The following is a 55,370-nucleotide window of genomic DNA, read 5'->3' as shown; positions in this document are numbered from 1 at the left end:
AATGAAGCAAAAGTCGTGCTGGAAAGCGCCGGCCGCCAGCGCAAGGTCGCCCTGATCAAGCAGATCCTGGAAGACGACCGCAAGATCCGCGACCTGACCATGCCGTGGATGGCGCATTTGTCCAAGCTGATCAACAGCACCGGCACCGAACGGCGCCTGGCCAACGCCTACGGCGTCTAAACGCACACGGGGGCGCCATGTTGCCGAAGATGGACGTGATCGGCATGCCGCCCCTGCCCCCGGTCAAGGGCACGCGCCCGGCCGACGCCGTCGCCGACCCGCGCCAGGCCGAGTTCCAGCGCTCGCTGCAAGGACTGATCGGCAAATCCATGCAGGGCCAGGTGCTGGCGCGCATGGGCGATGGCAGCTACCTGGTGCGCGTGGCCGGCACGCCGGCCCGCATGCAGCTGCCCGCCGGCGCCCAGCTGGGCACGGAAATCCCCCTGACCTTGATCGGTATCAATCCCCGCCCCTCTTTTCAAATTGGCAATAACCGCGACCAGCCCGCCAGCGCCCTGCTGACGTATGCCGACGCGGAGGCCGAACCCGACGCCTTTGACGCGCGCGGTCCCCAGACCGGTGCCGCCCAGGCCGGCACGCGCGCCAGCAGCACGGCCGCCACCCTGCTCAGCCGCGCACCGCTGACGCCGGCCAATCTGCTGCCCGCCCTGGCAGGCGATACACCGGCGCCGGAACTGAGCACCACCGCGCGCGCCATCAGCAGCGTGCTGAGCCAGGCGGAAAGCGTGCCCGGCGCGCCCCTGGCGCTGGTCGGCAAGACGCCGCTGATGGCAGCGCCGGGAGCCGATCCGGCCCAGGTGGCGCAAAAGCTGCGCGACACGGTCGGCAGCAGCGGCTTGTTCTATGAATCGCACGTGGCCGAATGGGCCGAAGGCAAGCGCCCGCTGGCCTCGCTGCTGCTGGAACCGCAAATGCAAAAGGCCGCGCCGGGCGAGACGCCCAGGATGGGCACCGACCTGGCCGCGGCGCAGCTGATCAATTTACAGCTGCATACGCACGAACAGGCGCGCGTGCAGTGGCAGGGCGAAGCCTGGCCCGGCCAGAAGATGCAGTGGGATATCAGCCAGGATGCGCCGGAAGGACAGCAGCACGCTGGCACGCAGGCCGACGAGGAAGCGACGGCCTGGCGCAGCAATGTGCGCTTCCAGTTCCCCCTGCTGGGCGACTTGGCAGCGCATGTGGTCTTGCAGGGCGGCCGGGTGGCCATCCAGCTGCAGGCCGGCAGCGAAGGCAGCGCCGCCACCCTGCGCCAGCATGCGGCGCGGCTGGAAGCGTCGCTGGACGCCGCCGGCTGGCCCCTGTCGTCATTGACGATCGCCGGCAAGCCGGAGGCGGCCGAAGGACCAGCGGCAGAAGCTGAAGTAGGAGCGGGCGATGCTTGACGACAGCAGGCGCAAGGTGCCGCAGACGGCCGTCGCGCTGGCCTACCAGAGCGGCACGCCGGCGCCCAAGGTGGTGGCCAAGGGCAGCGGCCTGATCGCGGACCAGATCATCAGCACGGCGCGCGAACACGGCGTCTTCGTGCATGAATCGAAAGAATTGGTGGCGCTGCTGATGGATGTCGACCTGGACCGCCAGATTCCGCCCGGCCTGTATCGGGCGATTGCGGAACTGCTGGCCTGGTTATATCATATTGAATCTGCGAATGGCGGACCGATCCCGCCGCCGCCCGACACCAGCGTCAACCTCACCGATACATAGACAGGCATCAATGCAAGCACATATTATGGATTCCGGCCTCGAAAACTGGCATGACTTTGAAGTGGAATCGCGGCGGGAAATCATTGCCTTGCTGCGCAGCATCAGCGAAAAAAACCAGCTGATCCGCATGCTGATCCACGGTGAATCCGATGTGTGCGTCACCTCCATCCTGGAAGTCGATGCCGACCACAATACCGTCATCCTCGACCGTTCCGTGAACGCCGACCAGAACCGGCGCATGCTGGCCGCCAAGGGCATCTCGTTTGAAACGTCGCTCGACAAGATCCGCATCCTGTTTGCCAGCGCCCAGGTGCAAGAGTGCAATTACGGCGCCACACCCGCCTTGAAAATTGCCATTCCGGAAACATTGATCCGCCTGCAGCGGCGCGAGTATTACCGCATGACGACGCCCGTGAGCAATCCCGTGCGCGTGGCGATTCCCCTGCCGCCCTCGCTGGGCGGCGCCGACGCTCTGTTTCCGCTGGCCGACATCAGCTGCGGCGGCATCGCCATCCTGGACAATAAACTGATACTGGGCGAGACCATCGGCAGGGACTATCCCGGTTGCCGCATCGACTTGCCTGACGTCGGCATCGTCACCGCCACCTTGCAAATTCGCAATTCGCTGGACATGACCCTGCTGAACAACAAGCTGAACCGCCGCCTGGGCTGCCAGTTCGTCGACCTGCCGCGCAGCATGCTGGCGCACGTGCAGCGCTATATCACGCGGCTGGAGCGCGAGAGGAATGCGCGCATGGCGGGGTTGAGCTGATCATAGTTAACCCAAAACGCAAGGGCCGGGGTCGGACCCGGCGGGTCCGACCCCAGTCTTCGTTTTAGGTTCTCAACAGTTAAACCTGCATATTCATGATCTCATGATACGCAGAAACCAACTTATTCCTCACCTGCACCGTCGCCTGGAATTCGATGCTGGACTTTTGCATCGACACCATCACGTCCGACAGGCTGACTTTTTCGTCGCCCATGGTAAAGCGCTGGCCCATTGCCGACGAAGCCTGTTGCGAACTGCTCACGGAGTCCAGCGCGCTCTTGAAGGCGTCGGCAAAATTCACCTTCGCCGCCGGCATTTCGGTCTGGATCGCCGGTATTTTCGCCTCCGGCCGCGTGGCCGCCGACTTCAGTTGCGCGATCATCGCCTCGATCCTGCCGCTATCGATACCGCCTGTTTTCACTTTGCCTCCCGATTCTGGTCTGATCCTGCCTGTTGCACCCAGAGAACAAAACCCTGGCGTGCAAGGCAACGACGGGTACAATAACTTCCGTCACATGTTGCCAGGGTTCCACAATACCAGCGCCAACGCCAGCCGCTCGGCCGAGCAGGCGGCAAAAGCGCCTTCTGTTTGGGCGATTGAAGCGCGTGACAGTGGCGGATAATTCTGCATATCGCCCCTCCTCCCGAGGAAGCGACCCCCACGCACTACCCAATACCCGTCAAACCACACGCCCTGGAAGGCAATCATGGCTGTAGCCGAAGAAATCGATGTGAACCGCATACCGCCGGAACCGGCGCCTGCCCGCTCGCCTGTGGAGTCCGTGCAAGCGTTCGCCAGGACGCCGATGGGCAAGAATTTCCTGCGCGGCCTGGGCGTGGCGGCACTGATCGCCATCGGCGTGGCACTGTACATGTGGAACCAGCCGCCCGAGTACAAAGTCCTGTTTTCCAATTATACGGACCGCGACGGCGGCGCCATCACCGCGTCGCTGGACCAGCTGGGCATCAAGCACAAGTTTTCCGAAGGGGGCGGCGCCATTCTCGTGCCGTCCGAGCAAGTCCACGACGCGCGCCTGAAACTGGCCGCGCAAGGCTTGCCGAAGGGCGGCAACGTGGGCTTCGAGCTGATGGAAAACCAGAAGCTGGGCGTGTCGCAATTCCTGGAACAGGTCAATTTCCAGCGCGCGCTGGAAGGCGAACTGGCGAAATCGATCGAATCGGTGTCCGCCGTGGATACGGCGCGCGTCCACCTGGCCCTGCCCAAACCGTCCGTCTTCGTGCGCGAACAGCAAAAACCGACGGCCTCCGTGCTGCTGAACCTGCATCCGGGCCGCGGCCTCGATCAATTGCAGGTGAGCGCCATCGTGCACCTGGTGGCGTCCAGCGTGCCGGAATTGCTGCCCGTCAATGTCACGGTCGTCGACCAGGCCGGCAACCTGCTGTCGAACCAGGAAAAGGACAAGGACCGCGCCAACGGCATCAAGAGCCTGGACCCGAACCAGTTAAAGTATGTGCAGCAGTTGCAGCAAAGCGTGATCAAGCAGGTCGAATCGATCTTGCTGCCCATCGTCGGCGAAGGCAATGTACGCGCCGAAGCGACGGCCGACGTGGATTTCTCGCAAAGCGAGCAGGCGGCCGAAACCTACAAGCCGAACTCGCCGCCGGAAGCGTCCACCATCCGCAGCCAGCAAACGAGCGAATCGACGGGCGCCGGCAATGCCAACCCGTCCGGCGTGCCGGGCGCGCTGTCGAACCAGCCGCCGGGCGTGGCCACGGCGCCGTTGACGGCGGAAGCGCCAGGCGCCCCAGCCAGCGCAGCGACGGCACCGACCCAGAAGGAATCGACGACAAATTACGAAGTTGACAAGACCGTGCGCTACGAGCAGAAATCCATGGGCGGCTTGCGCCGCCTGTCGGTGGCCGTCGTCGTCAACTACCGCCGCAGCTTCGACAAGGATGGCAAGGTCATGGTCAAGCCGATTTCGCCTGCCGAAATGGTACAGATCAATAACCTGGTCAAGGAAGCGATGGGCTACAACAAGGAGCGCGGCGACAGCTTCAGCGTGGCCAACTCGCCCTTCGACGGCATCGACCGCGCGCCGGAAAGCAAGCTGGAGTGGTGGCGCGACCCGGCCAACTTGCCGCTGGCCAAGGAATTGGCGAAATTCCTCATCACGGCCCTGATCCTGCTGTATATCTTCATCAAGATCGTGCGCCCGATGCTGCGCCCCGTGATGCGCAAGATCGACGATTTCGGCGCCCCGCCGCCCGCCATCGAGCCGGAGCTGACCAAGGACGGCGCAGAAAACGTAGTCCTGCTCAGCGAAGCGGAGCTGGAAGAACTGGAAGAAGATACGGCCCGCGGCTACCGGGAAAACCTGGCGATGGCCCGGAAACTGGCACAGGACGACCCGCGCGTGGTGGCCAACATAATCAAAGCATGGATAGGCAATAATGAGTGAGACAACGGGACTGCAAAAAGCATCGATCCTGATGCTGGCACTGGGCGAGAGCGAAGCGGCCGAGGTCATGAAATTCCTCGGCCCGCGCGAAGTGCTGAAACTGGGCGCCGCCATGGCCACCATGAAGGGCATCGCGCACGAACAGGTGGTCGAGGTGCTCGACGACTTCCGCGCGCAGACGGAACTCAATTCCACCGTCGGCCTCGATTCGGACGAATACATCCGGCAAGTGCTGACCAAGGCGCTGGGCGACGACAAGGCGTCCGTGCTGCTGTCGCGCATCCTGGGCGGCAAGGACGCGTCCGGCATCGAATCGCTGAAATGGATGGATTCGCAATCCGTGTCCGAGCTGATCCGCAACGAACACCCGCAGATCATCGCCACCATCCTGGTCCACCTGGAACGCGACCAGGCGTGCGAAATCCTCGGCCATTTCACGGACCGCCTGCGCAACGACGTGGTGCTGCGCATCGCCACCCTGGACGGCGTGCAGCCGGCCGCCTTGCGCGAACTCAACGATGTGCTGACGAAACTGCTGTCCGGTAACGAAAACATCAAGAAATCGTCGCTGGGCGGCGTGCGCGCGGCGGCCGAGATCCTCAACTTCATGAGCGGCGAGCAAGAAGGCTCCGTCATGGACAATATCAAGAACTACGACAACGACATGGCGCAAAAGATCATGGACGAAATGTTCGTGTTCGACAACGTGATCGACATCGACGACCGCGGCATTCAATTGCTGCTGCGCGAAGTGCAGTCGGAAATGCTGATCATCGCCCTGAAAGGCGCCTCGCAAGAGCTGCGCGACAAGATCTTCAAGAACATGTCGCAGCGTGCCGGCGAGATGATGCGCGAAGACCTGGAGTCGAAAGGCCCCGTGCGCCTGTCGGAAGTGGAATCGCAGCAGAAACAGATCCTGCAGATCGTGCGCCGCCTGGCGGACGAAGGGCAGATAGTCCTGGGCGGAAAAGGCGAGGATTCGTTTGTCTAATTTAATTCCCAAAGAGCAGCAAACCGCCTACCAGCGCTGGGAAATGACCTCGTTTGGCGACGAGCGTCCCAGCGTGGTGGCGGCGCGCAAGCTGCTCGAACCCGATCCTGAACCCGAATTCGACCCGCAAATGGATGCATACGGCGAACTGTCGGAAGCAGAGCCGGCCGCGCCGCTCGAATACCCGACGCAGGACGAACTCGACGCCATCCGCGAGGAAGCGCGCGCCACCGCCTTCGATGAGGGCCGCGCCGCCGGTTATGCGGAAGGCCACGCGGCCGGGCATGCCGATGGCCATGCGCAGTCGTATGCGGAAGGCAAGGCGGCGTCCGGCGTGGAACTGGCGCATCTGCAAACCATCGCCGTCGACTTCGGCACGGCCGTGCACCAGGCCGATGAACTGATCGCCAACGACGTCATGGAACTGGCCTTGCAACTGGCCAAGGCCATGCTGAAGACGGCCTTGCCCGTGCGCCCCGAGCTGATGCTGCCGATGGTAAGGGCAGCCATCGAATATTTGCCTGTGCTGCAACAACCGGCCTTGCTGATGCTCAACCCGGAAGATGCGCAAGTGGTGCGCGACGGCATCGGCGATGAGCTCGACAAGGGTGGCTGGCGCGTCATCGAAGACCCCAGCGTGGAACGCGGCGGCTGCAAGATCGACACGGCCAGCAACCAGATCGATGCGCAAAGCTCCACCCGCTGGCAGCGCCTGACGCATGCGCTGGGCAAGGACCTGGACTGGCTGGCGCCGTGAGCGAACCCATCAAAGGCCCCACGGCCCATGCGGCGCGCTGGCGCGCCTACCTGAGCGACTGTTCGGCCGTGGTCGGCTTTGTGGAACCGATGCAAATTTCGGGGCGGGTCACGCGCGTGGCCGGCTTGGTGATGGAAGCGGTGGGCCTGCGCCTGGCCGTCGGCGCCGCCTGCACCGTGCCGCTACCGAATGGCGGGCGGGTCGAGGCGGAAGTGGTCGGCTTTGAAGGCGAACGCCTGTTTTTGATGCCGCAAAGCGACGTCGAAGGCATCGTGCCCGGCACGCGCGTGTTTTCCGTCGAACCGGCCATCCCCCGTCCCGGCAGCGTGGCGCATCCGCGCCGCCGCCCCAGCGACCGCGCGCGCCACCTGCCCGTCGGGCCGCAACTGCTGGGCCGCGTGCTCGACGGCGCGGGCCGCCCGCTCGACCAGCTCGGTCCCCTGCTCACGACGGACAGCGCTCCCATCAACGTGCGCCCCGCCAATCCCCTGGGCCGCGCGCCCATCGTGACCACGCTGGACGTGGGCGTGCGCTCGATCAATGCCATGCTGACCGTGGGCCGTGGCCAGCGCATGGGCCTGTTTGCCGGTTCCGGCGTGGGCAAGAGCGTGCTGCTGGGCATGATGGCGCGCTACACGGAAGCGGACGTGATCGTCGTCGGCCTGATCGGCGAACGGGGACGCGAAGTCAAGGAATTCATCGAGCAAATCCTCGGCCCCGAAGGCCTGGCCCGCTCCGTCGTCGTAGCGGCACCGGCCGACACGCCGCCGCTGATGCGCCTGCAGGGCGCCGCGTATGCGACGGCCATTGCCGAGTATTTCCGCGACCAGGGGCAAAACGTGCTGTTGATCATGGATTCGCTGACCCGCTACGCCATGGCGCAGCGCGAAATCGCCCTGGCCATCGGCGAACCGCCCGCCACCAAGGGTTATCCGCCGTCCGTCTTCGCCAAGCTGCCCGTGCTGGTGGAGCGGGCCGGCAATGGCGAAGAAGGGGGCGGCTCGATCACCGCCTTCTACACAGTGCTGACCGAGGGCGACGACCAGCAGGATCCGATCGCCGACTCGGCGCGCGCGATTCTCGATGGCCACATCGTGCTGAACCGCCGGCTGGCCGAGGCGGGCCATTATCCCGCCATCGACATCGAGCAATCGATTTCGCGCGCCGCCCACTCGATCACCACGCATGAACACCAGCAGCAGGCGCGCAAATTGAAACAGCTGTATTCGCGCTATGAACGCAGCCGCGACCTGATCAGCGTGGGCGCCTACAGCGCCGGTACCGACCCCGTACTGGACCAGGCCATTGCCCTGCACGAAAAGATCGAGGCGTTTTTGCAACAGCAAATCACCGAGCGGGTCAGCATGGACGAGAGCTTGGGGCAACTTACCGCTCTATTCGACTGATTAGGGCTTGCATAGCGGGAATATAATCAAGCATGGCTTCTCCTTCCCAACTTGCAACCCTGATTGACCTTGCCCAGCGCGAAACGGACGATTGCGCCAAGCGCCTGGGGGCGGCCCTGAAAGCGCTCGACGATTGCCGCCAGAAGCTCGACATGCTGTCCGGCTACCGCGATGACTATGCCCAGCGCTTCGAGGCGAACATGAGCAACGGCATTACGCCCATGGCCTACCGCAACTTCCAGGCCTTCATGGTCAAGCTCGACAGCGCCATCCAGGGCCAGCAGCAGGTGGTCGAGCATGCGCAAGCGCGCAGCGAGAATGAAAAAATGCGCTGGCAACTGGCCGAACGCAAGCGCATGTCGTACACCACCCTGAATAACCGGGCGCAGGAACAGGCGCTGAAGCTGGAAAACAAGCGCGACCAGAAAGCAATGGATGAGCACGCGGCGCGACAAGCCTATTACAAACGCTAAGCAACACTGAGGCAGCATCATGCAAACCCTGCAAAACCCGATTTCCCAGATCGTCTCGCCGAACGCCACGCCAGGCCCGGCCAACCGCGCCCAGCAGCCATCCGGCGACGGCGACTTCCAGCGCACCTTGAACCGCCAGATCGAGCAACGCCAGGCCAGCCGCAATATGGCGCAAGCGCAAGTACCAGCGCCCCGCCCCGCCAGCCCTGCCGCCACGCAGGCGCCTGCCCAGGCTCCAGCGAGCGAAGCGAAGCCGGCGCAAGCGGGCACCGAACAGGCCGCCAACAAGGAACAGCCATCCGCGCCGGCCAGCGAGGCGCCCGCCACCAGCGACAGCGCCACGGCCGAGGCCAGCGTTCCCGCCGCGCCAGTCCCGCCGCCGGCCGATCCGGCCGCCGAGATGCTGGCCCTGGTGGGCAACATCCAACTGGCGATCCAGCCGCCGGCAGCCAAGGCCGCGCCGGAACTGCCCGCGCGCGCCAGCGTCAAGGCCGACGCCAAGGGTCTGGCCACAGGGCCCTTGCTGGCAGCCGGCCAGGGCAGCGGCAAGGCCGCCGCCACCGTCATCGCACAAGCCGACAGCGGCGACTTTGCCGACAGCCTGGGCCTGGCTCAGGGCAAGGCAGCCGCCACACCAGGCGCCAGCGTGCCGAACGGCAAGGCCGAGCCGGGCAAGCTGGCCATCGACGCGCAGCTGGCGGCCACGGCCAGGGCCGGCAGCGCCGTGGCCGAACCGGTCATCAAGGAAGCACCAGCCGACCTGAGCCGCCTGGCGGCGCAGTTGCAGCCAGGCGCGCTGCAACAGGCCGCCGCCGTGGCCGTGCCGGCAGACAAACTGACGGGCCGGGTCGGCACGCCGGCCTGGGACCAGCAACTGGGACAAAAAGTCGTGTGGATGGCGGCCGGTGGCGACCAGAGCGCCACCCTGACACTGAATCCACCCGACCTGGGGCCTGTGCAAGTGGTCCTGACGGTCACCAATGACCAGGCCGATGCCGCCTTCATGTCGGCCCAGCCCGAAGTACGCCAGGCGCTGGAAGCGGCCATGCCGCGCCTGCGCGAGATGATGAGCGAAGCGGGCATCGCCTTCGGCAGCGCCACCGTCTCGGCCGGCACGCCGGAACAGCAACACAATGGCGAGCGTGCCGCCTCGGGCGAACGCCGCGGCAATGGCCAGGGCGGCGGTGTCTCCGGTGGCGAGATCGCCATCGCGCCGGCGGCGGGTGGACGCAGCCGGCCCAGCCTGAGTGCCGTGGATACCTTTGCCTGAGGCCAATTCATCGGCCGCAGGCCGCAGGTGCGCCCCAGGGAGTAACTTTTCGTCTAAAAACAGCGAGTTGAGGGCGCTTCCGCCCTCTTTTCACTGCATCCTTCTGCGCAGAATTTGCCGATAATGACATAATGGCGTCGTGATCCACTTCCATGCACTCGAGTACCATTGAAAGCAAATCCAAAAATGAAAGCAGATCCGAAAGCAGATGCAGGCCTGGCCCCCCCCGGCGCCTCGAAAAAGAAGCTTCTGATCATCGTGCTGGCCTCGGTGCTGGTGGCCGGCGGCATCGGTGGCGGTGCAGCCTGGTACTTCCTGCACGGCAAGGCCGATAAAGAAGAAGCGGCGCCCAGCAAGAAAAAACATGCCGCTTCCAAGGCAGGTCCGCCCGTCTTCGTGCCCGTCGACTCCTTCACCGTCAACTTGCAGCCGGAAAATGGCGAGCAATACCTGCAGATCGCGTTTACCTTGCAGGCCAGCAGCCCGGAAGAAATGGACTTGATCAAGGTCAACATGCCGAAAGTGCGCAGCCGCTTGCTGCTGCTGCTGTCCGGCAAGAAGGCATCCGAACTCAATACCGTGGAAGGCAAGCAGCAACTGGCGGCCGAAATCATCAATCAGGTGAACCAGCCGTTCGAGGACAAAGGGCCGGAGCAGGACGTGACGGACGTATTATTTACCGCATTCATCATTCAATAAGCAGCCATGGCCGATAATTTCCTCTCCCAGGAAGAAGTCGATGCCCTTCTGAAGGGCGTCAACGGAGACCAGGACGACGCGCAGGCGCCGGAAGATGTCACGGGAGTTCGTACCTACAACCTGGCAACCCAGGAGCGCATCGTGCGCGGCCGGATGCCAACGTTGGAAATTATCAACGAGCGTTTCGCCCGGCTGCTGCGCGTGGGCCTGTTCAACTTCCTGCGCCGCAGCGCCGAAGTATCGGTGGGTTCCGTGCGCGTGTCGAAGTACAGCGAGTTCATCCGCAACCTGGTGGTGCCGACCAATCTGAACCTGGTACACATGAAGCCGCTGCGCGGCACGGCCCTGATGGTCTTCGATCCGGGCCTGGTGTTCCTGCTGGTCGACAATCTGTTTGGCGGCGACGGACGTTTTCATACGCGTGTCGAAGGACGTGACTTTACGCAGACAGAGCAGCGCATCATCTTGCGCATCCTCGACATCGTCTTTGAAGCCTACACCAAGTCGTGGGAGCCGGTCTTCCCCGTCGAATTCGAATATATCCGTTCGGAAATGAACACGCAGTTCGCCAACATCGCCACGCCGAACGAAGTGGTGGTGGCGTCCACGTTTACGGTGGAACTGGGCTCCGTTTCCGGACAAATCCACTTCTGCATGCCGTATTCGATGATCGAGCCGATCCGCGATTCGCTGACCTCGAGCCTGCAGGGCGAAGCGCTGGAAGTGGACAAGCGCTGGATCCGCCTGATGACGCAGCAGATCCAGATCGCCGAAGTCGAACTGGTGGCTTCGCTGGGCACGGCGCGCGTCTCGTTCGACGAGATTTTGAACATGAAGGTGGGCGACATCATTCCGCTGAATATACCCGAACTGATCGCCGCCACCGTCGACGGCGTGCCCGTGATGGATTGCACGTATGGCGTGTTGAACGGACAATATGCGCTGAAGGTTGAAAAGTTGTTGGCAAATTCCGATAACATGAATAATCACTAAATCAATACCCGGGTCGCGTTGCGGCCCGTATCTGTACAACAGGAGAAACACATGTCTGACAACCAAGACGACCAAAGCGCGGAAGACGATTGGGGCGCGGCGATTGCCGAGCAGGCCAAGGCGGAAGCCGAAGCGCTGCAAAACCAGGCCGCCAATACGGCCAGCGCGGCCAGCGCCGCCGTGTTCAAGGACTTTTCCAAGCAGGCGTCGAAGTCGGAAACGCACAACGATATCGATTTCATCCTCGATATCCCCGTGCAGCTGACGGTCGAACTGGGCCGCACCAAGATCGCCATCAAGAACCTGCTGCAACTGGCACAGGGTTCCGTGGTCGAGCTCGACGGCCTGGCGGGCGAACCGATGGACGTGCTGGTGAACGGCTGCCTGATCGCCCAGGGCGAAGTGGTGGTGGTGAATGACAAGTTTGGTATCCGCCTGACCGACATCATCACGCCTTCCGAACGCATCCGAAAATTGAATAAATGAAGCCTGGCCTGTTGATTTCCACCGTGCTGCCGCTCCTGGCGGCATGCGGCATTGCGCTGGCGGCGCCCGCTTCGGCGCCCGTACCTGCTTCGGCCCCGGCTGAAACGGCGGCGGCCAGCGCAGCTGCCGAAGTTGCATCTGAAAAACCCGCTGCCGCCGCCGCTGCAGCGGCACCCGCGCCTGCCGCCGCCATGCCCGCCATGCCGGCCGGCGCGCCCATGACGATGGCACCGACGAGCTCGGCCGGCAGCCTGCTGCAAACCATTTTCGCGCTGGTATTCGTGCTGGCCCTGCTGATCGGCCTGGCCTGGTTCATGAAGCGCTATGGCCCCAAGGTGATGGGCGGCAACAACAAGATGCGCGTCGTCAGTTCGCTCAATCTGGGCGGACGCGAACGCATCGTCCTCGTCGAAGTGGCCGACCAGTGGATCGTCGTCGGCGCCTCGCCCGGCCGCATCAATGCGCTGGCCACCATGCCACGCCAGGAAGGCGAGTTGCCGCAACTGGCAACGACGCAAAACGGCCCCGCGGCCGCCAATTTTTCCGAGTGGCTGAAACAGACCATCGAAAAACGCAATGGGAAATAAGCAGCAGATGGCATGGTCCAACGTAAAGACTCCCCTGACCTGGCTGCTGGCGGCCGTCGCCCTGGCCTTGCCGCTGTGGGCCATGGCCCAGCCGGGTATCCCCGCCTTCAACAGCACGCCGGCGCCGGGCGGCGGACAGAATTACTCGCTGCCGGTGCAGACGCTCATCCTGATGACGTCGCTCACCTTCCTGCCGGCGGCCCTCCTGATGATGACCTGCTTCACGCGCATCATCATCGTGCTGTCCCTGCTGCGCCAGGCCATCGGCACGCAATCGTCGCCGCCGAACCAGGTGCTGGTGGGACTGGCCCTGTTCCTGACCCTGTTCGTCATGGGCCCCGTGTTCGACAAGATTTATACGGATGCCTACCTGCCTTATCAGGAAAACAAGATCAGCATGCAGCAGGCGATGGACAAGGGCGTCGATCCCCTGAAAACCTTCATGATCAAGCAGACGCGCCAGGCCGACCTGGCGCTGTTTGCCAAGATGTCGCGTTCGCCGGCCCTGCAAGGTCCGGAAGACGTGCCGCTGCGCATCCTCGTGCCCGCCTTCGTCACCAGCGAACTGAAGACGGCATTCCAGATCGGCTTTGCCATCTTCATCCCGTTTTTGATCATCGACATGGTGGTCGCCAGCGTGCTGATGTCGATGGGCATGATGATGATGTCGCCCGCGACGATCTCGCTGCCGTTCAAGCTGATGCTGTTCGTGCTCGTCGATGGCTGGCAATTGCTGCTGGGCTCCTTGTCTCAGAGTTTTTACTAGGGGAAATACGATGACACCCGAAAGCGTCATGACCCTGGGCCGCCATGCGATGGAAATCACCCTGATGGTGGCCGCGCCCATGCTGCTCGTCGCCCTCATCATCGGCTTGATCGTGAGTATTTTCCAGGCGGCCACGCAGATCAACGAGGCGACCCTGTCCTTCATCCCCAAGCTGGTCGGCATCTTTGTCGCCCTCGTCGTGGCCGGTCCGTGGATGCTGTCCGTCATGCTCGACTACATGCGCCAGGTATTTACGGGCATCCCGAACCTGGTGGGCTAGGCATGCGGCCACGGCATACGCCATGCTGACCCTGTCGAGCATCGAACTGAATACCTGGATCGCAGCACTGCTGTGGCCGCTTAGCCGCATCCTCGGCCTGATCGCGGCCGCGCCCCTGTTCGGCAACGCGGCCGTGCCGGCCACCGTCAAGGTGACCCTGGGCGCGCTGCTGGCCATGATCATCGCGCCCACCGTGCCGGCCTTGCCGGCCGTCAACCCGATGTCCTTGCCCGGCTTGCTGATCCTGACGCAAGAGATGCTGGTGGGCCTGGCCATGGGCTTTTCCATCCGCATCGTGTTTTCCGCCATCGAAATGGCCGGCGAGCTCAGCAGTCTCACCATGGGCCTGGGCTTCGCCTCGTTCTTCGATCCGCAGACCAAGGGCAGGTCGTCCGCCATCAGCCAGTTCCTCGTCATGCTGGCCACGTTGATGTTTCTCACAGTCAACGGCCACCTGGTCTTGCTGGCGGCGCTGGCGGAAAGCTTTGTCAGCCTGCCCATTTCGTCGAGTCCCATCAGCGGCGGCGGTTTCCAGCAATTGGCGGCCTGGGGCGGGGAAATCTTCCGTTCCGGCCTGCAGATTTCGCTGCCCATCATCGCCGCCCTGCTGCTGACCAACGTGGCGCTGGGCATCTTGACGCGAGCCGCGCCACAGCTGAACATTTTCGGTATCGGTTTTCCCGTCACTCTGGGCGTGGGCTTGCTGGTGATCGGCATGGTCCTGCCCTACCTGGCCACGCCGTTCCAGAACATGTTCCTGCGCGGCATAGAAACGGCGCGTTTGCTGCCGCGCGGCTTTGCCACGCGCGACCGGCCACCGCCGCCCGCGCCGCCAAATCCCCTGCGCCCGGCAACGCCTGCGCCGGCACCGTTGCCGGCAGCGCGCTGATCAGGACTACCAGCCCAGCGCGTGGCGCAGCAACAGCGCCGACAGCACGAACATGGTCACGCCGATCAAGCCATCGAGCACTTGCCAGGCGCGGGGCCGCGCAAACCACCGCGCCAGCCGGCGCGCGCCATAGCCCAGACAAGCAAACCACAGCAGGCCGGCGGCGCTGGCGCCAACAATAAACCAGCCGCGCAGCGCGCCCGGCTGCTGGGCACCAATACTTCCCACCAGCAATACCGTATCCAGATACACATGCGGGTTAAGCAAGGTAAACGCCGCCGCCTGGGCCAGGATGGCGCCCAGGCCCAATCCCACCCCACCCCACCGTCGGCGGCGATCAGCGCCACGGCCCGGCCCGCATCGGGCTGCAACAGCCGCCCGCTGGGCGCCATGCACTACCTGGCGGCCGCCAGTCCCGCTTTCCTGCAGCGCTATTTTCCCCTGGGCGTCGGCGCCGCCAGCCTGGCGCTGGCGCCCAGCCTCGTCTTCAATGCCAAGGATGAGCTGCAGGCGCGCTGGGTGCGCCGCCTGTGCCACCGGCACGTGGAATTGCCGCGCCATGCCCTGCCCTCGTCGCACGCCTTCGTCACGGCCGGCCTGGCCGGCATGGGCTGGGCTGGGGCTTGCACCCGCAGGCGCTGATCCAGCCGCATCTTGACAATGGCAGCCTGGTCGAACTGCTGCCGGATACCCCGCTCGACGTCGCCCTGTACTGGCATACGGCACGCGCCGCGTCCGGCCTGCTCGACGGCTTGAGCGCAGCCATCGTGGCCGCCGCCCGCACGGGCCTGCTGCCGCCCTGATTGCCAGGCTCAGGGCTGGTCGCTGCTGAGCGCCATGCGCCAGCGCCGCACATCGACATTCAAACGCAACTGGTGATGCTTGACCAGGTAGCGCACGCCGACCAGCGCCGCCGCCAGGCCCGACAGCGCGGCGATGCCCAGCGCCCAGCGCGGGCCGAAGGTATCGGCCACCCAGCCCACGACGGGGGCACCCAGCGGCGTGCCGCCCGCCGAGATGGCCAGCAGGATGGCCATCACGCGGCCCCGCATGGCAGGCGCCGTCGACAATTGCACGCTGCTGTTGACGCTGGTGGTAAACGTTTGCGCGGCGATGCCGATGACCACCAGCATCATGCCGAACAGCCAGTAATTGGGCATCACGGCGGCCAGCGCACAGGCCAGGCCGAACAGCGCCGCCGCCCCCAGCAGCAAGGCCAGCGTGGGCTGGCCGCGCCCCGCCGCCAGCAAGGCACCGGCCACGGAGCCGCACGCCATCACGGAACTGAGCACGCCATACTGGCCGGCGCCCGCATGGAAGGCCGTCACCGACATGGTCGAGAGGAAAATCGGAAAGTTCAAGCCGAAAGTGCCGATCAGGAACAGCATCAGCAGGATGGCCATCAGGTTGGGCCGCTGGCGCACGTAGCGGAAACCCTCGCCCAGGCTGGCGCGCGTGGCCTTGATGCGCGGTGCGCGGCGCAGCAGTTCCACGCGCAGCAGCAACAGCGAACCGATCACGGCGGCAAACGAGACGGCGTTGATGATGAAGACCCAGCCGCTGCCGACGCTGCTGATCAGCAAGCCGGCCACGGCCGGGCCCAGCATGCGCGCCGCATTGAACGAGGTGGAATTGAGCGCCACGGCATTCGTCAAATCTTCCTCGCCGACGATTTCGGCAACAAAAGTCTGGCGCACGGGCGAATCGAAGGCCGTCACGCAGCCCAGCAGGAAAGCAAACACATACACATGCCACAGTTGTACCAGGCCGCTGATGCACAAGATCCCGAGTCCCAGCGCCAGCAAGCCCATGGCCGCCTGCGTGCACAGCAGCAATTTCCTGCGGTCCAGCAAGTCGGCCGCCATGCCCGTCAGGGGCAGCAACAGCAGTTGCGGGCCGAATTGCAAGGCCATGACGATGCCGACGGCGCTGGCATTGTGCTGCGTCAATTCGCTCAGCACCAGCCAATCCTGCGCCGTGCGCTGCATCCAGGTGCCGATATTCGACACCAGGGCGCCGCCGGCCCAGATACGGTAATTGGGAATGCGTAACGAACGGAATGTGTTGTTCATCTGGGCGTGCGGGCTCCTTGCCGGGGGCGTGGTGGAAAATTCAGCGGATCATTCCGCCAAGCGTTTGAGTAAGGCCACCGCATGGTTCAGTTCGGTGACTTCGTCCGGCGTGAGCCGGGTTTCAATCGTGCGTGCCAGCCAGTCTTCGCGCGCGGCGCGGCTGGCCGCGATCCAGGCGCGGCAACCGTCCGTCAGGGTCAACAGCGTCTGCCGGCCATCGAGCGGGTCGGGCGAGCCCGTCACCATCCGCGCTTGCGTCAAGGCTTGCACGGTGGCGGCCATCGACTGCGGACGCATGCCTTCGGCGCGCGCCAGGCTGCTGGCGGTGGCCGGACCGTCGCGCTCGAGGCGGCTCAGCACGGATGCCTGCGACATGCTGACATCGCCCAGGTGCGCCTCTTCGCGCAGGCGGCGGCGCAATTTGCCGACCAGGATGCGCAATTCGCCGGCCAGTTGCAATACGTGTTCGTGCTCTTCTTGTGGGGTGTGCATGGGAGGCAGGTAATGGATCAACAGGCTCCACTATAACAGATATGCAGGTAGGCTGCACAGTTTACCTGCATATCTTGCCAGAATAGCCAGATTGCGGACGCAAAAAAGCCGGGGCGGAAGATGCACTCCCTACCCCGGCCCGCTAGCGCGACGGATGGCTTAGCTGATGTAATTGAACAGCGACAGGCCCGAGATCGAGGTGAACGATTTTTGCGCCGCCTGCAGGGTGACTTGCTGCTGGCTGAAAGTGGAAATGGCTTTCACCATATCGAGGTCTTGCAGGTCCGACAGGGTGGTGGCGTACTGGATGTCGAGATCGTCGCCGGCGCTGCCGAGATAATCGAGTTCCTTCATGCGCGAACCGACGTCCGCGCGCACGGACAGCACATTATCGTAGGCCGTGTCGAGAATATTGTGCGCGGCGTTCAAGCCGTTCGTCAGGCGCGCCTGGCCCGCATCGCCGCTGCCCGGCTGGCGCAGCACGCCGATCAGGTTTTTCACGGTGGTAAACAACGATTCCTTGGCGCTCGGCGCCAGCGTAAAGCTGTCCTGGTCCGCCGGCACGCCCGCGATATTTACCTGCTGGCCGTCGAAGGTGATGGCGTCGCCTGCTTTGTAGGGAACGGGAACGGCGGGATTCGGCACCGTCTGGCCCAAGGTGGCGTCGGTGACGGTGTAGGTGGTAACGGCAGTGGTACCCGTGCCCGTGACCTTGAAATCGATCGAATACTTGTGTCCTGTCAAGGCCGACGGGTCCGTCACCGTGCCGCCCGAAATGACACCCGAGCCGCCGCGCGTGAAGTTGGCGGTGGCGGCCGCCGTGGTGAACTTGCCGTTGCCGGTCAGGTTATTTTCGAACACGGTGGCACCGGAATCGCTGGTAGCGAGGTAGCGCGCCGAGCCCACCTGCAGTTCGCGCTGGCCCTGGTCGCCCACATAGGTGGCGCCCGTCGGCGTCTGGCTGAATGGCTGGGTGGTGGATTTATAGCCGGAAAACAGGTAGCCGCCGGCACCGTCGGCCGTGTTGGCGATGCCCATCAAGTCGGTCAGTCGGCCTTCCAGCTCCTTGGCCAGGGTATCGCGGTCGACATCCTTGAGGGAAGGATTACCAGCCTGCAAGACCAGGTCTTTCACGTCGGCGATCAGCGAGGTGGTGCTGGCCAGCGCCAGGTCTTCCTGCGACAGGAAATTTTTCGCGTTCGAACGGTTCGTCACGAACTGGGTATTGATCGATTGCGACTGCGTCACTTCCAACGCGCGCGCCGAGGCGATCGGGTCGTCGGCCGGCGTCAGGTTGCGGCGGTTCGCCGACAGTTGCATCTGCGTACGGTTCAAGGCGCCCTGCAGCGTATTGAGCTGCGAGCTGCCCTGGTCATAAATCATTCGTGTGCTGATGCGCATGATGCTGCCCTTCCAGAAAGCCGCCGCGCGCTGCGCCGCGGCGAAAATTGATTAACGCCCCAGGCCGATGACTACGTCGAACAGGGTGCTGGCAATCTGCATGACTTTGCCGCACGCCTGGTAGGACTGCTGGTAACGCAGCAGGTTGGCCGCCTCTTCATCGAGGTTGACGCCGGAAACGGACTGCTGCTGGGTGCTGGTCTGCTGCAGCAATGCCTGGCTGGCCAGGCCGCTGACCTGCACTTCGCGCGTCTTGTTGCCCACGAAGCTGACGGTTTGCGCATATGAACCCTGGAACGTGGCATTGCCGCCATCGAGGATGTTCTTCGTCTGCAAGCCCGCCAATAGCGCCGCATTGCGATTGTCGCCCACGCCGCCCGAGTTCGGCGCAATGGTGAAGGTATCGCCCTGCGCCGGCGTGCCCGTCATGCTCACATTGATGCCGCCAAAGCTGAAGTTGTCGCCTTCCGTATACGGGATGTTCGCCGTGCCGGCCGGATAGGTCGTGGTGGCGCCATTCAAGCCCTTGACCGTCACCGCCTGGCCGGCCGGGAAACCCGTCAGCGAAGTGGTCGCCTTGTCATATGTCAAGGTCAGGGGACCCGTCAGGGCATTGCCCGGGCTCAAGTAGGCCTTGTCGACTGAGCCGGCGCTGAGCTTGCCCGTGCCCGTATTGGCCACCGGCGCCGAGGTGGCGATGGGAGCGGCGGCGGCGATCTTGTTGCGGTCGGTGACCAGCACGGCCAGGCCGGCCGCGCCATTCGCCGTCGGCCTGATGACGTAGTTGTCGCCTTGGGCGGCCGTGCCCGAGATCGAGAAATCGACGCCGTCGATGGTTTGCGGCGCCGTTTGCGGGTACGGATTGATGATGGTGTGTGCACCGTCCGATTCGCGCGTCACCACATAATTGCTGCCGTCGTATTTCAGGCTGTAATCGCTGGCCGTCAGCTGGGTGGGGTCGCTGACCTTGGCCGACAGCACGGTGGTGCTGCTGGGGTTGTTGCCGCGGTCGGCGCCGATCACGGGGTCGGGTATCTTGAAAAAGTCGCCGCCCATGGCGCCATTCAAGTCCTGGCCCAGCTTGTGCTGGTCGTTGAAGGTACTGGCCAGCGCGATGGCCACCTTGCCCAGCGAGTTCTGCACATTGTCCAGGGTGCCGCTGCGGAAATCGAGCAAGCCGCCCAGCGAGCCGCCGGTCAGGGAGCTGTCCGGCAGCACGCTGACGGTACTGCCCGTGACATAACCCACCTCGATGCGGTTCGGGTCCGTCGCAGAAGGCGTCGCCGCCAGCTGGAAGCTGCGGTCCGCCACCACCAGCGGCTGGCCCGCGCCGATGGAAATGGTGACGGTATTGTTGGCAGCGGGTTGCACCGTCGCCTTGACATATTTGTTCAATTCCGTGATCAGCTGGTCGCGCTGGTCCAGCAGATCGTTGGGCTGGTTGCTGGCATCGACCGACAACTGGGAAATCGACTTGTTCAGGTCGGCGAGCTGCTTGGCGTAGGTATTAATCACCGTCACATTCGACGTAATCTGCGAATTGACGCCGTCGCCGATCTCCGTCAGGCGCGCGCTCAGACCCTGGAAGCGGGAAGTGAGCGAGCCGGCGCTCGACAGCAACGCCTGGCGCGAGGCGACAGAAGAAGGATTGGCGCTGAAGTCCTGCACGCCCTTGAAGAAGTCTTGCAGGGCGGGCGACAGGCCCGCCGTGGGGTCGGCCATCAAGTTGTCGATCTGGCTGATCTGCGTGTAATAGCTATCGAGCGCGCTGGTGGCGCTTTGTGCGGCATTGACCTGGGTGGCCATGAAGCTGTCGTACTGGCGCTTGATCTGCGACACTTCCGTGCCCGTGCCGACGAAGCCATAGCCGGCAAAGTTCGACTGCGAAGTCTGCTGCAGCACCGTCTGGCGATTGTAGCCGGGTACATTCGCATTGGTGATGTTATGCCCGGTCGTCGACAGGCCCACCTGCGCTGCAAGCAAACCGCTCTTACCGATGCTGAGTAGATTCGAAGTCATGGTGTCTTATTGGTTACCGTCACATGTATTTACGGCAGCCGCGGCGAAAACTTGAAGCGCGCGGCCTGCACAGGGGCACGGCTGGTGGTTAGCCCACCAGCGAATGCTTGATAATTTTTGTTAATTTGGCAGCGTAATTCGGGTCCGTCGCGTAGCCAGCCTTTTGCAAGCCCTGGGCGAAGGTGCTGGCGTCGCCCGCGCTGGCCAGCACTTTTTCATAGCGTTTGTTGTTGGTAATCAACTGCGCATAATCCTTGAAGCTGTCCGCGTAGCTGTCATAGGCGCGGAATTTTTCCACCTTGCGCTGCGCCTTGCCATTCACATATTCCGTGGTGACGGCTTCCGTGACCTTGCCCTTCCAGTCGTTTGACGCCTTGATGCCGAACAGGTTGTGGCTGCTGCTGCCGTCGCGGCTGATGATTTCGCGCTTGCCCCAGCCCGTCTCCAGCGCCGCCTGACCCAGCATGAACTTGGCCGGGATGCCGGTGGCGCGGCTGGCTTCTTCCGCATGCACGCCCAGCTTTTCCTGGAAGGCGCGCACATGCGGCGCCTGCGTGGCGTTGGCCTTGTCGCTCAGGGTCTTGCCGCTGCCGCTGGCACTGCTTGCACCGTCGGTCAGGGCGCCCTGCTGCTGGCGGAACGCGGCCAGCGCCTGCGTCATGCTCGACGAGCGGGGCGACGGCGCTTCGGCGCCATCGGCGGCCAGCGCCTGGTTCGAGGACGACAGCTGGCGGATCAGCACATCGGCCAGGCCCGTGCCCCGCTTGGCCAGGTTCTGGCTCGTCTGCTGGTCCAGCATCGAGGTGTACATCTTGCTTTGCTGGCTATCCATGATGCCGTCCTGCGGCGTCGCGTCGCGCATGCTTTTCATCATCATGTTGATGAACATGGCTTCAAATTGCGTAGCGGCCTCTTTCAGGGCGGCAGGGTCCTTCGCCTTGGCGGACTGGCGCAAGCCATCCATGCCCTTGACGTCGTAGGCGGCGGTATTGCTGAGGTCGGTTTGGCTGATCATGGCGTGCCCATCAAATGATTTCGAGTTCGGCGCGCAGCGAACCGGCCGCCTTCATCGCCTGCAGAATGGCCAGCAAGTCTTGCGGCGAGGCGCCGATGGCGTTCAAGGCTTTCACCACGTCGGACAGCGACGCGCCGCCCTTGACCAGCATGACCTTGCCCGGTTCCTTCTTGATATCGATCTGCGCCGTCTGCGTGACCACCGTGCGCCCGCCCGACAGGGGCGCTGGCTGGCTCACCTGCGGCTCGACATTGATGGTGACGGACAGGTTGCCGTGCGAAATGGCGCATGTTTCCAGGGTCACGGACTGGTTCATCACGACGGAACCGGTGCGCGCATTCATGATGACCTTGGCCGCCAGGCGGGCCGGATTGACTTCGATGCTTTCCAGCTGGCCCAGGAAGGTCACGCGCTGGTCGCTGCTGCCCGGCGACTGCACCTGAATCACGCGCCCGTCCAGCGCGGCGGCCGTGCCGGCGCCGTAGCGGCTGTTGATGGCGTCGACCACGCGGCTGGCGGTGGCGAAATCGGTGGCATTCAATTCCAGGCGGATGGTGTTATTGGCGCCCAGCACCGAGGGCACCGTGCGCTCGACGGTGGCGCCGCCCGAGATGCGCCCCACGCTCAGGTGATTGATGACGATGGAGCTGCCGGCCGCCTGCGCGCCCACGCCGCCCACCAGTACATTGCCCTGCGCCATGCCGTACACCTGGCCATCGGCGCCCTTCAATGGCGTCATCAATAATGTGCCGCCGCGCAAGCTTTTCGCATTGCCCATCGACGACACGGTCACGTCCAGCATCTGGCCCGGCTGGGCAAACGCGGGCAAGGACGTCGTCACCATCACGGCGGCCACGTTTTTCAGCTGCAAACTGGTGCCTTGCGGCAAGTTGATACCTTGCTGCTGCAGCATCGCCGCCACGCTCTGGATGGTGAACGGCGTTTGCGTGGTCTGGTCGCCGCTGCCGTCGAGGCCGACGACCAGACCATAGCCCATCAACTGATTCTGGCGCACGCCGGCGATGCTGGCCAGGTCCTTGATGCGCTCGGCCTGCGCCATCGGCGCCAGCAGGGAGAATACCAGGCCGCAGACGGCCAGCAAACGGGGAAAGGTCAGGGTCGCCATGATCAGAACGGCAACAGGCTGAGGAAGAAGCGCGAGGCCATCGAGGCCATTTCGGCGCGGTCGATCTGGCTGTTGGTGCGGTATTCGACGCGTGCGTCGGCCACCTGGGTCGATGGCACGACGTTGCCGATGCCGATCGTGTCAGGATTGACCATGCCCGAAAAGCGGATGAATTCCGTACCCTTGTTCATGGCGATCTGTTTCTCGCCAGCGACGATCAGGTTGCCATTAGGCAATTCCTCGATGACCGTCACACCGATCGTGCCGGAAAAGGTATTGCTGGCGGACTGGTTGTCGCCGTCGGCAAACTTGGTCGCGCCATTCGCCGCCACGGTGCCGCCCAGGCGGCCCTGGGCGAAGCCGGGCGTGCTGAAACCCACGCTGCCCGACTTGTTGCCGGAGCTGGCGCCCGCCTTGACGGCATTCGTGCGCTCGGTGATGGCGATCGTCATGGTGTCGCCCACGTGGCGGGCGCGGCGGTCTTCGAAGGCGGGACGGTAGGTCGACGGCTGGTAGATGGAACCGTTGTTGACGACCACGGGTTCCGGCATCGGCGCGCGCGTGGTGGTCGGGTATTGCACGATGGACGTAGGCGTGATGGCGCAGCCGGACAACAGGACTGCGGACAACAGGGCGATGATGGGGTATTGCATGGCGAACCTCCGCTGCCATCCGGCGGCGGATGGCATGACAACTAAAAAAATTACAATTGAGAAAGTTTTTGCAGCATCTGGTCGGATGTGGTGATGGCCTTGCTGTTGATTTCGTAGGCGCGCTGCGTCTGGATCATGTTGACCATTTCCTCGGCCACGTTGACGTTCGAGGTCTCGATATATCCCTGCATCAACACGCCGGCGCCATTCGTACCCGGGGTATTCGTCTGCGCCACGCCGGAGGCGCCCGTTTCCATGTACAGGTTTTCACCCTTCGATTCCAGGCCGGCCGGATTGACGAAGGTGGTCAGCTGCAGCGAGCCGATCTGCGATGGCGCCACGGTATTGGGCAAGGTAACGGAGACGGTGCCGTCGCGCGCCACGGTCAGGCTCAGCGCATTCGTCGGTACAGTGATGGCAGGCTGGATGACGAAGCCTTCGGAGGTCACCATCTGGCCATTGGCATCGGTCTGGAAGGAACCGTCGCGCGTGTAGGCGGTGGAGCCATCGGGCAGCAGCACCTGGAAGAAACCGGTGCCGTTGACCATCACGTCGCGCGAATTGCCCGACGCCTGGGGATTGCCCTGGGTATGGATGCGTTCGGTAGCCACGGTGCGCACGCCCGTGCCGATCTGCAAGCCCGACGGCAGCTGGGTTTGCTGCGAGGATTGCGCGCCCGGCTGGCGCACATTTTGATACAGCAAGTCTTCAAACACGGCGCGCGACTTCTTGAAGCCGGTGGTGCTGACGTTGGCCAGGTTATTGGCGATCACGTCCATCTGCGTCTGCTGCGCTTCCAGGCCGGTCTTGGCTATCCAAAGGGAACGAATCATGTTTTTTCTCCAATAACAGCGCTTGCCAGCCCTGTAGACTATTTCTATGTAACCATTATGCGACCGGCTCTATCAATTCAAAGCGAGGATCTGGGTGGCTTTCGCCGCGTTATTCTCGGCATTCTTCAACAAGCTCATTTGTGTTTCGAACTGGCGCGCCAGGGCGATCATGCTGACCATCGAGTCGACGGGGCTGACATTGCTGCCTTCCAGAGCGCCCGTGGTCAATTTGACGGCCGGGTCGGCTTGCGCCACCGTGCCATCCTTCAGGCGGAACAGGCCGTCGTCGCCGCGCACCAGTTGCTGCTCGGGCGGGTTGACCAGCTTGATGCGTCCCAGCACCGTGGACGGGCCCGGCGGCACGTCCGTGGAAATCGTGCCCACCGTGCCATCGCCGGCGATGGACACCGTCACGCCGGGCGGAATGGCCAGCGGACCCGTATCGCCCTGCACCATCAAGCCCGACTGTGTCTGCAACATGCCGTTTTCATTGAGCTTGAAGGCGCCGTTGCGCGTATAGGCTTCGGACCCGTCGGCCGACTGCACCGCGATCCAGCCGCCATTTTCCACGGCCACGTCGAGCGTGCGGCCCGTGTGCTGCATGGGTCCTTGCGTGAAATCGGAACCGACCGTCGAATCGACGACAAAGGCGCGCGTCGGCATCATGCCGTCGGCCACCACGGGCACGGCGCGGAACGAGTCGAGCTGGGCACGGAAACCCGTGCTGGTGGCGTTCGCCAGGTTGTTCGCCGTGGTCGCCTGCCTGTCCAGGATGTGCTTGGCGCCCGAGCCGGCGGTGTAGATGAGACGGTCCATGTGTTTCTCCTGTTGCTTTCAACCCAAGGCAAAAACTGGGGTCGGACCCTCAGGGTCCGACCCCGGCCTTTCGCCGCTAGGGGGTCAATCCATTAGCGCAAGTTCACCAGGGTTTGCAGGACAGAATCCTGCGTCTTGATGGTCTGCGCATTCGCCTGGTAGGCGCGCTGGGCCGTGATCATGTTGACCAGTTCGGCCGTCAGGTCCACGTTCGACACTTCCACGGCCGAGGCGCGCAAGTCGCCTAGCCCGGCCGAGCTCGGCTCACCCGTCATGGGGCTGCCCGAGGTCGAGCTTTCCGCCCAGGCATTGTTGCCCAGCGGCTCCAGGCCATTCGGATTGGCAAACTTGGTCAATACCACCTGGCCCAGGTCGCGCGTCTGGCCATTGTTATACTGGCCCTGGATCACGCCATCGCTGCCCACCACGAAACGGCTCAGCTGGCCGGCCGCGTAGCCATCAGCCACGGTGCGCTTTTCGCTGGTGGACGAACTGAGCTGGGTGGAATTGGTGAAGTCGACCTTGATCGCCAGGTTCGCGTTCGCGCCCGTGGCGGGGAAGACGGGCAGGTTGACCGTCACCGGCAAGGTTTGCGGCGGCGTCAGTGCCAGCATGGCGGCCTTGTCCAGGCTGCCGACGCTGTTGAACACCAGCGAAGCCGACCTCACGGCGGGCACCTCCGTCACCGCGGCGATATTGGCGTCGATCTGGTCTGGCGTCAGGCTGGAATTGACGCCGTTGGGCACGGCGCTGCCATAGGTGGCGCTGATGGCGGCCAGCTGGGCGGGGCTGGCGCCGGCCGCGGCGGCGGCGGTGCGCACGGCGGCACCGGCCGCATTGCCATAGGCGACGGCGGCGGCCGTGATAGCCGCCGGCACCAGCGGCACGGCGGTGGCGGCGGCCTGGTAGGCGGCGCGCGCGGCCAGCGAAGCGGCATCGGTCTGCGCCGACGCGGCTACTTTCGCGCTGGTAATTTCCTTGCCATCAGTGGCCGAATAGACATCCCAGGAATTGGTGCCCGTCTTGACGTAGAAATTGGACATCGTGTGCGAATTGCCCAGCGAGTCGTAGACCGGCACGGGGAATTGCTTGGTCCACGACTTTTGCTCGCCCACGCTGAACGGCACCACGGTCGGCATGGCCGAGTTGGAATCGAGGTTGACCTGGGTATCGACCTTGGTGGTCGCCTGCGGCGCCATGTCGGACGGGTCGATCTGCAGCGGCACGGTGGCGCCGGCCAGGATCTTGCCGTTCGCATCGGCCGGATAGCCCGTCAGCTGGGCTTTCTGCGCATTGATGATGAAGCCGCTCTTATCGACCTGGAACTGGCCGTTGCGCGAGTACTGGATGGCGCCGTTCACGCTGGTGCGGAAGAAACCGCCGCCATTGATGGCGATGTCGAGCGGATTCGACGAACTTTCCAGGTTACCCTGGTTGAACAGCTGCGCCACTTGCGACACGGCCACGCCGATACCGGGCTGGTTGCCGCCCACGCCATACAGCGAGTTGGCATAGATGTCGGCAAACTGCGCCTGCGACTGCTTGAAACCCACGGTGGCCGAGTTGGCGATGTTGTTGCCGATGACGTCCAGCGATTTGGCGGCGCCATTCAAGCCGCTCAGGCCTTGTTGGAAAGACATTGTGTTCTCCTGGTAGAAATTAGGGGTAGAGGGTCTACGCTACAAATGAGCGGCTTACAAAATCTGTTTCACATCGGCCATGGTGATGCTGCCCACGCCGGGCACGTTCAACTTCACGCCGCCCGCGCCCGTCGACACGCTGGCGACCGAACCGAACATCAGCGCCGCCGCATCCGTGAGCTTGGCCCCGCCGCGCGTGGCTTCCACCGAAAAGGTGTAGGCGCCGTCGGCCAGCACAACCGGCTTGCCATCCTTGTCGAGGTCGGCGGTGGAGCCGTTCCAGCCCAGCGGCAAGGTACCCGCATCCTGCGGGCCCAGGTCGATGGAATGGACTTCCTTGCCCGCACTGTTGTAGATGATGACCTTGACGCTGTCGGCCGGCGTGGCCAGGTCCACGCCCATCAGGGCCGCACTCTTGCTCAGGGTGATGTTCTTACCTGCCGTCAGCACGCCGTGGCCGATAATATTCGCCGCCTGCATCGATTCGGCCTGCTGATAGCTGGTTTTGAGGGTTTCCAGCGTGGTATTGAGCTTGTTGACGCCCGTCACCGTGGACAACTGGGCCAGCTGACTCGTCAGCTGCGCATTATCCAGCGGGTTCATCGGGTCCTGGTTTTGCAGCTGGGTTACCAGCAGGGTCAGGAATTTGTTCGTTTCCTCCTCGACGCTGCCAGCAGCGGCAGTCGTCTTCTTCGGATTCATTGTCGCCATCAGGTCGGTGACGGGGCTGGTGCTGGTATCGATGGTTGCCATAATGGTCAGTCGGCCTTATTGGCCAAGCGAAAGGGTTTTCAGGAGCAGCGACTTGGCCGCGTTCATGGTTTCCACGTTGGTCTGGTACGAGCGCGAGGCCGACAGCATGTTGACCATCTCGTCGACCGTATTCACGTTGGGCATGGTGACGTAGCCCTTCTCGTCGGCCAGCGGGTTCTTCGGGTCGTAGACCAGCTTCATCGGCGACGGGTCTTCGATCACCTTCTGCACCTTGACGGCCGTGGCGCCGTTGGCCATGGGCACGGCTTCGAACACCACCTGCTTGGCGCGGTAGGCTTCGCCGCTGGCGCTGGTGGCGCTGTCGGCATTGGCCAGATTGCTGGCCACCGTGTTCAGGCGCTGCGCCTGGGCGCTCATGGCCGAACCGGACACATTGAAGATATTAAACAGCGACATGATTATTGTCCTCCCTGGATGGCCGTCAGCATGCCCTTGATCTGCGAGTTGAGGAAGGTCACGGCCGCCTCGTAGCGGATGGCGTTGTCGGCAAAGGCGTTGCGTTCAAGATCCATGTCCACCGTATTGCCATCGACGGCACCCTGGGCCGGCGCGCGGTACAGCAGCGGCGTGCCGTCGGCCAGGGTCTCGACCTTGCCGCCCGTGCCGCTCCCTGCGGCAGCGGCTACGCCCTTGCCCGGCATATGCTGCGGCGCCGTGCCCTTCAGGGCCGGCGGCACGCCATCGTTGCGCGCCATCGCCCCCTTCAGCGCGCTGGCGAAATCGACATCGCGCGCCTTGTAGTTGGGCGTATCGGCATTCGCGATATTCGAGGCGAGCAATTCCTGGCGCGTCGAGCGCAGGCTCAGCGCCGTCTCGTTGAAGCGCATGTAATCGTCGAGTTTCCCTATCATGTCAGGCTCCGGAAAGATCTGCCACTGGCGCCTGAGATGGCGGAAGGATGGCGGTATAGTGATGACAGGAAACATAGTACGGCGCCCACCGGCAAGGCCATCGCCGGATCAGACCGTACTTTTACCCCTTAATCGGCGCTTCGATCAGCGCTGCGCGCACTATCATGGCACTATTCCAGAGGCCTATCACCATGAAAACACCGCTCGCTTTCTTCTTCGCTCTTGCCGCCCTGCCACTATTGGCACAGGCGCAAAACGCCGGCCGGCAGACGCCGGAAGCGCTGCGCAACAGCGTGGAACAGTTCCTGCAAGTGCAAAGCAATGGCTTGCCAGGCAAGGTGACGGTCACCGTCGGCGCCGTCGATCCGCGCCTGAACCTGGCCGCCTGCCCCGCGCCGCAAGCGTTCATGGCGCCGGGCGCGCGCGCCTGGGGCAAGACCACGGTGGGCGTGCGCTGCACGGCGCCCTCCAACTGGACCATTTATTTGCAGGCCAACGTGGCCGTCGTGGGCGACTACGTGGCCAGCGCCGTGCCGCTGGCACAAGGGCAAGCCATCGACGCCAGCCAGCTGGTGACGATGCAGGGCGACCTGGCCGCATTGCCGGCAGGCATCGCCACCGACATGGCCCAGGTGGTGGGCGCCAGCACGAATATTTCCTTGCCGCCAGGCACGCCGATGCGCCTCGACACCCTGCGCCGCAAGCCGGTGGTCATGCAAGGCCAGTTGGTGCGCGTCGTTTCAAATGGCAACGGTTTCCAGGTGGCATCAGAAGGACGCGCCATCGGCAGCGCCGGCGATGGCCAGACGGTGCAGGTACGCACGCAGAGCGGCCAGCAGATCAGCGGCGTGGCGCGCGCGGGCGGCATGGTGGAGGTCGCCTTTTAACACGGATAGATAGCGATATTGTAGTCTGGCGCACTAAAGTTCCTGGATAGGATGCCGATAAGAAGTCATATCCCGGAGTTTCCTGACTTCGACCAGACGAGGATCACGCTGTGAAAATTACCGATAACACCATTAAAAGCAATCCCGGCCTGCCGGTGGCGCCCGCCAATACCTCCGGCGCCCGGAATGCCGAGAAAGCCCAGGCAACACCGACGACGTCGGACAATGTACGCCTGTCGCCGCAAGGACAGGCATTAGCGGCCAGTGCAACTGCCGGCAGCGGCGCCGTGTTCGACACGAAAAAAGTCGAACGCATCAAACTGGCGATCGCCGACGGCCAGTTCCAGGTCAACTCTGAAAAAGTGGCGGACGGTCTCCTCGACACAGTCAAGGACTTGCTGCACTCACGAAATAGATAGGTTCCCTCATGCAATCAGTGACTCCGTTTTCCAGCCTGCGCGACGAGCAACAGCTCATGACCACATTGCTGGCATTGATGAAAGAAGAACAGCGGCATCTGGTTGCGGCTGACATCGATGCAATCACGGAGCTCACGGCGCGCAAGACGGCACTCGTCGGACAATTGAGCCAACTGGCGGCGCAACGCCACCAGGCGCTGGCGACAGCCGGCTTCACGGCCGCCGAAGCGGGCATGGAAGACTGGCTGATCAGCGCCAGCGAAGCCGAAGCGGCGCCCCTGTGGAAAGCCCTGCTCGACACCACGCGCGAAGCGAAAGAACAGAACCGGCTCAACAGCCTGCTCGTCAACAAGCACATGCTGCACACGCAAGGCGCCCTGAACGCCATGCGCCCCACGGCCCAGAGCGGCAATTTCTACGGCCCCAGCGGCCAACCGATGACCAACACGGCCAGCCGGCGCGTGGTGATCGGCTAGTTTCCCTTACTTGCCCGTTCAGCCATGCGCGGGACGCCCCGTGTGCTGGCGAAATTTCGCCGCGATGGCTTGTCCCTTCGCTGCGGCGGCGGCCTGCTGCGCCGGGGTCAGCTCGTCCTGCAGCCAGTGCCAGTATTCATCCTGATACGGATTGGTGACGCCGGGCGCGAGGATATCGTCGTAAACGAGGCGCAGGGCCAGCAGGTAGCCATACGCTTGCGGCGCATCTTTCCGCACCACTTCGCCGTCGCGCAGATACGCCATCATCAGGGTAGCGACGCTGGAGAGTTCCGCCTCGTCCGCCTGCGCCGTCAGTTGGGCGATGGCTTGCCGCTTCCATGCCTGCACCAGCGGATCGTCGGGACGGTTGCGCAGCGCGCTGCGGTCGCCGAACGGGCCTTCCGACAGGAACAGGGTGGCGGCGCCCGGCACGCCCGCCTTCGCGGCGGTGGCCAGGTAAACCAGGCGGTCGTCGCGCTGGCGCTGCGTCAGCCCCGCGCACAGCTGTTGCTGGGCGGCTTTTTCTTCTGGCGTCATCTCGCGTCCCAGCTCGAATTCCAGCCCCGGCAGGCGGCTTTCGCGCTGGAAGACGATGCAGTCGTCGAGCAGATTGTAGGCCGCATACGCGTCTTGCGCCCTGCCGCTGGCGGCCAGGCGTTCGAGCCGCTGCGCCAGGGACACGACAAGAGGCGCCTGGGCCGCGGGAACGGAGGCATCGATATGCATATACGATTCCAGGCTGCGTCGCGGCGGCGCGCTGGCGGCAGCGACGCCCGCTTCCGGCACGCCGCCGTCGGGCGCAGGCCAGTACGCCAGCGCCAGCGCTGCCGCGATGGCGGCGGCGATGGCGATACCGGTCAGTTTGCTATTCATGATGAGGTGGCGCATAAAAGGAAATGCACGTTACCACAGGTGCGCGGCGGCATGCCGCACGCGGCGCGGGCAATCAGCCGCCGGCTTTTTTCGCCTGGTGACCCAGCCTGGTCAGCGCAGCAAGGATGGTGTCGACATGGTCGCCCTGCACTTCGATCACGCCATCCTTGACGGTGCCGCCCGAGCCGCATTGCGCGCGCAGCTGCTTGCCCAGCAGGGCCAGCGCGATGGCGTCCAGCGCCAGGCCTTTCACCACGGTGACGCTCTTGCCGCCGCGGCCCTTGGTCTGGCGCGACACGCGCACCGCGCCATCGCCGATTGGTGCCGCCTTGGCTTGCGCCTTGCACGCGCATTGCGCCAGCGGCTGGCGGCAGGCGGGACACATGCGGCCCGTTTCGGTGGAGTAGACGAGACCGCCCAGGGAGCTGCTTTTCATGAGGAAGAGATAAAAAGGGAGAAGGCCGCGATTGTACCAAGCGGCAGGGTTCAGTTGGCCGGCGCCGGCGCCGTCGGCACTTCCGTCACCGTCTCAGGGATGCCCGACAAAATCGTCACGGCGACCCGGCGGTTGCGCGCACGCCCTTCCGGCGTGGCGTTCGGCGCCACGGGGATGTTGTCGGCGTGGCCCACGGCCGTCAGGCGCGACGCCTGCACGCCGCTGGCGATGAACAGGCGCACCACGGCACTGGCGCGCGCGGCCGACAATTCCCAGTTCGAGGCAAAATTGGAATTGCTGATCGGCTGGACATCCGTATGTCCTTCCACCTGCACGTCGTGCGTGTCATCCTTGAGCAGCACGGCAACGGCGCGCAGGGCCTGGTCCGACTCCATCGTCAGGCGTGCCGCACCCGGGTCGAACAGTACGCTGGCATTGATTTCCACGCTCACGCCGCGGCTCGTCTGCGTGACCCGCACCTTGCCTTCCTTGACCAGCGGCGCCAGGGTGGACGTGAGGTCCTGCGCCAGGCGCGTCATGTGTTCGCGCTCGCGGCGGATGGCTTCCGTGCGGCGTTTCAGGGCGGGATTCGGCAGCGGGATCGCTTGCGGCGCTTCCATGATGATGGGCGGCGCGCCCTTTTCCAGGCTGAAGGCCTGGCCGATGGCGTTCTGGAAGACGCGGTATTTGCCTTCGTTGACTTGCGAAATCGCATACATGACGACGAAAAAGGCGAACAGCAGGGTGATGAAGTCGGCATACGAGATCAGCCAGCGGTCCTGGTTGTCCGGTTCCTCGTCATACTTCCTGCGCGCGCGCCGCATCATGGTCAATGCTCGTGCAAGAGGCTGGCCACGCGCTCTTCGATGATGCGCGTGTGGTCGCCCGTGGCGATGTCGTACAGCACGGCGGCCGTGATTTCATACTGCAGCACGCGGCGCGAGACGATGGCCTTGAGCTTGTTCGCCACCGGCAGGAACAGCAGATTGGCCAGGCCGACGCCATAAATCGTCGAGACGAACGCCACGGCGATGCCGCTGCCCAGTTTGCTCGGGTCGGTGAGGTTTTCCATCACGTGGATCAGGCCCAGCACGGCGCCCAGGATGCCGATGGTGGGCGAATAGCCGGCCGCCGATTCCCACACCTTGACGGCCTGGCGCTCGGCCATTTCGTAGGCGGAGATTTCCACGTCGAGCAGCTGGCGCAGCTTGTCGGGCGCGATGCCGTCGACGATCATCCTCAGCCCCTTGGCATTGAAGCGGTCGGCCGTGTTTTCCATCAGGCGTTCGAGCGCCAGCGTGCCGTCGCGGCGCGCCGTCAAACTCCATTGCCCGATGTCGCGCGCCAGCGCGGCACGCGTGTCGGCTGGCGGCAGGAAGACCCAGCGCAGCATTTCCAGGCCGCGCACGAAGGTGCGCAGCCGCGTTTGCAGCAGCACGGCGCCGAAGGTGCCGACGATGACGATGGCAAAGGCGGCCGGCTGCAGCAGGGAGGCCATCTTGCCGCCTTCCAGTGCCTGGCCGACCAGGAGGCCCGCCAGCGCCAGCGCCAGCCCGATTACGCTGGACCAGTCCACGCCAGCTCCCTCAAGGTTGCGCGCAGGCGCGCGACGGCCTGGGTATGCAGCTGCGAGACGCGCGATTCGGACACGCCCATCACCGCGCCGATCTCCTTCAGGTTCAGCTCTTCTTCGTAGTACAGGCCCATGAGTATTTTCTCGCGTGGCGGCAGCGCGTCGATGGCATCGATCACGGATTGCCGGAAATCGGTATCGAGCAGGGACCGCAAGGGGTCGCTGTCCTCGTCCACGCAATGGCGGTCGAGAAAGCTGTCATTGCCGTCCGGGTCATGAAAGTCTTCGTAGTACAGCAACTGGTGGCCGCCGCCGTCGCCCAGCATTTCCTGGTAATCGACCAGCGACATTTTCAGCAGTTTCGCCACTTCCGACTCCGTCGGCGGGTGTCCCAGGCGCTGTTGCAAGGTGCTCATCGCCTCTTCGATCTTGCGCATGTTCTGGCGCATGCTGCGCGGCAGCCAGTCGCTGGTGCGCAATTCGTCGAGCATGGCGCCGCGGATGCGCAGCACGGCATACGTCTCGAACTGCGCGCCATGCGTCTCTTCATAGCGGCTGATGGCGTCGAGCAGGCCGATCATGCCGGCCTGGATCAGGTCATCGACCTCGACCGAAGGCGGCAATTTCGCCTTCATATGGTGCGCCAGACGCTTCACCAACGGAATGTGCTCCGTCAGCAAATAGTCCTTGTTCGATTTCCCTTTGACCGTGTACATAGGCTGCTTATTGTTTTAACTGCTATCGTGTGCTGATGATGGATTCAGACGCTGAACTGATGCGGACTCCCCGTCTGGTACAAGGTGCCACCGAGCACCGGCGCCGCGGAACGGGCCAGTCGCTCGGCCAGTCCGCGAAACGCCACCGAGGCTCCCGCCAGCGGAAAGGCATCGACCACGCTGCGGCCCAGACGCGCCGCGCGGTGCAGATACTCATCGGCAGGCACCGATCCCATCGAAGTCAGTTTCACGGCCAGGTAGCGGCTCGCCGCCTGCGCCATATTATCGTATACCACTTTTGCCTCGGATTCGGAAGCGCCGGTGACAAGAATACCGAACGGGCGGCGTCCCAGCTCCTGGCTCAGGCGCTTGATCAGGCAATACGCCGCCTTGATCGAAGTGGCGCTGGTCGACACTTGCACCACGATATCGGACGAGGCCATCAGCGGCACGGGGAAGCAATCGCCCTCGTCGGCCATGACGCCGTCGACCAGCACGATGCCGCTCTGGCGCGCCAGCACCTCGAAGGTCTTGCCCAGGCGGCGCAGTTCGTCCGCACCCGCATAATCCATGCTGTCCATCAGGTGGTTGCGCGCGCCCAGGCTGGCCACGCCGAAGCCTTGCGGCACCTGGTGGATGACCTGGTTCAGGCCGCATTGCTGGCGCGCCACGTCGCGCAGGCTGGCGCCGTGCGCCAGTCCCAGGCGCGCGGCGACGCCATCGCTGCCGCCGCTGGCGTCGAGCAGCAGCACGTCATTGCCGCCGTAGACCAGCGAGGCGCCCAGGTTGACCAGCATGGCGCCCTTGTCGTCCTGCGGCGTGGCCGATAAAAATGTCATCACGCGCGGCTGCGGGCCGGCCAGCATGCGGCGCAAGCCTTCGGCCTGGTCGAAATCGAAATTAGCCAAGGCGCACCCCGCGCGCTTCATTGTTGCGGGCGGCCGCTTGCGCCATCAACAGCGGCAGTTCGGCATCGGAAAACTGCGTCGCCGCCGCATCGCGCTTGAGCTTGAAGGCGCGGTCGATCAGGTAGCCGCGGTCGGCCAGGTACAGGTCTTCCGGTACGCGCTGGCCGTTCGACACATAAAACAGGTTCAGTTTCTGGCGGATCACCACGTCGAGCACATTGCCGATCGAGGCCGCTTCATCGAGCTTGGTCATGATGCAGCCGGCCAGGCCGCTGCCCTGGTAGGCACGCACCACTTCATTCAGCGTTTCCTGCGTCGCCGTGGAGTTCAGGCACAGCAAACGTTTCACGTCGGCGCCCGCGCCCGACAGCATGGCCACCTGCTCCGTCACCATCTGGTCGCGCTGGCTCACGCCCACCGTATCGATCAGCACCGTGTGCTTGTTCTTCAATTCTTTCAGGGCGATGCGCAAGTCCGCTTCATCCTTCACCGAATGCACCATCACGCCGAGGATCTTGCCGTAGATGCGCAGCTGTTCGTGCGCGCCGATACGATAGGCGTCCGTGGTGATCAGGGCCAGTTTTTCCGGGCCGTGGCGCATCACGCAGCGGGCCGCCAGCTTGGCCGTGCTGGTGGTCTTGCCGACACCGGTCGGGCCGACCAGGGCGAATACGCCGCCCTGCTCCAGCATGGCGTCTTCATTGGCGACCGTATTCAGGTTGCGGCTGAGGACGGTCTTGATCCAGCGCATGCTTTGCGCGCCATCGAGGCCGGCGGGCAGCTTGTCGATCAGGTAGCGCGCCAGGCTGGCCGAGAAACCGGCGGCCAGCATTTCGCGCAGTACCACGGCTTTTTGCGGCTCGCGCTGCTGCGTCGAGCCCCACGAGATTTCCGCCAGCTGGGTTTCCATCATGCCGCGCATGGCGCGGATTTCATTCATCATGCCGCTCATCTCGGCGGCGGCGTTCTCTTTGACGTGCGCCAGCGCGCTGGCCATCATCTGCTGCATGCGGGCCATGTCCACTGGCTCGCCGGCTGCCTGGCGCGGCGCGACAGGACGTGGCGCAGCCGGGCGCTGGGCCGGGGCGGCCGGACGCTGCGGCGTGGCGAACTGGGTCTGCAACTGGGGACGGGGCTGGGACATTTCGGACGCGGCCGGCGGCGACGCCAGCGAAGCGGCATCGTCATTGGCCAGCGCGAGGATTTCCACCACGCCATCGGCCTGGCGGTTCGACAGGATGACGGCATCGGGACCCAGCGCTTCGCGCACCTTGCGCAGCGCATCGCGCGACGAGGCGCCCGTAAATTTCTTCACATTCATGACCGGCCTCCCAGGGCGGGGGTGGCGCAATATAGGCTGAACTGTGTGACCATCGTCGACTCCTGTTGCTTGGATGCTGTCTTCCACATGGACACAGATCACCCGGACAGTTTCCATTATTAGCGATGCTTGGAGGAAATGATCGAAGGAACAGGACGGGAAAGTACCCGTTATTCAGTTTGCCAGCAGGAAATTGATGAAAAAATAAGCAAAAATGGTGGAAGCAAGAGCTGGGGTCAGTCACTCACGACCGGAGTGCATCTCATTGAGACGCACTCCCCCGCCGGGGCTGACCCCGGCATTAACCATGTCAACTACTGCGCGCCCACCAGCGCCGTGACGCGGATGGTCTTGGTTTCCGGCACTTCCGCATGCGACAGCACTTTCAGCTGCGGCAAGGCGCGGCGTAGAAAACGCGACAACAGGGCGCGCAGCGGCGCCGGCACCAGCAGCACCGGCGTCAGGCCCAGCGCCTCCTGCTGCTGCGCGGCCAGCCCTGCTTGGTGGGCGATGGTATCGGCCAGGCCCGGCTCGATGCCCGCGCCGTCGCCGCCGTTGCCCATGGCTTGCATCAGCAGGCGCTCCAGGCGGCTGTCGAGGGTCATCACGGACAATTCGGCGGCACCGGGGAACAGTTGCTGCACGATGGCGCGGCCCAAGGAGACGCGCACCAGCGCCGTCAGCTCGTTCGGGTCTTGCGTATTGACCGTATGCTCGGCCAGGGTTTCGATGATGCTGCGCATGTCGCGGATGTGCACGCCCTCGGCCAGCAGGTTCTGCAGCACTTTTTGCAAGGTCGACAGCGACAGCATCTTCGGCACCAGGTCTTCCACCAGGCGCGGCGCATCCTTGCCCAGGTGGTCGAGCAGCGACTGCACTTCCGCGCGGCCCAGCAGTTCGGAAGCGTGCGAGGTAATCAGGTGGTTCAGGTGCGTGGCCACCACGGTGCCCGCATCGACGACCGTGTAGCCCATCGATTGCGCCTGGTCGCGCAAGCTCGCGTCGATCCAGGTGGCGGGCAAGCCGAACGCGGGGTCGCTGGTGGCCAGGCCCGGCAAGGTGCCGCTGGCCATGCCGGGATTGATCGCCAGGAACTGCCCGTTGAACGCTTCGCCCACGCCCACTTCCACGCCCTTGAGGGTGATGCGGTAGGCGGACGGTTTGAGCTCCAGGTTGTCGCGGATATGCACGGGCGGCGCCAGGAAACCCACTTCCTGGGCAAATTTCTTGCGGATGCCCTTGATGCGCTTGAGCAATTCGCCGCCCTGCGTCTTGTCGACCAGGGGAATCAGACGGTAGCCCACTTCCAGGCCCAGGGTATCGACGGGCATGATATCTTGCCAGCTGGCTTCTTCCTGCTCGGGCGCCACGGTCGCTTGCGGCACGTCGGCCGGCTTCTCGGCCGCCGCTTTTTCCTGCGTGCGCTTCTTGCTGATCAAATAGGCGGAGCCGGCCAGCAATGATGCCAGCAGCAGGAAGACCATGTTCGGCATGCCGGGAATCAAGCCCATGCCGCCGATGATGCCGGCGGTGATATACAGTACTTGCGGTTTCGCGAACAGCTGCCCCACAAGCTGAGTGCCGATGTCCTGGTCGCTGGCCACGCGCGAGACGACGATACCGGCCGCCGTGGAAATGATCAGCGAAGGAATCTGCGCCACCAGGCCGTCACCGATGGCCAGCAGGGTGTAGTTCTTGAGCGCATCGGCAAAGCCCATGTCGTGCTGCAACAAGCCCACCAGCAAGCCGCCGACGATATTGATGACGGTAACCATGATGCCGGCGATGGCGTCGCCGCGCACGTATTTGCTGGCACCGTCCATGGCGCCATAGAATTCCGCTTCCTGCGCCACTTCCGTGCGGCGCCGGCGCGCTTCGTCTTCGCCGATCAGGCCGGCGTTCAGGTCGGCATCGATGGCCATCTGTTTACCGGGCATGGCGTCCAGCGCGAAGCGGGCGCCCACCTCGGCGATACGGCCCGCACCCTTGGTCACGACGGTAAAGTTGATGATCGTCAAAATGATGAACACCACGATACCGACCGTGTAGTTGCCGCCGATCAGGAAGTGGCCGAACGCCTCGATCACTTTACCGGCCGCGTCGGCGCCCGTATGGCCTTCCGTCAGCACCACGCGCGTGGACGCCACGTTCAGCGACAGGCGCAGCATGGTCGACACGAGCAGGATGGTCGGGAAGGCCATGAAGTCGAGCGGCTTGACCGTGTACAGCGCCGTCAGCAGCACGATGATGGACAGCGCGATATTGAAACTGAAGAAGATGTCGAGGATGAAGGCCGGCAGCGGCAGCACCATCATCGCCAGCAGCATGATGATGATGATCGGCGCGGCGATGCCCTTGCTGGCGTTGCTGCTCATACCGCTGAGCCAGGCTGGCAATCTCAGGCCGTTCATGGTGTACTTCCTTTATTCTTGTCTGCCGCGTCGGTTGCGGCTTTGGTCTGCGATGCGGGGTCGAGCGGATCGAGCTCGGGCGGCACGTCGAGTTTCTTCGGCTTGTCGGGACGCTGGCCGTGGCCGCTGCCGTAGCTGCGCAACTGGAACACGTAGGCCAGCACTTCGGCCACGGCGCCATACAAGGCCTCGGGGATCTCGTCGCCGATGTCCGTGTGCTTGTACAGCGCGCGCGCCAGGGCCGGCGCTTCCAGGATGGCGACCTTGTGTTCGCCCGCCAGTTCGCGGATCTTCGCCGCCACCTCGTCGATGCCCTTGGCCACCACCTGCGGCGCGCCGCGCGAATTCTCGCCATACTTCAGGGCCACCGCGTAGTGGGTAGGATTGGTCACCACCACGTCGGCCGTCGGCACGTCGGCCATCATGCGGCGGCGCGACATTTCATGCTGCATCTGGCGAATTTTTGCCTTGATCTGCGGATTGCCGTCCGACTCCTTCGACTCTTGCTTGACTTCCTGCAAGGACATTTTCATCTTGTTGGCGTAGTGCCACATCTGGTACGGGCCGTCGATGGCGGCGATCAGGCCCAGCGCGCCCACAATCATCAGGAAGGCCGTGATCAGCAGGCTGATCAGATGGGCCGAACCGGCGCGCAGGGATTCGACCGACAGGCCCAGCACGGCATCCTTTTGATGTTGCATCACCATCCAGGCGACGACGCCGACGACGATGGTCTTGGCGACGGCCTTGAGCAATTCCACCAGCGCATTCTTCGAAAACATATTGCCCAGGCCGCGAATCGGGTTGAGCTTGCCAAAATTGGGCGTGAACGCCTTGGAACTGAACAGCCAGCCGCCCACCAGCACGGGAGAGGCCAGGGCGACGAGCATGATGGCCGCGGCGTACGGCAGGCAGGTCAGCAAGACGGAGCCCACGTCGTAGCCGATGCGCAACATCATCGCATCGGGATTGAGGATTTGCTCCCGGTCCAGGGTCAGGCCGGACACCATGACGGCCGTCAGCCGGCGCACGATGGCGTCGCCGGCAAACCACAGGCAGCAGCCGGACGCCATCAACACCGTAAACGTGGCCACTTCACGCGATCGCGGAACGTCGCCTTCCTCACGCGCCTGCTCGAGGCGCTTCGGTGACGCGGCTTCGGTCTTTTCTGCGTCGCTGTCTTCCGACATCAATCAACTCCGGTGAAGTCCTGCAGCCTGATTAGGCGCAATACGGACTGGGCATGAGACATTATCGGTTCAAGCGGGCGCACGCCATCGGCGGAACAGGGGGACAAATCCCCTGTATTTCCCTTTGCCTATAAGAAACTTAGCGGGACTTGCGCGCCTCGGCCTGTTTCACCGTTTGTTCTATCGCGCCAAACAGGGACTTGCCGTCATCGCCCAGCATCTCGATGCGGACAATATCGCCAAACAACAGGAACGGCGTGCTGGCGACGCCATCGGCGATCATCTCCTGGTTACGTCGCTCAACGATGCTGGAAAATCCCTTCTTGATTTCCTTGTTGGCGACACCGCCCGCACTGACCACGCTGCCGGCGCGCGCGTGGCGCGTCCGGCACAGATGGGCGAGCAATTGCGGATAATTAAACGCCATGTCGGCGCCCGCGTGGGGCTGGCCCGTCAATTTACCGTTCAGGCTGCAGCGCAAGGCGTAATGCACCTTGCCGCCACGCCAGGCGTCACCCAGCTCGTCGGGCGTAATGGCCAGCGGCGAGCAAGCCATGGCCGGCTTCGATTGAAGGTAGCCGTAACCGCTGGCCTGCTCGTCGGGCGCCAGGTTGCGCAGGGTGATGTCGTTGACCAACATCAACAGCTTGATGTTCAGGTGCGCCTGGTCCGGCGTGGCACCCATGGCCACGTCGTCCGTGATGGCGGCGATGCCCGCCTCGTAATCGATGCCCCACTGCTCGTGCGCCAGGGTGATGTCGTCGTGGGCGCCGAGGAAATCGTCGCTGGCGCCCTGGTACATGCGCGGCGCCTCGCGCAAGTTGGCGGGCGCGTCAACGCCCGCCGCCTTGCAGGCGCGTTCGATCTGCTGCAGGTAGGATGCGCCGGCCACGCGCAAGCTGCTGCGCGGCAAGGGCGCCATGCAGTTGGCAGGGTCGAAGTCGAAGGCGCGATGGCCGCGGCCGCTGTTGATGGTCTGGTACAGCAAATCGAGCTGGGGCGCGATGAAACTCCAGTCGTCGAGCGCCTTTTGCAGGGTCGAGGCGATGCCGTCGGCGAGGTGCGCCGTTTTCAGGTCGCGCGAGACGACGGCCAGCTGGCCGTCGCGCGTGCCATCGTTCAGGGTTGCTAATTTCATGTGCGGGAAACTTCGTCAAATGCAGGCTAAAGACGCCAAAAAGCCGGGATATTCCCGGCTTTGACAGGCAGGAGAGTGTTACGCGAGGAGAGCGATCTGCTCGGGCGTCAGGTAGCACCACTCGCCTTCGGCGATGCCCAGCGACTCCAGCGTCAGGCCGCCGATGGCGGAACGGTGCAGCGCGCTGCAATGGTTGCCAGCGGCAGCCAGCATGCGCTTGACCTGGTGGTATTTGCCTTGTTCGAGCACGATTTCCAGCTGGAATTCTCCGCGCTGAACGCAGACGAGGGCCGCCAGCGGGGCCGGTTCGTCGTGCAGTTGCACGCCAGCCAATAGCTGCGCCACCAGTTCATCGGTCACGGGCTCTTGCGTGGTGGCCTGGTAAATCTTGGGAACGTGACGCTTCGGCGACGATTGCGCATGGATAAATGGTCCATCGTCGGACATCAACAGCATGCCAGTCGTATCGTGGTCGAGCCGGCCGATGGGCTGGACTTCGCGCCAGGTGAACTGTTCCGGCAGCAAGGTCAGCACGCCAGGGTGATGGCTAGGCTTGCGCGAGCATTCAAAGTTGGCCGGCTTGTTCAGCGCCAGGTACAGGTGCTGGCGGACCACCCACTCTTCTTCAAACACGTGCAGCACCAGGCCTTCGGTCTCGACGGTGGTGCGATAAGTGGTCTGGGTGACGCCATCGATGACGACATCGCCATCTTCGATGAGGGAACGACAATATTTACGGGTGCCAAAACCCTGCGATTGCAGGATGCGGTCTAGGGATAATTTACTCATGGGCGTGACTTTACCAGAAGCGGCTGGCAGCGTGAAGCGGCGGGGCGCGCCGCCTGCGCCAGCCGGCGCACCGCGCACCGGCCTTGCGCAGGCACAGATACGGCGATGCACAAGGTGAGATTTCGATATAAATGGCCAATTCCTTTGAGATATATCAAGCGCTCGGAATATCGCGTTGATAGACTGAAACTTCGTTAGGAATCCGCCTAACGAGCTTTAGGAATAATAACCAGACAACGACCCACAAGGACATCGTATGAAGCATACCGATACCATCGCCTTACAAGGCAGCATCGCCGACATGCGCCAGCGCATCGCCACGGAACAAGCGGCCATGCACAAGGTCAGACTCGGCGTGGCGCGCTGGCGCAACGCCCCTGCGCCGCAGAAGGCGGACGCGCCGCCATCGCCAGCGAGCCAGACGCACTGGCATGCCGAGGCGCAATGTCATTTCATGTGCTGGCTGGAACTGGGCGGTTTTGCGCACGCGGATGCGGCAGCCGACAAGGTGAGCGCACCCGCCATGGCGGACATGCCGCCCGACATCAGCGCCAGCTCCGGCGGCGGCACGGCAGCGGAGCCGGCCCCCCTGCCCGCGCACTGTAACGGCTGCGCCGCCTGAGCGCGCCGCCATCGGACCCGCCATGCCCTGCCCCCGCATGCCTGCCTTGCCAGCCAGACCAGATCACGCATTGCGCGATGCCAGCCCACCCGGCATGGACGACGCACAAAAGGAAACGGCGGCATTGCGCCGCCGTTCCCAAGCCCCATCGGGACTTCAGTGAGGAATGTAAATTCACTCAAAACCACATCTGCGATGCGGCGAGTAGTTCCAAGACCTGCCAATCAAGTTAGTACTGACAACATAGTTGATATATCGCCCCTCCTTGAAAAGAACTACGCTTTCACTATAGCCCAAGCAGCGCCTTTTTCAAGCCAAATTACCACCTTATTGAAAATCATTCTCGACTGGCTTGCCTGCCAGCCAAGAGTGATGCCTTCAACGCAACGCCGGTTGTGACTGCCGCACGGCCGCCTTCATGGCGCCGGCGCCCATGGCGGCGCCAAATTTCTTCAGCACCCGCTCCGGCAAGCCTTCATGCTGCGTGTAGTCGACGATGTCTTCCGCCTTGACGACATCGCGCGCCACGCTGTCGACCGTGCCAAAATCGTCGGCCAGGCCCATTTCCACGGCTTTCGCCCCGGTCCAGTACAGGCCCGAGAAGGTATCGGCCGTTTCCTTCAGGCGCTTGCCCCGTCCCGTGCGCACCACGTCGATGAATTGCTGGTGGATTTCATTGAGCATGCCTTGCGCATACGCCTTGTGCTTTTCCGTCAGGGGGCTGAACGGGTCCATGAAGCCCTTGTTCTCGCCCGCCGTCAGCAGCCGGCGCTCGACGCCGACCTTTTCCATCACGCCCGTAAAGCCGAAGCCATCCATCAGCACGCCGATGGAGCCGACCACGCTGGCCTTGTTGACGTAAATGCGGTCGGCGGCGGCGGCGATGTAATAGCCGCCCGAGGCGCACATTTCATCGACCACCACATACAAGGGCTTGTCCGGATAGCCCTTGCGCAGGCGCTGCATCTCGTCGACGATCATGCCGGCCTGTACGGGACTGCCGCCCGGACTATTAATATGCAGCACCACGGCCACGGACCCGGCATCGGAAAACGCCTTGTCCAGCGCGGGGATGACGACGGCGGCCGAGCCGCTGCCTTCGGACTCGATGGCGCCGCTGATATCGATCAGGGCCGTGTGGCGACCCAGGGTTTCGCTGTCGTCGGCCGTGTTGTAGTCATAAAACACCCACAGCGCGAACAGCACGATCAGCAGGCCGAAGACCTTGAAAAAGATGCTCCAGCGGCGGTGCGCGCGTTGCTCTTGCAAAGTGGCAAATACCAGCTTTTCCAGCACGTCGCGCTCCCAGTTCCCCGCAGGGGCGCCGTGGCCGGCGGCTGGCGCGCTGCTGTCCAGCTTGTCATTCGTGTTATCGCTCATGGTTCACTTTGTTTAAATTGCAATAATGCCTGTGCCTGGCTTCAGGCCGGCAGCGGCTGGACATACTCGTCGGGCTGCCAGTACAGCTGGCCATCGCGCTCGGTCACGGGTATCGGACGCAAGCGGCCGCCCTTGCAGGGACCGCCCGCACAGTAGCCGCTCTCCGGCACATAGATGGCGCCATGCGTCGAACACATCAGGTACAAGCCGCTGGACTCAAAAAACTCGCCCTCGGCCCAGTCCAGTTCGATCGGCACGTGGGCGCAGCGGTTCAGGTAGCCATATGCCTTGCCACCGTGGCGCACGACAAAGCCCGTGGTCGCCTCGCCACCGGCCGAGACGGGAAAGCGCACGCCCTTGCCGCCATCGGCCACCGCATCGGCGGCACAAATGAATACGTCGACAACATCGCTCATCATGCGTGCTCGCTCAGCCATTGGTGCAGATCGGCCACCGTGGCGGCCGAATACAGGGGGTTGCAAGCCTGCAATTGCTCCACCGGATGCGCCCCATACTCTACGGCAATACCGGCCGCGCCTGCATTGCTTGCCATCAACAAATCATGACTGGTGTCGCCGATCATCACGGTGCGGCGCATATCCTGCCCCAGTTCGCGCGTCAGCTCCTGCAGCATGGCCGGATGGGGCTTGGAAAACGTTTCATCGGCACAGCGCGTCGCATCGAACAGCGACAGCAGCTTGACGGCATTCAGCGAACGGTTCAGGCCGACACGGCTCTTGCCCGTGGCCACCGCCAGGAAATACGCCTGCTGCGACAGTTCCTGCAGCATTTCCTGTACGCCGGGAAACAGGGTCAGCTCATGGTCGCGCGACAGATAGTGATAACGATAGCGCTCGGCCATGCGCGCATGGAATTTCGGCTCGACATCCGGCATCACCAGCTGCATGGCTTCCTGCAAGCCCAGGCCGATCACATGCGAAGCCAGCAACTCGGTGGGAATTGGCAAGCCCAGGTCTTTCGCCGACGCCTGGATGCACTTGACGATGGTCGAGGTACTGTCTATCAAAGTACCGTCCCAATCGAAGACGATCAGATCAAATTGCTTTCTTGCCATGTTTCCCGACGGCAAAGCCGCCGGCTCCTTGAGAATGAATGATGGCGACTGACTACCTTGTGAGTAGTGTCGCGCGCACGCGTTTGATAACTATCGTGCGGCAACGGCCAATGGTTTGCCCAAGCTTACCAAGAAACGCTCGCATTCGGCAGCCAGCGGCGCATTCAGGGTCATCGTCTTGCCCGTCTCGGGATGCGTAAACGTGATCTGGTGCGCGTGCAGGAACATGCGCTTCAGGGCGCCGCGCGTGCTGTCGGCTTTCAACAGGGCACGGTTGAGGGCAAAGTCGCCATATTTATCGTCGCCGGCGATGGCGAAACCGGACGAGGACAGGTGCACGCGGATCTGGTGCGTGCGTCCCGTCTTCAATTCCGCTTCCAGCAAGGCGAAGTTGTGATATTTATGCAACAGTGAAAACACCGTATGCGACGCCAGGCCATCAGCCTGCACGGCCACCCGGCGCTCGCCTTCGGCCGTCGTATATTTATGCAGCGGCAGCTTGATATGCTGGCGCGCATTCTTCCAGTCACCTGCCACCAGCACCAGGTAGCGCTTGTCCGTGAGGCCGTCGCGCATCTGTTCATGCAAATTCGTCAACGCCGTGCGCTTCTTTGCCAGCAACAGCAAGCCGGACGTGTCGCGGTCCAGGCGATGCACCAGTTCCAAAAACTTGGCGTCGGGGCGCGAAGCGCGCAATTGCTCGATCACGCCGAACGAGACGCCCGAACCGCCATGCACGGCCACGCCGGCCGGCTTGTCGATGACGAGCAGCTGCGCATCTTCGAAAATGATCTTGAATTCGGCGGCCGGCGCACCCGTGGGGGCCTTTTCGGCCACGCGCACGGGTGGAATGCGCACCACGTCGCCGGCGACGAGACGGTACAACTGATCGATACGGCCTTTATTAACCCGCACTTCTCCCGATCGCAAGATCCGGTAGATGTGGCTTTTAGGCACTCCCTTGCACACTCTTAATAAGTAGTTGTCGATACGCTGGCCTGCTTCTTCCTCGGCGATCGTTACGAATTGGGCTTGCGGCTGAACCGGGGGTGTTGAAGGGGGAACAACATCATTTTGACTCTTCATTTACTATGTCTTCCCAGAAATCTCTCTAAGTCCTTCATTTTGAATATATAATTGTTTTTGCTGCGGCCCTGGCTGCTGCGAGTGTAAGAATAAAAGCACATTTTACACAGGGGCGTCTCCACCGGCCTCGCCAAATTGCAAATTCGGTGGAAAAAAATGTATATGCACCATCCCCGCGCGAATCAAGGTTGCACCGTAGTTGTAATCGGATAAGGCGTGGAGATGCTGAAGTGAGTGTGGGATTATAAGGATAAGTACCCGTTAGCGCGACTTATCGAGTCGGGCTCGCGGGTTGATGAAGTTGATAACGCTTGCCGTTTTCGCCAAACCCCGTATGTGGCCAAATACTGAGGGTTGTCGATGATAGGCTGAGGCCAAGCCTCGCCATCGCGATCCCTGTAATGAGCCGGCTAACGATTTTGGCTCTGAATTTGCTGACCACTTGCATTCTCTGCCCCCGATGCAGTTCATTCTCATCCGGGCTGTTTCAGATGAGTTGCAAGTGTCCTGTGCACTCGGCATGACGATTGACCTCACCGCGCCTGTTGCGGCCGTAACGCATATCTCGTACGCGTTGTTGCTCCGCACGCCTGGGCATTTCCCCCGCCAGCACTCCCGTTCTCGCATATATCCCTGTACTTTCGCCGCTTCCCCGGAAGCGGATTTGAGATGGCCTACGGGTCGCGGAGTTATAAAAATGAAACGCATGTTGTTTAATGCCACGCAGCAAGAAGAACTGCGCGTAGCGATTGTCGACGGACAGAAACTGATCGACATCGATATCGAGACAGCCGGGCGCGAACAGCGCAAATCCAACATCTACAAGGGCGTCATCACGCGCATCGAGCCATCGCTCGAAGCGTGCTTCGTCAGCTATGGCGAAGACCGCCACGGCTTCCTGCCTTTCAAGGAAGTTGCCCGCACGTATTTCCGCGAAGGCGTCGATGTGCGTAACGCTTCCGTCAAGGAAGCGCTGCGCGAAGGCCAGGAAATCATGGTCCAGGTCGAAAAGGAAGAGCGCGGCAACAAGGGCGCCGCCCTGACCTCGTTCGTCTCGCTGGCCGGCCGTTACCTGGTCTTGATGCCGAACAACCCGCGTGGCGGTGGCGTATCGCGCCGCGTGGAAGGGGAAGAGCGTCAGGAATTGCGCGAAACCATGGATAAACTGGACTTGCCAGCTGGCATGTCCGTCATTGCCCGCACCGCCGGCATCGGCCGCAACGTCGATGAACTGCAGTGGGACTTGAATTACCTGATGCAACTGTGGCGCGCCATCGAAGGCGCCGGCAAGTCGGCCAACGGCGCTTTCCTGATCTACCAGGAATCGTCGCTCGTCATCCGCGCCATCCGCGACTACTTCCAGCCCGACATCGGCGAGATCCTGATCGATACCGACGAGATCTACGACCAGGCGCACCAGTTCATGAGCCACGTGATGCCCGACATGGTGCACCGCGTAAAACGCTACAGCGACGACGTGCCGCTGTTCTCGCGCTTCCAGATCGAACATCAGATTGAAACGGCGTACAGCCGCACCGTGCCGCTGCCATCGGGCGGCGCCATCGTCATCGACCACACCGAAGCGCTGGTGTCCGTCGACGTCAACTCGGCCCGCGCCACGCGCGGTTCGGACATCGAGACGACCGCCTTCAACACCAACTGCGAAGCGGCCGAAGAAGTGGCCCGCCAGCTGCGCCTGCGCGATCTGGGTGGCTTGATCGTCATCGACTTCATCGACATGGAAGTGGCAAAAAATCAGCGCGAAGTGGAACAGCGCCTGAAAGATGCGCTGCACCATGACCGTGCCCGTGTACAAATGGGCAAGATTTCCCGCTTCGGCCTGATGGAACTGTCGCGCCAGCGCCTGCGCCCTTCGCTGTCCGAAGGTTCGCACGTGACGTGCCCGCGCTGCTCCGGCACCGGCCACATCCGCGACACGGAATCGTCCGCCCTGCAGGTGCTGCGCATCATCCAGGAAGAAGCGATGAAGGAAAACTCGGCCACCATCCACGTGCAAGTGCCTGTGGACGTGGGCGCCTTCCTGCTGAACGAAAAGCGCGGCGAAGTACTCAAAATCGAGAACCGCCACCGCATCGCCGTGATCCTGATCCCGAACAAGCATCTGGAAACGCCGCATTACAAGCTGGAACGCATCAAGCACGACGATCCGCGTCTGGAAGACAGCCAGGCCAGCTACAACCTGGCCGAAAGTGCTGAAACCGACATGGCTTACAGCAAGCGCCAGAAGGAAGAAGCCAAGCCGCGCCAGGAAGCCGTCGTCAAGACGATCACCCCTGACCAGCCGGCACCGCTGGTCGAGCGCAAGCCCGTCGAAGCGAAACCAGCCCCGGTGGCCGCGCCTGCCGCACCACAAGGCCTGATCGCCAAGATCATCAGCTTCTTCACCGGCGCCCCGGCACCGGTGGCGCCAGCGCCCGCCCCTGCCGCACCAGCCAAGCCTGCCGGCGCCGACCGTGGCGACCGCAACAGCCGTGGTCCGCGTGGCCGTGGCCGCAACGGCAAGCCTGGCCGCGAAGAACGCGAACCAGGCCAGGCCCGTCCAGCCCTGGACGACGCCGCGAAGGAAGCGGAAGCACTGGAAAAGGCGGCCCGTCCGCCACGCCCACCGCGTCCGCCACGCGAACCGCGTGAAGCGGGCGAGGCAACGGCAGCACCACGCGAACGGGGCGAGCGCCCTGAACGCGCGGAACGTCCTGAGCGCGCAGAGCGCCCGGAACGCGCCGAACGTCCGCCACGCCAGCCACGCGAAGGCCGTGAACCACGCGCCGACAAGGCTGTTGTTGCTGAAGTGAAAGCTGACGAACTGGCCCTGCTTGGCGCCAGCGCCAGCGCCATCAACGTGGTCGTGGCATCAAACGGTCCGGACGCTGATGCAGCACCAACGAGCTTGCTGAAAGCGCCGGCAAATGCCGGTCCTGAAGGCGAAGAGACGGAAAATGACGTGGAAGGCGAAGAACCGCGCCGCCGTCGTCGTCGTGGTGGCCGCAACCGCAACCGCCGCGACCGCGAAACGGGCGAGCTGATCGAATCGGCAAACGGCGAGAACGAAGGCCAGGACGCGCCAGTGATCAGCTTTACGGTCGCTCCGGCGCCGGAAGCGGCCGCTGATGCTGCCCCAGTCGCCGTCGTGGCTGCCGCCGCTGTCGTCGCCGTCGCTGCGCCAGTGGAAGCTGCCGTCGTGGAAGTGGTTGAAGTGGTCGAAGTGGCCAAGGTGGTCGATATCGCCAAGGTCGAAGAAGCCGCGCCAGTTGCTGAACCGGTCGTAGCGCAAGCCCCTGTCGAAGTGGCTGCAGCGCAAGCTGAACCAGCCGCTGCCGAACCGGCACCTGCTGCCGAGTACAGCTTTGTCGAGAAAGCGGAAGCTGCACCAGCTCCAGCTCCAGCGGAAATCATCGTCGAAGCCGTGCCAGTGGTGGAAGCTGCGCCGCTGGTGGAAGCCGTCGCCGTGATCGAGGAAGCACCAGCGCCAGTGGCTGAAACGGCGCCTGCCGTGGTGGAAGCCGCTCCGGTGGTTGCCGACGTTGCTCCTGCTCCCGCCCCTGCTCCAGCGCCGGCACCTGTCGTCGCTCCAGCACCCGTGGCAGCGCCGCTGGACTTGAGCGCGGTGCTCGGTTCGGCCGGCCTGACCCTGGCGGCCACCGACCCGGAAAAACTGCGTCTGGCGCAGGAAGCGGCCGCCAAGGCAGTCGCTCCCGTGCGCAAGCCGCGCGAACGCAAGCCATTGCCGCCGCAATCGGATGAGCCGTTGATCCAGGTCAACACGCAACGTCCATAAGCGCGCCGGGTTCGCCCAGCCGCCAATGATGAAAGGGGGAGCTCAGGCTTCCCCTTTTTTACGTCCCCACCTTTGCCAGCCAGCCGCCATGCACGAGAACGCCAACCTTCCCCGCCCCGCCCCCGTCAGCCTGCGCAGCGCCTTCTGGTACTGGCTCAAGCTGGGCTGCGTCAGCTTTGGCGGCCCGGCCGGGCAAATCGCCATGATGCATGCGGAACTGGTGGAAAAGCGGCGCTGGATTTCCGAACAGCGTTTCCTGCACGCCCTCAATTACTGCATGCTGCTGCCGGGGCCGGAAGCGACCCAGCTGGCCATCTACATCGGCTGGCTGATGCACCGCACGCGCGGCGCCCTGGTAGCGGGCCTGCTGTTCCTGCTGCCCTCGCTGGGGGTGCTGATCATCCTGTCCTGGCTCTACATGGCCTACGGCCACGTGGCCGCCATCGCCGGCATCCTGTACGGCATCAAGCCGGCCGTCGTCGCCATCGTGCTGGCGGCCGCCTGGCGCCTGGGGCGGCGCACCTTGCGCAGCCCCGGCCTGACGGCCATCGCGGTGGGCGCATTTATCGCCATCGCCGTGCTACAGCTGCCATTTCCGCTGATCGTGCTCGCCGCCGCCCTGCTGGGCATGGCGGGCGGGCGCTGGCTGCCGGCCCATTTTCAGGCCGGCGGCACCTCGCATGGCGGCGCGGCCCGCTACGGCGCCGCCCTGATCGATGACGACACGCCCACGCCGGAGCACGCGCAGCTCAAATGGCCACGTCTGCTGGGCACGGCCGCCGTGGGCCTGGCCCTGGCTTGCATCACCTGGCTGGGTCTGGCGCTGCTGGGCGGGGTGGACCAGCCGCTGGCGCAGATGGGCGTGTTTTTCAGCAAGGCGGCCCTGCTGACGTTCGGCGGCGCGTATGCCGTGCTGCCCTACCTGGTGCAGGGCGCCGCCGACCATTACCACTGGATCACGAGCGCGCAGATGATGGATGGCCTGGCGCTGGGCGAAACGACGCCAGGCCCCCTGATCATGATCGTCGCCTTCATCGGTTTTGTCGGCGGCTGGAGCCATGCCGCAGGCATCGCCGGCGAACACCTGTGGCTGGCGGGCGTGTGCGGCGCGCTCGTCGCCAGCTGGTTCACCTTCCTGCCCTCGTTCATCTTCATCCTGGCCGGCGCGCCGCTGGTGGAAGCGTCGCGCGGCAATGTGCGCCTGAGCGCACCGCTGACGGCCATTTCGGCGGCCGTGGTGGGCGTCATCGCCAGCCTGGCCCTGTTCTTTGGCCGCCACGTCTTCTGGCTGGAAACACCCGTGCCGCACTGGGACTGGCTGGCGATGCTCATCGCGCTGGCGGCCGGCGTGGCGCTGATCAGGTTTCAAGTGGGCACCATCAAATTGCTGCTCGCCTGTGCCATCTTCGGCCTCGTGCTATCGTATCTGCCTTGACCGATTTAACGTAAGTGGTATCACCTTTCATGGCTGACAAGATTATCTACCTCGCCGAGGCCCGCAATGGAGCCTTGGCGATCCCCGCGCGGCTGGAAAGTCCCAGCGGCAGCGTGGCCGACAGCCTGGGCCGGCCCCTGCACGACTTGCGCATCTCGATTACCGACCGCTGCAATTTCCGTTGCGTGTATTGCATGCCCAAGGACGTGTTCGACAAGAACCACGTGTATCTGCCGCACACGGATTTGCTGTCGTTCGAGGAAATCACGCGCATCGCGCGCCTGTTCGTCGCGCACGGCGTGGAAAAGATCCGCCTGACGGGCGGCGAACCGCTGCTGCGAAAAAATATCGAAAAGCTCATCGCCATGCTGGCCGCCCTGCGCACGCCGTCAGGCCAGCCGCTGGACCTGACCCTGACGACCAACGGTTCACTGCTGGCCAGAAAGGCGCAGGCGCTCAAGGATGCGGGCCTGAACCGCGTCACCGTGTCGCTCGACTCGCTCGACGACGCCACCTTCAAGCGCATGAACGACGTCGATTTCGCCGTGGCCGACGTACTGCACGGCATCGACGCGGCGCACGCGGCGGGCCTGGGGCCGATCAAGATCAACATGGTCGTCAAGGCCGGCATGAACGAGCAGGAAATCGTGCCCATGGCGCGCCACTTCAAGGGCACGCCCTACATCTTGCGCTTCATCGAATACATGGACGTGGGCGCCTCGAACGGCTGGAACTTGCAGGAAGTCATCCCGTCCGCTGAAGTCGTGCGCCGCATCGGTGCACACATGCCCTTGCTGCCCATCAACCCGAACTACACGGGCGAGACGGCGGCGCGCTGGCGCTACGCCGATGGCGACGGCGAAATCGGCCTCATTTCCAGCGTCACGCAAGCGTTCTGCGCCGATTGCAGCCGCGCCCGCCTCTCGACCGAGGGCAAGCTGTACACGTGTTTGTTCGCCAGCAGCGGCCACGACTTGCGCAGCCTGCTGCGCGGCGGCCATAGCGACGCGGAAATTTCCTCGGCCGTGGCGCAACTGTGGCGCGGCCGCACCGACCGCTATTCGCAATTGCGCACCAGCCAGACGGATTTGACGGGCACCACGCTTGAGCACGGTAAAAAGAAAGTGGAAATGTCGTACATCGGCGGCTGAATCGGGCGCGGCGCGCGCCCGCCGCTGCTACCATGGCGCATGCACCCACTTCCTACCTGACATGATCAACACACACGACATTACCGGCCTGATCCTGGCCGGCGGCCTCGGCACGCGCATGGGCCAGCGCGACAAGGGCATGCTGCCGCTGCATGGACAGCCCCTGGCGCGCCACGTGCTGCAGCGCCTGGCGCCGCAAGTGGGCCAGCTGGCCATCAGCGTCCACGCCGATGCCGGCGATTACGCGCGCTTCGGCCTGCCCGTGTGGCCGGACGCACTGCCGGGCCAGCTGGGCCCGCTGGCCGGCATGCATAGCGGCATGCAACATGCCGGCACGCCCTACCTGCTGACGGTGCCGTGCGACTCGCCCCTGCTGCCGCCGGACCTGGCGGCGCGCCTGGCCGCCGGCTTGACGCAAAACAATGCCGACCTGGCCATCGCCGTCACCGAAGAGATCGACCCGGCGACGGGATCGACCGTGCGCCGCCCGCATCCCGTCTTTTGCCTGGTAAAAACCTCGGCCTTGCCCCAGCTGGACGCGTATCTGCTCGGCGGAGAACGCCGCATGCGCACCTGGCACGGCCCCCTGAAGCTGGCCGAGGTAGTGTTCGAGGATGACGCCGCGTTCGGCAACATCAATACGCCGGACGAGCTGGCCGCCCTGCAGGCGCAGGGATTGAGCGTGCCGATGGCGCAAGCCATCCTGGCCGACAGCGTCGCGCCCGTCGCCGATGTGGAACAACTGCCGCTGCCGCAGGCGTTCGAGCGCATCCTGGCATCCGACATCATCTCGCCCATCAGCGTGCCCGCGCACGACAATTCCGCCATGGATGGCTATGCGCTGCATGGCGCCGACCTGGGCGGAAGTACCCCATTGACCCTGGCCGTGGTCGACACCATCCTGGCCGGGCGTCCCGGCACGGTGGCCGTGCAACGCGGACAATGCGCGCGCATCATGACGGGCGCCGTCATGCCGGACGGCTGCGACAGCGTGGTGCCGCAGGAACTGGTGCGCCAGGCCAGCGCAAGCAGCATCACGCTGGCACCGGATGGCATTCGCACCGGCGACAACCGCCGTTTCAAGGGCGAAGACTTGATGCAGGGCAAACCGGCCTTGCTGCAGGGCAAACGCCTGGGTCCGGCCGAACTGGGTCTGCTCGCCTCGCTGGGCATCGCCACCGTGCCCGTGCGCCGCCGCCTGCGCGTGGCCTTCTTTTCCACGGGCGACGAATTGCGCTCGATCGGCGAACCACTGGACGCGGGCTGCATCTACGACAGCAACCGCTACACCTTGCTGGGCATGCTGACCCGCCTGGGCTGCGAAGTGCTCGACATGGGCATCGTCAAGGACAATCCGCAAGCGCTGGAAGCGGCCCTGCGCGGCGCCTGCGCCAAGGCCGACGTCATCATCACCTCGGGCGGCGTGTCCAGCGGCGCGTCCGATTTTACGCGCGACATCCTCGCGCGCCTCGGTGAAGTGGCCTTCTGGCAGATCAACATGCGTCCGGGCCGCCCCATGGCCTTTGGCCGGATTGCCAGCGAAGGCGACACGGCCTTGCTGCTGGGCCTGCCCGGCAACCCCGTGGCCGTGATGGCGGCGTTTTATTTCCTCGCCCGCCCGACCCTGCTACGCATGATGGGCGCCGATGCGGACACGGCCACCCTGCCGCTGCTGCAAGTGGCGGCGCAAGCACCGATCCGCAAGAAACGGGGCCGCACGGAATACCAGCGCGGCATCGTCGAACGCGGTGCGGACGGGCGCCAGCACGTGCGCGTGACGGGGGCGCAAGGCTCCGGCATCCTGCGCTCGATGACGCAAGCCAATTGCATGATCGTGCTGCATGCAGCGCAAGGCAATGTGGCCACGGGCGAGCTGGTCGATATCGTGCTGTTCCATGGATTGACCTGATGAAACCTCTGCTTCTGGCGCTGGCCCTGCTGCAGGGCATGGCGGCGTACGCTGGCGAAGTCCACAGCAATGGCTACACGGTGCGCTTCGACGAGCGCATCGAAACGGCGCCGGGCGATTTGCATGGCGCCAGCGTGGGCCGCATCAGCATCGTGCGCGCCGCCGATCAAGGTCCCGCGTGGCAGGAAAACACCCGCTTGCAGCCGGGCTGCGGCGCCATTGCGGCCGTCACCGTCCTCAACGATAGCTATGTGGCCCTGTGCGGCCACTTGGGCGGGCGCCATTACACGCAAAAGATCATCTTCATGCAAGGCAACTCGCCCAGCATGGTGAGCGTGGACCAGTTCGATTCGCCCAGTGCCGTGCGCGTGGAGCGCGACGGATCGCTGGCCATCGACGTCCTGCGGCGCGACCGCTTCCCTGGCGAACTGACGGGTCCGCATTATTTTCCCACCGTGTACCGCCTGCACCACGATGACGCCACGTTCGGTTTCGTCCCCAGCTTTGATGGCGATGCCGCCGAGCGCTACTGGCAGCACTATCGCGCCACGCGCCAGGCGGCGCCAGCGGCGGACGTACTGCCGGAACTGCTGGCATCGCTGCTGGCCGCGCAGGCTGGCAAGCAGCCCATCTGCACCGAGCTGGCCACGCTCGCCGCGGATCTGCAGCGTGACGGCCAGCCGCACGATGCCCAAGGTGCGCGCACCGTGGTGCTCGCCTGGCTGCACAAGTTGCCGGCCATCGGCTATCCCCGCTTCGACGCACCTGCCTGCCGGGGCACTTTCTAGCGCGACAGGCGATCGGCGCTGCGGCGCCAGCTCGCTCAACATCCTTCCTCCAGCACCACCACCACGGCCCGCCCAGCGCGGGCCGCTCGCATTGTCCCCTCGCAATCAAATCACCTGCACGGCAAGCGTTCGCCTATCGAGATAAAAATATCAATTATTTCTTTAAATACCATAAGAATAAACACAACAATAATTGTAATTATTTTATTTATTTGTTGATACTACAGTTTCTTCGGTGATAACATCCGAACTCGCATAAAAATTCAATTTTGATATTGTTTTCACGAGGAAACTAAAAATGAGACACCATTCATGGATCGCGGCCGTCAGCATGCTGGGAACGGCTTGCCTGCTTGGCATGTTGTCCCTGGCGCCACTGCCCGCCTATGCCAAAGGGGCACCACGGGCCGACGTGCTGGAGCATTGCAGCTGGAACCGCCCGGGCGCCGACCCGTTCATGGGAGATGTCGTTGCAGCAGTGGACAGGTACCCGGACATCGCGCCGCAGGTGCGCGAAGAATTGAAGGCGCGCATGCGCGCGCGCCAGTACGATGAAATCGTCGTCATCAGCCGCGACGCCATCCGCGGCAAGGGCAATTACGATGCGCGCATCAGCGACATGCATTTCGGGCCGGGCCGCGTCTGCCGCAATGTCACGCGCTCAGGCTGGAGCGAGCAGATGCAGGAAAGGGGGCTCGTGTACTGCGTGCAGAGCGTTTGCATCCTCGTGCCCACCGTGTGCCGCAATGTCAGCCGCATCACGCGGGCGGCGGCCGGGCCGCGCG

56 protein-coding genes and 2 pseudogenes (1 of these 58 cut by a window edge) are annotated in these 55,370 nt (G+C 63.7%); 28 read left to right on the top strand and 30 right to left on the bottom strand.

Annotated elements, in window-relative coordinates; translation table 11 throughout:
* The 4 genes in view from K0F86_RS20205 to K0F86_RS20190 are tightly spaced (at most 17 nt apart) and all read left to right on the top strand, a layout consistent with a single transcriptional unit that may run on beyond the window.
* On the top strand, nucleotides 1-180 hold the 3' portion of the coding sequence (locus K0F86_RS20205) for a flagellar protein FliT (RefSeq protein WP_219136021.1). Its footprint begins 147 nt before the window's first position; the window shows 180 of its 327 coding nt (coding positions 148-327); the start codon falls outside the window, past its left edge; it ends in the stop codon at nucleotides 178-180.
* Between the two features lie 17 nt (nucleotides 181-197).
* Nucleotides 198-1,403 carry a flagellar hook-length control protein FliK gene (locus tag K0F86_RS20200; protein WP_219136020.1) on the top strand — a complete coding sequence of 402 codons (1,206 nt, stop codon included), beginning with the start codon at nucleotides 198-200 and terminating at the stop codon, nucleotides 1,401-1,403.
* On the top strand, nucleotides 1,396-1,722 hold the full coding sequence (locus tag K0F86_RS20195; RefSeq protein WP_034754014.1) for an EscU/YscU/HrcU family type III secretion system export apparatus switch protein: 327 nt from the start codon (nucleotides 1,396-1,398) through the stop codon (nucleotides 1,720-1,722). The genes K0F86_RS20200 and K0F86_RS20195 overlap by 8 nt, the downstream gene beginning before the upstream one ends.
* A 10-nt stretch (nucleotides 1,723-1,732) precedes the next feature.
* Nucleotides 1,733-2,494, top strand: coding sequence for a flagellar brake protein (locus K0F86_RS20190; protein WP_257572257.1), 762 nt, complete (start codon nucleotides 1,733-1,735; stop codon nucleotides 2,492-2,494).
* A gap of 79 nt (nucleotides 2,495-2,573) precedes the next feature.
* Here the strand turns inward: K0F86_RS20190 and fliE are convergent, their stop codons facing one another.
* A complete protein-coding gene (fliE, locus tag K0F86_RS20185) occupies nucleotides 2,574-2,876 on the bottom strand; it encodes a flagellar hook-basal body complex protein FliE (protein WP_243136536.1) in 303 nt (100 codons plus the stop codon).
* A gap of 325 nt (nucleotides 2,877-3,201) precedes the next feature.
* Here fliE and fliF point away from each other — a divergent pair, with 325 nt between their 5' ends.
* The 13 genes from fliF to fliR all read left to right on the top strand — a co-directional run bounded on the left by fliF (nucleotide 3,202) and on the right by fliR (nucleotide 14,514).
* Nucleotides 3,202-4,917, top strand: coding sequence for a flagellar basal-body MS-ring/collar protein FliF (gene fliF, locus K0F86_RS20180; RefSeq protein ID WP_219136018.1), 1,716 nt, complete (start codon nucleotides 3,202-3,204; stop codon nucleotides 4,915-4,917).
* Nucleotides 4,910-5,908: a flagellar motor switch protein FliG gene (fliG, locus tag K0F86_RS20175; RefSeq protein ID WP_071075865.1), complete on the top strand. Its 999-nt coding sequence runs from the start codon at nucleotides 4,910-4,912 to the stop codon at nucleotides 5,906-5,908. The genes fliF and fliG overlap by 8 nt, the downstream gene beginning before the upstream one ends.
* A 43-nt stretch (nucleotides 5,909-5,951) precedes the next feature.
* Nucleotides 5,952-6,665, top strand: coding sequence for a flagellar assembly protein FliH (locus K0F86_RS20170; RefSeq protein ID WP_219136084.1), 714 nt, complete (start codon nucleotides 5,952-5,954; stop codon nucleotides 6,663-6,665).
* 89 nt (nucleotides 6,666-6,754) lie between these two features.
* Nucleotides 6,755-8,071 carry a flagellar protein export ATPase FliI gene (gene fliI / locus K0F86_RS20165; protein WP_243420431.1) on the top strand — a complete coding sequence of 439 codons (1,317 nt, stop codon included), beginning with the start codon at nucleotides 6,755-6,757 and terminating at the stop codon, nucleotides 8,069-8,071.
* 32 nt (nucleotides 8,072-8,103) lie between these two features.
* Entirely contained in the window at nucleotides 8,104-8,544 is a 441-nt protein-coding gene (gene fliJ, locus K0F86_RS20160; RefSeq protein ID WP_219136017.1) for a flagellar export protein FliJ, read from the top strand.
* Nucleotides 8,545-8,563: 19 nt separating this feature from the next.
* Nucleotides 8,564-9,814 carry a flagellar hook-length control protein FliK gene (locus tag K0F86_RS20155; RefSeq protein ID WP_257572256.1) on the top strand — a complete coding sequence of 417 codons (1,251 nt, stop codon included), beginning with the start codon at nucleotides 8,564-8,566 and terminating at the stop codon, nucleotides 9,812-9,814.
* Nucleotides 9,815-10,000: 186 nt separating this feature from the next.
* Entirely contained in the window at nucleotides 10,001-10,513 is a 513-nt protein-coding gene (fliL, locus tag K0F86_RS20150) for a flagellar basal body-associated protein FliL (protein ID WP_219136016.1), read from the top strand.
* Nucleotides 10,514-10,519: 6 nt separating this feature from the next.
* Nucleotides 10,520-11,506, top strand: coding sequence for a flagellar motor switch protein FliM (gene fliM, locus K0F86_RS20145; RefSeq protein WP_071075860.1), 987 nt, complete (start codon nucleotides 10,520-10,522; stop codon nucleotides 11,504-11,506).
* A 51-nt stretch (nucleotides 11,507-11,557) separates the two neighbouring features.
* Entirely contained in the window at nucleotides 11,558-11,992 is a 435-nt protein-coding gene (fliN, locus tag K0F86_RS20140; RefSeq protein ID WP_034754038.1) for a flagellar motor switch protein FliN, read from the top strand.
* A complete protein-coding gene (fliO, locus tag K0F86_RS20135; protein WP_219136015.1) occupies nucleotides 11,989-12,579 on the top strand; it encodes a flagellar biosynthetic protein FliO in 591 nt (196 codons plus the stop codon). Before fliN ends, fliO begins: the two co-directional genes overlap by 4 nt.
* Nucleotides 12,580-12,586: 7 nt before the next feature.
* A complete protein-coding gene (gene fliP, locus K0F86_RS20130; RefSeq protein WP_219136014.1) occupies nucleotides 12,587-13,345 on the top strand; it encodes a flagellar type III secretion system pore protein FliP in 759 nt (252 codons plus the stop codon).
* Nucleotides 13,346-13,355: 10 nt separating this feature from the next.
* Nucleotides 13,356-13,625 carry a flagellar biosynthesis protein FliQ gene (gene fliQ / locus K0F86_RS20125; protein WP_035821365.1) on the top strand — a complete coding sequence of 90 codons (270 nt, stop codon included), beginning with the start codon at nucleotides 13,356-13,358 and terminating at the stop codon, nucleotides 13,623-13,625.
* A 22-nt stretch (nucleotides 13,626-13,647) separates the two neighbouring features.
* On the top strand, nucleotides 13,648-14,514 hold the full coding sequence (fliR, locus tag K0F86_RS20120; protein WP_219136013.1) for a flagellar biosynthetic protein FliR: 867 nt from the start codon (nucleotides 13,648-13,650) through the stop codon (nucleotides 14,512-14,514).
* 6 nt (nucleotides 14,515-14,520) lie between these two features.
* Here fliR and K0F86_RS20115 read toward each other — a convergent pair.
* Nucleotides 14,521-14,835 (bottom strand): annotated as a pseudogene (locus tag K0F86_RS20115) (LysE/ArgO family amino acid transporter); the annotation flags it as partial.
* A 9-nt stretch (nucleotides 14,836-14,844) separates the two neighbouring features.
* Here K0F86_RS20115 and K0F86_RS20110 point away from each other — a divergent pair.
* Nucleotides 14,845-15,317, top strand: a pseudogene (locus tag K0F86_RS20110) (LysR substrate-binding domain-containing protein); the annotation flags it as partial.
* 9 nt (nucleotides 15,318-15,326) lie between these two features.
* Here K0F86_RS20110 and K0F86_RS20105 read toward each other — a convergent pair.
* The 13 genes from K0F86_RS20105 to flgB all read right to left on the bottom strand — a co-directional run bounded on the left by K0F86_RS20105 (nucleotide 15,327) and on the right by flgB (nucleotide 28,206).
* A complete protein-coding gene (locus K0F86_RS20105; RefSeq protein WP_219136012.1) occupies nucleotides 15,327-16,586 on the bottom strand; it encodes an MFS transporter in 1,260 nt (419 codons plus the stop codon).
* 48 nt (nucleotides 16,587-16,634) lie between these two features.
* On the bottom strand, nucleotides 16,635-17,078 hold the full coding sequence (locus tag K0F86_RS20100) for a MarR family winged helix-turn-helix transcriptional regulator (protein WP_219136011.1): 444 nt from the start codon (nucleotides 17,076-17,078) through the stop codon (nucleotides 16,635-16,637).
* A gap of 159 nt (nucleotides 17,079-17,237) precedes the next feature.
* Nucleotides 17,238-18,479: a flagellar hook-associated protein FlgL gene (gene flgL / locus K0F86_RS20095; RefSeq protein WP_219136010.1), complete on the bottom strand. Its 1,242-nt coding sequence runs from the start codon at nucleotides 18,477-18,479 to the stop codon at nucleotides 17,238-17,240.
* Between the two features lie 51 nt (nucleotides 18,480-18,530).
* Nucleotides 18,531-20,498 (bottom strand): flagellar hook-associated protein FlgK, encoded by a 1,968-nt coding sequence (gene flgK / locus K0F86_RS20090; RefSeq protein ID WP_219136009.1) that lies wholly within the window; start codon nucleotides 20,496-20,498, stop codon nucleotides 18,531-18,533.
* An 88-nt stretch (nucleotides 20,499-20,586) separates the two neighbouring features.
* Nucleotides 20,587-21,513, bottom strand: a complete 927-nt coding sequence (gene flgJ, locus K0F86_RS20085; protein ID WP_219136008.1) for a flagellar assembly peptidoglycan hydrolase FlgJ — start codon at nucleotides 21,511-21,513, stop codon at nucleotides 20,587-20,589.
* A gap of 10 nt (nucleotides 21,514-21,523) precedes the next feature.
* Nucleotides 21,524-22,639 carry a flagellar basal body P-ring protein FlgI gene (locus K0F86_RS20080; protein ID WP_219136007.1) on the bottom strand — a complete coding sequence of 372 codons (1,116 nt, stop codon included), beginning with the start codon at nucleotides 22,637-22,639 and terminating at the stop codon, nucleotides 21,524-21,526.
* 2 nt (nucleotides 22,640-22,641) lie between these two features.
* The gene (locus K0F86_RS20075) at nucleotides 22,642-23,292 is read right to left on the bottom strand and encodes a flagellar basal body L-ring protein FlgH (protein ID WP_219136006.1); all 651 of its coding nucleotides are present in this window, start codon (nucleotides 23,290-23,292) and stop codon (nucleotides 22,642-22,644) included.
* 50 nt (nucleotides 23,293-23,342) lie between these two features.
* Complete coding sequence (gene flgG / locus K0F86_RS20070; RefSeq protein ID WP_219136005.1) at nucleotides 23,343-24,125, bottom strand: flagellar basal-body rod protein FlgG; 783 nt, start codon at nucleotides 24,123-24,125, stop codon at nucleotides 23,343-23,345.
* Nucleotides 24,126-24,197: 72 nt separating this feature from the next.
* Complete coding sequence (locus K0F86_RS20065; protein ID WP_219136004.1) at nucleotides 24,198-24,941, bottom strand: flagellar basal body rod protein FlgF; 744 nt, start codon at nucleotides 24,939-24,941, stop codon at nucleotides 24,198-24,200.
* 92 nt (nucleotides 24,942-25,033) lie between these two features.
* Nucleotides 25,034-26,581, bottom strand: a complete 1,548-nt coding sequence (locus K0F86_RS20060) for a flagellar hook protein FlgE (RefSeq protein WP_219136003.1) — start codon at nucleotides 26,579-26,581, stop codon at nucleotides 25,034-25,036.
* A gap of 54 nt (nucleotides 26,582-26,635) precedes the next feature.
* On the bottom strand, nucleotides 26,636-27,334 hold the full coding sequence (locus K0F86_RS20055) for a flagellar hook assembly protein FlgD (protein WP_219136002.1): 699 nt from the start codon (nucleotides 27,332-27,334) through the stop codon (nucleotides 26,636-26,638).
* Nucleotides 27,335-27,349: 15 nt separating this feature from the next.
* Complete coding sequence (flgC, locus tag K0F86_RS20050) at nucleotides 27,350-27,751, bottom strand: flagellar basal body rod protein FlgC (protein WP_219136001.1); 402 nt, start codon at nucleotides 27,749-27,751, stop codon at nucleotides 27,350-27,352.
* 2 nt (nucleotides 27,752-27,753) lie between these two features.
* On the bottom strand, nucleotides 27,754-28,206 hold the full coding sequence (flgB, locus tag K0F86_RS20045) for a flagellar basal body rod protein FlgB (RefSeq protein WP_219136000.1): 453 nt from the start codon (nucleotides 28,204-28,206) through the stop codon (nucleotides 27,754-27,756).
* A gap of 191 nt (nucleotides 28,207-28,397) precedes the next feature.
* Between flgB and flgA the strand changes: the two genes are divergently transcribed.
* From flgA to K0F86_RS20030, 3 genes are all read left to right on the top strand, one after another.
* Entirely contained in the window at nucleotides 28,398-29,093 is a 696-nt protein-coding gene (gene flgA, locus K0F86_RS20040) for a flagellar basal body P-ring formation chaperone FlgA (protein WP_219135999.1), read from the top strand.
* A 110-nt stretch (nucleotides 29,094-29,203) separates the two neighbouring features.
* Nucleotides 29,204-29,512 (top strand): flagellar biosynthesis anti-sigma factor FlgM, encoded by a 309-nt coding sequence (gene flgM / locus K0F86_RS20035; protein WP_034754089.1) that lies wholly within the window; start codon nucleotides 29,204-29,206, stop codon nucleotides 29,510-29,512.
* An 8-nt stretch (nucleotides 29,513-29,520) separates the two neighbouring features.
* Nucleotides 29,521-29,988 (top strand): flagella synthesis protein FlgN, encoded by a 468-nt coding sequence (locus tag K0F86_RS20030; protein ID WP_219135998.1) that lies wholly within the window; start codon nucleotides 29,521-29,523, stop codon nucleotides 29,986-29,988.
* Nucleotides 29,989-30,006: 18 nt separating this feature from the next.
* On the opposite strand, the gene K0F86_RS20025 is transcribed toward K0F86_RS20030, so the two are convergent.
* From K0F86_RS20025 to K0F86_RS19975, 11 genes are all read right to left on the bottom strand, one after another.
* The gene (locus tag K0F86_RS20025; protein WP_219135997.1) at nucleotides 30,007-30,861 is read right to left on the bottom strand and encodes a hypothetical protein; all 855 of its coding nucleotides are present in this window, start codon (nucleotides 30,859-30,861) and stop codon (nucleotides 30,007-30,009) included.
* A 73-nt stretch (nucleotides 30,862-30,934) separates the two neighbouring features.
* The gene (locus K0F86_RS20020) at nucleotides 30,935-31,297 is read right to left on the bottom strand and encodes a translation initiation factor Sui1 (RefSeq protein WP_219135996.1); all 363 of its coding nucleotides are present in this window, start codon (nucleotides 31,295-31,297) and stop codon (nucleotides 30,935-30,937) included.
* Between the two features lie 50 nt (nucleotides 31,298-31,347).
* The gene (gene motD / locus K0F86_RS20015) at nucleotides 31,348-32,121 is read right to left on the bottom strand and encodes a flagellar motor protein MotD (RefSeq protein WP_219136081.1); all 774 of its coding nucleotides are present in this window, start codon (nucleotides 32,119-32,121) and stop codon (nucleotides 31,348-31,350) included.
* Nucleotides 32,122-32,126: 5 nt separating this feature from the next.
* Nucleotides 32,127-32,873 (bottom strand): flagellar motor protein, encoded by a 747-nt coding sequence (locus tag K0F86_RS20010; RefSeq protein ID WP_101482416.1) that lies wholly within the window; start codon nucleotides 32,871-32,873, stop codon nucleotides 32,127-32,129.
* Nucleotides 32,855-33,586: an RNA polymerase sigma factor FliA gene (locus tag K0F86_RS20005; RefSeq protein WP_219135995.1), complete on the bottom strand. Its 732-nt coding sequence runs from the start codon at nucleotides 33,584-33,586 to the stop codon at nucleotides 32,855-32,857. The genes K0F86_RS20010 and K0F86_RS20005 overlap by 19 nt, the downstream gene beginning before the upstream one ends.
* 44 nt (nucleotides 33,587-33,630) lie before the next feature.
* Nucleotides 33,631-34,494, bottom strand: a complete 864-nt coding sequence (locus K0F86_RS20000; protein ID WP_219135994.1) for an antiactivator of flagellar biosynthesis FleN protein — start codon at nucleotides 34,492-34,494, stop codon at nucleotides 33,631-33,633.
* Complete coding sequence (gene flhF, locus K0F86_RS19995) at nucleotides 34,487-35,815, bottom strand: flagellar biosynthesis protein FlhF (protein ID WP_219135993.1); 1,329 nt, start codon at nucleotides 35,813-35,815, stop codon at nucleotides 34,487-34,489. The genes K0F86_RS20000 and flhF overlap by 8 nt, the downstream gene beginning before the upstream one ends.
* A gap of 314 nt (nucleotides 35,816-36,129) precedes the next feature.
* Complete coding sequence (flhA, locus tag K0F86_RS19990) at nucleotides 36,130-38,226, bottom strand: flagellar biosynthesis protein FlhA (protein WP_219135992.1); 2,097 nt, start codon at nucleotides 38,224-38,226, stop codon at nucleotides 36,130-36,132.
* Nucleotides 38,223-39,416 (bottom strand): flagellar biosynthesis protein FlhB, encoded by a 1,194-nt coding sequence (gene flhB / locus K0F86_RS19985; protein ID WP_219135991.1) that lies wholly within the window; start codon nucleotides 39,414-39,416, stop codon nucleotides 38,223-38,225. The genes flhA and flhB overlap by 4 nt, the downstream gene beginning before the upstream one ends.
* A 139-nt stretch (nucleotides 39,417-39,555) precedes the next feature.
* Entirely contained in the window at nucleotides 39,556-40,554 is a 999-nt protein-coding gene (locus tag K0F86_RS19980) for a fumarylacetoacetate hydrolase family protein (RefSeq protein WP_219135990.1), read from the bottom strand.
* A 78-nt stretch (nucleotides 40,555-40,632) separates the two neighbouring features.
* Nucleotides 40,633-41,343, bottom strand: a complete 711-nt coding sequence (locus K0F86_RS19975; protein WP_219135989.1) for a pseudouridine synthase — start codon at nucleotides 41,341-41,343, stop codon at nucleotides 40,633-40,635.
* Between the two features lie 256 nt (nucleotides 41,344-41,599).
* On the opposite strand from K0F86_RS19975, the gene K0F86_RS19970 reads away from it, so the two are divergent.
* Nucleotides 41,600-41,965 carry a hypothetical protein gene (locus tag K0F86_RS19970; protein WP_219135988.1) on the top strand — a complete coding sequence of 122 codons (366 nt, stop codon included), beginning with the start codon at nucleotides 41,600-41,602 and terminating at the stop codon, nucleotides 41,963-41,965.
* 378 nt (nucleotides 41,966-42,343) lie between these two features.
* Here K0F86_RS19970 and K0F86_RS19965 read toward each other — a convergent pair whose 3' ends face one another.
* The 4 genes from K0F86_RS19965 to K0F86_RS19950 all read right to left on the bottom strand — a co-directional run bounded on the left by K0F86_RS19965 (nucleotide 42,344) and on the right by K0F86_RS19950 (nucleotide 45,506).
* Complete coding sequence (locus tag K0F86_RS19965) at nucleotides 42,344-43,345, bottom strand: S49 family peptidase (RefSeq protein ID WP_219135987.1); 1,002 nt, start codon at nucleotides 43,343-43,345, stop codon at nucleotides 42,344-42,346.
* Nucleotides 43,346-43,386: 41 nt separating this feature from the next.
* Nucleotides 43,387-43,764, bottom strand: a complete 378-nt coding sequence (locus tag K0F86_RS19960) for a Rieske 2Fe-2S domain-containing protein (RefSeq protein ID WP_219135986.1) — start codon at nucleotides 43,762-43,764, stop codon at nucleotides 43,387-43,389.
* Nucleotides 43,761-44,420, bottom strand: coding sequence for an HAD-IIIA family hydrolase (locus K0F86_RS19955; protein WP_219135985.1), 660 nt, complete (start codon nucleotides 44,418-44,420; stop codon nucleotides 43,761-43,763). The genes K0F86_RS19960 and K0F86_RS19955 overlap by 4 nt, the downstream gene beginning before the upstream one ends.
* A gap of 90 nt (nucleotides 44,421-44,510) precedes the next feature.
* Complete coding sequence (locus K0F86_RS19950; RefSeq protein ID WP_219135984.1) at nucleotides 44,511-45,506, bottom strand: RluA family pseudouridine synthase; 996 nt, start codon at nucleotides 45,504-45,506, stop codon at nucleotides 44,511-44,513.
* Between the two features lie 697 nt (nucleotides 45,507-46,203).
* Between K0F86_RS19950 and K0F86_RS19945 the strand changes: the two genes are divergently transcribed.
* From K0F86_RS19945 to K0F86_RS19920, 6 genes are all read left to right on the top strand, one after another.
* A complete protein-coding gene (locus tag K0F86_RS19945) occupies nucleotides 46,204-49,302 on the top strand; it encodes an Rne/Rng family ribonuclease (RefSeq protein ID WP_219135983.1) in 3,099 nt (1,032 codons plus the stop codon).
* 88 nt (nucleotides 49,303-49,390) lie between these two features.
* Nucleotides 49,391-50,737, top strand: a complete 1,347-nt coding sequence (chrA, locus tag K0F86_RS19940; RefSeq protein WP_219135982.1) for a chromate efflux transporter — start codon at nucleotides 49,391-49,393, stop codon at nucleotides 50,735-50,737.
* A gap of 29 nt (nucleotides 50,738-50,766) precedes the next feature.
* Entirely contained in the window at nucleotides 50,767-51,888 is a 1,122-nt protein-coding gene (gene moaA / locus K0F86_RS19935) for a GTP 3',8-cyclase MoaA (RefSeq protein ID WP_257572255.1), read from the top strand.
* A 61-nt stretch (nucleotides 51,889-51,949) separates the two neighbouring features.
* Entirely contained in the window at nucleotides 51,950-53,797 is a 1,848-nt protein-coding gene (gene glp / locus K0F86_RS19930; protein WP_219135981.1) for a gephyrin-like molybdotransferase Glp, read from the top strand.
* The gene (locus tag K0F86_RS19925) at nucleotides 53,797-54,585 is read left to right on the top strand and encodes a hypothetical protein (RefSeq protein WP_219135980.1); all 789 of its coding nucleotides are present in this window, start codon (nucleotides 53,797-53,799) and stop codon (nucleotides 54,583-54,585) included. Before glp ends, K0F86_RS19925 begins: the two co-directional genes overlap by 1 nt.
* A gap of 298 nt (nucleotides 54,586-54,883) precedes the next feature.
* Nucleotides 54,884-55,370: MHFG family PEP-CTERM protein (locus tag K0F86_RS19920; protein WP_219135979.1), on the top strand; the 487-nt coding region annotated here is incomplete at its 3' end.

This window comes from Janthinobacterium sp. UMAB-60 (assembly GCF_900095235.1).
GTDB lineage: Bacteria > Pseudomonadota > Gammaproteobacteria > Burkholderiales > Burkholderiaceae_D > Janthinobacterium.
This window is presented reverse-complemented; position numbering and strand designations above follow the sequence as displayed.

What these genes read in the sequence shown, in the direction of transcription:
- flhF (WP_219135993.1), bottom strand. Translation starts at nt 35,815, where the DNA reads ATGAATGTGAAGAAATTTACGGGCGCCTCGTCGCGCGATGCGCTGCGC.
- K0F86_RS19925 (WP_219135980.1), top strand. Translation starts at nt 53,797, where the DNA reads ATGAAACCTCTGCTTCTGGCGCTGGCCCTGCTGCAGGGCATGGCGGCG.
- fliG (WP_071075865.1), top strand. Translation starts at nt 4,910, where the DNA reads ATGAGTGAGACAACGGGACTGCAAAAAGCATCGATCCTGATGCTGGCA.
- K0F86_RS20020 (WP_219135996.1), bottom strand. Translation starts at nt 31,297, where the DNA reads ATGAAAAGCAGCTCCCTGGGCGGTCTCGTCTACTCCACCGAAACGGGC.
- K0F86_RS20005 (WP_219135995.1), bottom strand. Translation starts at nt 33,586, where the DNA reads ATGTACACGGTCAAAGGGAAATCGAACAAGGACTATTTGCTGACGGAG.
- K0F86_RS20190 (WP_257572257.1), top strand. Translation starts at nt 1,733, where the DNA reads ATGCAAGCACATATTATGGATTCCGGCCTCGAAAACTGGCATGACTTT.
- fliN (WP_034754038.1), top strand. Translation starts at nt 11,558, where the DNA reads ATGTCTGACAACCAAGACGACCAAAGCGCGGAAGACGATTGGGGCGCG.
- K0F86_RS19950 (WP_219135984.1), bottom strand. Translation starts at nt 45,506, where the DNA reads ATGAAGAGTCAAAATGATGTTGTTCCCCCTTCAACACCCCCGGTTCAG.
- fliO (WP_219136015.1), top strand. Translation starts at nt 11,989, where the DNA reads ATGAAGCCTGGCCTGTTGATTTCCACCGTGCTGCCGCTCCTGGCGGCA.
- flgG (WP_219136005.1), bottom strand. Translation starts at nt 24,125, where the DNA reads ATGATTCGTTCCCTTTGGATAGCCAAGACCGGCCTGGAAGCGCAGCAG.
- K0F86_RS20200 (WP_219136020.1), top strand. Translation starts at nt 198, where the DNA reads ATGTTGCCGAAGATGGACGTGATCGGCATGCCGCCCCTGCCCCCGGTC.
- fliP (WP_219136014.1), top strand. Translation starts at nt 12,587, where the DNA reads ATGGCATGGTCCAACGTAAAGACTCCCCTGACCTGGCTGCTGGCGGCC.
- fliQ (WP_035821365.1), top strand. Translation starts at nt 13,356, where the DNA reads ATGACACCCGAAAGCGTCATGACCCTGGGCCGCCATGCGATGGAAATC.
- chrA (WP_219135982.1), top strand. Translation starts at nt 49,391, where the DNA reads ATGCACGAGAACGCCAACCTTCCCCGCCCCGCCCCCGTCAGCCTGCGC.
- fliL (WP_219136016.1), top strand. Translation starts at nt 10,001, where the DNA reads ATGAAAGCAGATCCGAAAGCAGATGCAGGCCTGGCCCCCCCCGGCGCC.
- moaA (WP_257572255.1), top strand. Translation starts at nt 50,767, where the DNA reads ATGGCTGACAAGATTATCTACCTCGCCGAGGCCCGCAATGGAGCCTTG.
- K0F86_RS20075 (WP_219136006.1), bottom strand. Translation starts at nt 23,292, where the DNA reads ATGCAATACCCCATCATCGCCCTGTTGTCCGCAGTCCTGTTGTCCGGC.
- K0F86_RS20055 (WP_219136002.1), bottom strand. Translation starts at nt 27,334, where the DNA reads ATGGCAACCATCGATACCAGCACCAGCCCCGTCACCGACCTGATGGCG.
- K0F86_RS20155 (WP_257572256.1), top strand. Translation starts at nt 8,564, where the DNA reads ATGCAAACCCTGCAAAACCCGATTTCCCAGATCGTCTCGCCGAACGCC.
- K0F86_RS20105 (WP_219136012.1), bottom strand. Translation starts at nt 16,586, where the DNA reads ATGAACAACACATTCCGTTCGTTACGCATTCCCAATTACCGTATCTGG.
- K0F86_RS19960 (WP_219135986.1), bottom strand. Translation starts at nt 43,764, where the DNA reads ATGATGAGCGATGTTGTCGACGTATTCATTTGTGCCGCCGATGCGGTG.
- K0F86_RS19955 (WP_219135985.1), bottom strand. Translation starts at nt 44,420, where the DNA reads ATGGCAAGAAAGCAATTTGATCTGATCGTCTTCGATTGGGACGGTACT.
- flgC (WP_219136001.1), bottom strand. Translation starts at nt 27,751, where the DNA reads ATGTCGCTGTTTAATATCTTCAATGTGTCCGGTTCGGCCATGAGCGCC.
- K0F86_RS20100 (WP_219136011.1), bottom strand. Translation starts at nt 17,078, where the DNA reads ATGCACACCCCACAAGAAGAGCACGAACACGTATTGCAACTGGCCGGC.
- K0F86_RS20195 (WP_034754014.1), top strand. Translation starts at nt 1,396, where the DNA reads ATGCTTGACGACAGCAGGCGCAAGGTGCCGCAGACGGCCGTCGCGCTG.
- K0F86_RS19970 (WP_219135988.1), top strand. Translation starts at nt 41,600, where the DNA reads ATGAAGCATACCGATACCATCGCCTTACAAGGCAGCATCGCCGACATG.
- K0F86_RS19975 (WP_219135989.1), bottom strand. Translation starts at nt 41,343, where the DNA reads ATGAGTAAATTATCCCTAGACCGCATCCTGCAATCGCAGGGTTTTGGC.
- K0F86_RS19945 (WP_219135983.1), top strand. Translation starts at nt 46,204, where the DNA reads ATGAAACGCATGTTGTTTAATGCCACGCAGCAAGAAGAACTGCGCGTA.
- flhB (WP_219135991.1), bottom strand. Translation starts at nt 39,416, where the DNA reads ATGTCGGAAGACAGCGACGCAGAAAAGACCGAAGCCGCGTCACCGAAG.
- K0F86_RS20080 (WP_219136007.1), bottom strand. Translation starts at nt 22,639, where the DNA reads ATGGCGACCCTGACCTTTCCCCGTTTGCTGGCCGTCTGCGGCCTGGTA.
- fliJ (WP_219136017.1), top strand. Translation starts at nt 8,104, where the DNA reads ATGGCTTCTCCTTCCCAACTTGCAACCCTGATTGACCTTGCCCAGCGC.
- flgK (WP_219136009.1), bottom strand. Translation starts at nt 20,498, where the DNA reads ATGACTTCGAATCTACTCAGCATCGGTAAGAGCGGTTTGCTTGCAGCG.
- K0F86_RS19965 (WP_219135987.1), bottom strand. Translation starts at nt 43,345, where the DNA reads ATGAGCGATAACACGAATGACAAGCTGGACAGCAGCGCGCCAGCCGCC.
- fliR (WP_219136013.1), top strand. Translation starts at nt 13,648, where the DNA reads ATGCTGACCCTGTCGAGCATCGAACTGAATACCTGGATCGCAGCACTG.
- K0F86_RS20170 (WP_219136084.1), top strand. Translation starts at nt 5,952, where the DNA reads ATGACCTCGTTTGGCGACGAGCGTCCCAGCGTGGTGGCGGCGCGCAAG.
- flhA (WP_219135992.1), bottom strand. Translation starts at nt 38,226, where the DNA reads ATGAACGGCCTGAGATTGCCAGCCTGGCTCAGCGGTATGAGCAGCAAC.
- K0F86_RS20060 (WP_219136003.1), bottom strand. Translation starts at nt 26,581, where the DNA reads ATGTCTTTCCAACAAGGCCTGAGCGGCTTGAATGGCGCCGCCAAATCG.
- fliE (WP_243136536.1), bottom strand. Translation starts at nt 2,876, where the DNA reads ATGATCGCGCAACTGAAGTCGGCGGCCACGCGGCCGGAGGCGAAAATA.
- flgB (WP_219136000.1), bottom strand. Translation starts at nt 28,206, where the DNA reads ATGATAGGGAAACTCGACGATTACATGCGCTTCAACGAGACGGCGCTG.
- fliM (WP_071075860.1), top strand. Translation starts at nt 10,520, where the DNA reads ATGGCCGATAATTTCCTCTCCCAGGAAGAAGTCGATGCCCTTCTGAAG.
- fliF (WP_219136018.1), top strand. Translation starts at nt 3,202, where the DNA reads ATGGCTGTAGCCGAAGAAATCGATGTGAACCGCATACCGCCGGAACCG.
- flgJ (WP_219136008.1), bottom strand. Translation starts at nt 21,513, where the DNA reads ATGATCAGCCAAACCGACCTCAGCAATACCGCCGCCTACGACGTCAAG.
- K0F86_RS20030 (WP_219135998.1), top strand. Translation starts at nt 29,521, where the DNA reads ATGCAATCAGTGACTCCGTTTTCCAGCCTGCGCGACGAGCAACAGCTC.
- K0F86_RS20025 (WP_219135997.1), bottom strand. Translation starts at nt 30,861, where the DNA reads ATGAATAGCAAACTGACCGGTATCGCCATCGCCGCCGCCATCGCGGCA.
- fliI (WP_243420431.1), top strand. Translation starts at nt 6,755, where the DNA reads ATGCAAATTTCGGGGCGGGTCACGCGCGTGGCCGGCTTGGTGATGGAA.
- flgA (WP_219135999.1), top strand. Translation starts at nt 28,398, where the DNA reads ATGAAAACACCGCTCGCTTTCTTCTTCGCTCTTGCCGCCCTGCCACTA.
- K0F86_RS19980 (WP_219135990.1), bottom strand. Translation starts at nt 40,554, where the DNA reads ATGAAATTAGCAACCCTGAACGATGGCACGCGCGACGGCCAGCTGGCC.
- glp (WP_219135981.1), top strand. Translation starts at nt 51,950, where the DNA reads ATGATCAACACACACGACATTACCGGCCTGATCCTGGCCGGCGGCCTC.
- K0F86_RS20065 (WP_219136004.1), bottom strand. Translation starts at nt 24,941, where the DNA reads ATGGACCGTCTCATCTACACCGCCGGCTCGGGCGCCAAGCACATCCTG.
- flgL (WP_219136010.1), bottom strand. Translation starts at nt 18,479, where the DNA reads ATGCGCATCAGCACACGAATGATTTATGACCAGGGCAGCTCGCAGCTC.
- motD (WP_219136081.1), bottom strand. Translation starts at nt 32,121, where the DNA reads ATGCGGCGCGCGCGCAGGAAGTATGACGAGGAACCGGACAACCAGGAC.